Origin of the sequence: Abyssibacter profundi, from assembly GCF_003151135.1 — a bacterium.
Lineage (GTDB): Bacteria > Pseudomonadota > Gammaproteobacteria > Nevskiales > OUC007 > Abyssibacter > Abyssibacter profundi.
Genome location: NZ_QEQK01000001.1, coordinates 343716 through 401386, shown reverse-complemented (window position 1 = coordinate 401386; position 57671 = coordinate 343716). Strand labels below are relative to the sequence as shown.

The 57671-nt window shown below is 64.3% G+C and carries 50 protein-coding genes; 34 read left to right on the top strand and 16 right to left on the bottom strand.

Going from position 1 to position 57671, the window contains the following annotated elements; translation table 11 throughout:
- The first annotated feature begins 87 nt into the window (after positions 1-87).
- From DEH80_RS01755 to DEH80_RS01745, 3 genes are read left to right on the top strand one after another with little or no spacing between them, the layout of a single operon-like run.
- Positions 88-426 (top strand): P-II family nitrogen regulator, encoded by a 339-nt coding sequence (locus DEH80_RS01755; RefSeq protein WP_109718743.1) that lies wholly within the window; start codon positions 88-90, stop codon positions 424-426.
- A 36-nt stretch (positions 427-462) separates the two neighbouring features.
- On the top strand, positions 463-852 hold the full coding sequence (locus DEH80_RS01750) for a DUF4124 domain-containing protein (protein WP_109718742.1): 390 nt from the start codon (positions 463-465) through the stop codon (positions 850-852).
- Positions 849-1313 (top strand): DUF4124 domain-containing protein, encoded by a 465-nt coding sequence (locus tag DEH80_RS01745; protein ID WP_109718741.1) that lies wholly within the window; start codon positions 849-851, stop codon positions 1311-1313. The genes DEH80_RS01750 and DEH80_RS01745 overlap by 4 nt, the downstream gene beginning before the upstream one ends.
- Here the strand turns inward: DEH80_RS01745 and speE are convergent.
- Positions 1300-2154 (bottom strand): polyamine aminopropyltransferase, encoded by an 855-nt coding sequence (gene speE / locus DEH80_RS01740; RefSeq protein WP_109718763.1) that lies wholly within the window; start codon positions 2152-2154, stop codon positions 1300-1302. The two genes, DEH80_RS01745 and speE, sit on opposite strands and share 14 nt — an antisense overlap.
- Before the next feature lie 70 nt (positions 2155-2224).
- On the opposite strand from speE, the gene speA reads away from it, so the two are divergent.
- Together speA and DEH80_RS01730 are read left to right on the top strand one after the other, a co-directional pair.
- On the top strand, positions 2225-4147 hold the full coding sequence (speA, locus tag DEH80_RS01735; RefSeq protein WP_109718740.1) for a biosynthetic arginine decarboxylase: 1923 nt from the start codon (positions 2225-2227) through the stop codon (positions 4145-4147).
- Positions 4144-5028 carry an NAD(P)-dependent oxidoreductase gene (locus tag DEH80_RS01730; RefSeq protein WP_109718739.1) on the top strand — a complete coding sequence of 295 codons (885 nt, stop codon included), beginning with the start codon at positions 4144-4146 and terminating at the stop codon, positions 5026-5028. Before speA ends, DEH80_RS01730 begins: the two co-directional genes overlap by 4 nt.
- Here DEH80_RS01730 and argH read toward each other — a convergent pair.
- Positions 5025-6401, bottom strand: a complete 1377-nt coding sequence (argH, locus tag DEH80_RS01725; RefSeq protein WP_109718738.1) for an argininosuccinate lyase — start codon at positions 6399-6401, stop codon at positions 5025-5027. The two genes, DEH80_RS01730 and argH, sit on opposite strands and share 4 nt — an antisense overlap.
- A 110-nt stretch (positions 6402-6511) precedes the next feature.
- Here argH and DEH80_RS01720 point away from each other — a divergent pair, with 110 nt between their 5' ends.
- From DEH80_RS01720 to DEH80_RS01685, 8 genes are all read left to right on the top strand, one after another.
- Positions 6512-7591, top strand: a complete 1080-nt coding sequence (locus DEH80_RS01720) for a sensor histidine kinase (RefSeq protein WP_109718737.1) — start codon at positions 6512-6514, stop codon at positions 7589-7591.
- On the top strand, positions 7588-8355 hold the full coding sequence (locus DEH80_RS01715; RefSeq protein ID WP_109718736.1) for a LytR/AlgR family response regulator transcription factor: 768 nt from the start codon (positions 7588-7590) through the stop codon (positions 8353-8355). Before DEH80_RS01720 ends, DEH80_RS01715 begins: the two co-directional genes overlap by 4 nt.
- Positions 8356-8406: 51 nt before the next feature.
- Positions 8407-9330: a hydroxymethylbilane synthase gene (hemC, locus tag DEH80_RS01710; RefSeq protein WP_109718735.1), complete on the top strand. Its 924-nt coding sequence runs from the start codon at positions 8407-8409 to the stop codon at positions 9328-9330.
- Positions 9327-10109 (top strand): uroporphyrinogen-III synthase, encoded by a 783-nt coding sequence (locus DEH80_RS01705; protein WP_109718734.1) that lies wholly within the window; start codon positions 9327-9329, stop codon positions 10107-10109. The genes hemC and DEH80_RS01705 overlap by 4 nt, the downstream gene beginning before the upstream one ends.
- Positions 10090-11223: a uroporphyrinogen-III C-methyltransferase gene (locus tag DEH80_RS01700; RefSeq protein ID WP_109718733.1), complete on the top strand. Its 1134-nt coding sequence runs from the start codon at positions 10090-10092 to the stop codon at positions 11221-11223. Before DEH80_RS01705 ends, DEH80_RS01700 begins: the two co-directional genes overlap by 20 nt.
- A complete protein-coding gene (locus tag DEH80_RS01695) occupies positions 11220-12404 on the top strand; it encodes a heme biosynthesis protein HemY (RefSeq protein ID WP_109718732.1) in 1185 nt (394 codons plus the stop codon). The genes DEH80_RS01700 and DEH80_RS01695 overlap by 4 nt, the downstream gene beginning before the upstream one ends.
- Before the next feature lie 73 nt (positions 12405-12477).
- Positions 12478-12777 (top strand): encapsulin-associated ferritin-like protein, encoded by a 300-nt coding sequence (locus DEH80_RS01690; protein WP_109718731.1) that lies wholly within the window; start codon positions 12478-12480, stop codon positions 12775-12777.
- Between the two features lie 117 nt (positions 12778-12894).
- Positions 12895-13308 (top strand): DUF1330 domain-containing protein, encoded by a 414-nt coding sequence (locus DEH80_RS01685; protein WP_109718730.1) that lies wholly within the window; start codon positions 12895-12897, stop codon positions 13306-13308.
- Here the strand turns inward: DEH80_RS01685 and DEH80_RS01680 are convergent.
- Positions 13305-15800: an efflux RND transporter permease subunit gene (locus tag DEH80_RS01680; RefSeq protein ID WP_109718729.1), complete on the bottom strand. Its 2496-nt coding sequence runs from the start codon at positions 15798-15800 to the stop codon at positions 13305-13307. The genes DEH80_RS01685 and DEH80_RS01680 overlap by 4 nt on opposite strands.
- Before the next feature lie 92 nt (positions 15801-15892).
- Positions 15893-16939, bottom strand: coding sequence for a CDP-6-deoxy-delta-3,4-glucoseen reductase (locus DEH80_RS01675; RefSeq protein ID WP_207774384.1), 1047 nt, complete (start codon positions 16937-16939; stop codon positions 15893-15895).
- 83 nt (positions 16940-17022) lie between these two features.
- Between DEH80_RS01675 and DEH80_RS01670 the strand changes: the two genes are divergently transcribed.
- The 5 genes from DEH80_RS01670 (at position 17023) to DEH80_RS01650 (ending at position 23075) form a co-directional block, all read left to right on the top strand.
- Positions 17023-17898 carry an SDR family oxidoreductase gene (locus tag DEH80_RS01670; RefSeq protein WP_109718728.1) on the top strand — a complete coding sequence of 292 codons (876 nt, stop codon included), beginning with the start codon at positions 17023-17025 and terminating at the stop codon, positions 17896-17898.
- Positions 17899-17997: 99 nt separating this feature from the next.
- A complete protein-coding gene (locus tag DEH80_RS01665; protein ID WP_109718727.1) occupies positions 17998-19764 on the top strand; it encodes an N-acetylglutaminylglutamine amidotransferase in 1767 nt (588 codons plus the stop codon).
- Positions 19765-19809: 45 nt separating this feature from the next.
- A complete protein-coding gene (ngg, locus tag DEH80_RS01660; RefSeq protein WP_109718726.1) occupies positions 19810-21579 on the top strand; it encodes an N-acetylglutaminylglutamine synthetase in 1770 nt (589 codons plus the stop codon).
- 11 nt (positions 21580-21590) lie between these two features.
- Complete coding sequence (locus DEH80_RS01655) at positions 21591-22727, top strand: osmoprotectant NAGGN system M42 family peptidase (protein WP_109718725.1); 1137 nt, start codon at positions 21591-21593, stop codon at positions 22725-22727.
- A 36-nt stretch (positions 22728-22763) separates the two neighbouring features.
- Positions 22764-23075 (top strand): DUF6489 family protein, encoded by a 312-nt coding sequence (locus tag DEH80_RS01650; protein ID WP_133249081.1) that lies wholly within the window; start codon positions 22764-22766, stop codon positions 23073-23075.
- Positions 23076-23087: 12 nt separating this feature from the next.
- On the opposite strand, the gene DEH80_RS01645 is transcribed toward DEH80_RS01650, so the two are convergent.
- The 3 genes from DEH80_RS01645 to DEH80_RS01635 form a co-directional block, all read right to left on the bottom strand.
- Positions 23088-23522 carry a hypothetical protein gene (locus DEH80_RS01645; protein WP_133249080.1) on the bottom strand — a complete coding sequence of 145 codons (435 nt, stop codon included), beginning with the start codon at positions 23520-23522 and terminating at the stop codon, positions 23088-23090.
- An 18-nt stretch (positions 23523-23540) separates the two neighbouring features.
- Positions 23541-24080 (bottom strand): phasin family protein, encoded by a 540-nt coding sequence (locus tag DEH80_RS01640; protein ID WP_109718722.1) that lies wholly within the window; start codon positions 24078-24080, stop codon positions 23541-23543.
- 184 nt (positions 24081-24264) lie between these two features.
- Positions 24265-25857 (bottom strand): POT family MFS transporter, encoded by a 1593-nt coding sequence (locus DEH80_RS01635; RefSeq protein WP_165831234.1) that lies wholly within the window; start codon positions 25855-25857, stop codon positions 24265-24267.
- 154 nt (positions 25858-26011) lie between these two features.
- Between DEH80_RS01635 and DEH80_RS01630 the strand changes: the two genes are divergently transcribed.
- Complete coding sequence (locus tag DEH80_RS01630; protein ID WP_109718720.1) at positions 26012-27346, top strand: YihY/virulence factor BrkB family protein; 1335 nt, start codon at positions 26012-26014, stop codon at positions 27344-27346.
- 1 nt (position 27347) lies between these two features.
- Here the strand turns inward: DEH80_RS01630 and DEH80_RS01625 are convergent, their stop codons facing one another.
- The gene (locus DEH80_RS01625) at positions 27348-30086 is read right to left on the bottom strand and encodes a fused MFS/spermidine synthase (protein WP_165831233.1); all 2739 of its coding nucleotides are present in this window, start codon (positions 30084-30086) and stop codon (positions 27348-27350) included.
- A gap of 214 nt (positions 30087-30300) precedes the next feature.
- Positions 30301-30870, bottom strand: a complete 570-nt coding sequence (locus tag DEH80_RS01620; RefSeq protein WP_243412724.1) for a DNA-3-methyladenine glycosylase I — start codon at positions 30868-30870, stop codon at positions 30301-30303.
- A 207-nt stretch (positions 30871-31077) separates the two neighbouring features.
- Here DEH80_RS01620 and DEH80_RS01615 point away from each other — a divergent pair, with 207 nt between their 5' ends.
- The gene (locus DEH80_RS01615) at positions 31078-31665 is read left to right on the top strand and encodes an HNH endonuclease (RefSeq protein ID WP_243412723.1); all 588 of its coding nucleotides are present in this window, start codon (positions 31078-31080) and stop codon (positions 31663-31665) included.
- A gap of 59 nt (positions 31666-31724) precedes the next feature.
- On the opposite strand, the gene DEH80_RS01610 is transcribed toward DEH80_RS01615, so the two are convergent.
- Both DEH80_RS01610 and DEH80_RS01605 read right to left on the bottom strand, forming a co-directional pair.
- Positions 31725-32036 carry a DUF2288 domain-containing protein gene (locus DEH80_RS01610; RefSeq protein ID WP_109718717.1) on the bottom strand — a complete coding sequence of 104 codons (312 nt, stop codon included), beginning with the start codon at positions 32034-32036 and terminating at the stop codon, positions 31725-31727.
- Positions 32033-33979 (bottom strand): acetyl-CoA hydrolase/transferase C-terminal domain-containing protein, encoded by a 1947-nt coding sequence (locus DEH80_RS01605; protein WP_109718760.1) that lies wholly within the window; start codon positions 33977-33979, stop codon positions 32033-32035. The genes DEH80_RS01610 and DEH80_RS01605 overlap by 4 nt, the downstream gene beginning before the upstream one ends.
- 102 nt (positions 33980-34081) lie before the next feature.
- On the opposite strand from DEH80_RS01605, the gene DEH80_RS01600 reads away from it, so the two are divergent.
- Positions 34082-38335: an Ig-like domain-containing protein gene (locus tag DEH80_RS01600; protein WP_133249079.1), complete on the top strand. Its 4254-nt coding sequence runs from the start codon at positions 34082-34084 to the stop codon at positions 38333-38335.
- A 4-nt stretch (positions 38336-38339) separates the two neighbouring features.
- On the opposite strand, the gene DEH80_RS01595 is transcribed toward DEH80_RS01600, so the two are convergent.
- On the bottom strand, positions 38340-38759 hold the full coding sequence (locus DEH80_RS01595; protein WP_109718715.1) for a PaaI family thioesterase: 420 nt from the start codon (positions 38757-38759) through the stop codon (positions 38340-38342).
- A 38-nt stretch (positions 38760-38797) separates the two neighbouring features.
- On the opposite strand from DEH80_RS01595, the gene DEH80_RS01590 reads away from it, so the two are divergent.
- Positions 38798-39355: an NnrU family protein gene (locus tag DEH80_RS01590; RefSeq protein ID WP_109718714.1), complete on the top strand. Its 558-nt coding sequence runs from the start codon at positions 38798-38800 to the stop codon at positions 39353-39355.
- Here DEH80_RS01590 and DEH80_RS01585 read toward each other — a convergent pair.
- The gene (locus DEH80_RS01585; RefSeq protein WP_109718713.1) at positions 39352-40311 is read right to left on the bottom strand and encodes a glutathione S-transferase family protein; all 960 of its coding nucleotides are present in this window, start codon (positions 40309-40311) and stop codon (positions 39352-39354) included. The two genes, DEH80_RS01590 and DEH80_RS01585, sit on opposite strands and share 4 nt — an antisense overlap.
- Before the next feature lie 50 nt (positions 40312-40361).
- A complete protein-coding gene (locus DEH80_RS01580) occupies positions 40362-40808 on the bottom strand; it encodes a DoxX family protein (RefSeq protein WP_109718712.1) in 447 nt (148 codons plus the stop codon).
- Between the two features lie 118 nt (positions 40809-40926).
- On the opposite strand from DEH80_RS01580, the gene DEH80_RS01575 reads away from it, so the two are divergent.
- From DEH80_RS01575 to DEH80_RS01550, 6 genes are all read left to right on the top strand, one after another.
- Entirely contained in the window at positions 40927-41814 is an 888-nt protein-coding gene (locus tag DEH80_RS01575; RefSeq protein WP_109718711.1) for a LysR family transcriptional regulator, read from the top strand.
- Positions 41815-41884: 70 nt separating this feature from the next.
- Positions 41885-42973, top strand: coding sequence for a ferredoxin reductase (locus DEH80_RS01570; protein WP_109718710.1), 1089 nt, complete (start codon positions 41885-41887; stop codon positions 42971-42973).
- A 3-nt stretch (positions 42974-42976) separates the two neighbouring features.
- Complete coding sequence (locus tag DEH80_RS01565; protein WP_109718709.1) at positions 42977-44101, top strand: fatty acid desaturase family protein; 1125 nt, start codon at positions 42977-42979, stop codon at positions 44099-44101.
- Positions 44102-44182: 81 nt separating this feature from the next.
- Complete coding sequence (locus tag DEH80_RS01560) at positions 44183-45796, top strand: peptide chain release factor 3 (protein ID WP_109718708.1); 1614 nt, start codon at positions 44183-44185, stop codon at positions 45794-45796.
- A gap of 130 nt (positions 45797-45926) precedes the next feature.
- Positions 45927-47096, top strand: a complete 1170-nt coding sequence (locus DEH80_RS01555; protein ID WP_207774382.1) for an acyl-CoA desaturase — start codon at positions 45927-45929, stop codon at positions 47094-47096.
- 207 nt (positions 47097-47303) lie between these two features.
- A complete protein-coding gene (locus DEH80_RS01550; protein ID WP_165831232.1) occupies positions 47304-48581 on the top strand; it encodes a GGDEF domain-containing response regulator in 1278 nt (425 codons plus the stop codon).
- A 169-nt stretch (positions 48582-48750) separates the two neighbouring features.
- Here DEH80_RS01550 and DEH80_RS01545 read toward each other — a convergent pair whose 3' ends face one another.
- Positions 48751-50070 carry an MATE family efflux transporter gene (locus tag DEH80_RS01545; RefSeq protein ID WP_109718706.1) on the bottom strand — a complete coding sequence of 440 codons (1320 nt, stop codon included), beginning with the start codon at positions 50068-50070 and terminating at the stop codon, positions 48751-48753.
- Positions 50071-50193: 123 nt separating this feature from the next.
- Between DEH80_RS01545 and DEH80_RS01540 the strand changes: the two genes are divergently transcribed.
- Complete coding sequence (locus tag DEH80_RS01540; protein ID WP_109718705.1) at positions 50194-51468, top strand: peptidoglycan-binding domain-containing protein; 1275 nt, start codon at positions 50194-50196, stop codon at positions 51466-51468.
- Positions 51469-51548: 80 nt separating this feature from the next.
- Here the strand turns inward: DEH80_RS01540 and DEH80_RS01535 are convergent, their stop codons facing one another.
- Positions 51549-52211 carry a hypothetical protein gene (locus DEH80_RS01535; RefSeq protein WP_109718704.1) on the bottom strand — a complete coding sequence of 221 codons (663 nt, stop codon included), beginning with the start codon at positions 52209-52211 and terminating at the stop codon, positions 51549-51551.
- Positions 52212-52239: 28 nt separating this feature from the next.
- Here DEH80_RS01535 and DEH80_RS01530 point away from each other — a divergent pair, with 28 nt between their 5' ends.
- The 5 genes from DEH80_RS01530 to DEH80_RS01510 all read left to right on the top strand — a co-directional run bounded on the left by DEH80_RS01530 (position 52240) and on the right by DEH80_RS01510 (position 57513).
- The gene (locus DEH80_RS01530) at positions 52240-52533 is read left to right on the top strand and encodes an acylphosphatase (RefSeq protein WP_109718703.1); all 294 of its coding nucleotides are present in this window, start codon (positions 52240-52242) and stop codon (positions 52531-52533) included.
- 69 nt (positions 52534-52602) lie between these two features.
- Positions 52603-53415: a ParB/RepB/Spo0J family partition protein gene (locus DEH80_RS01525; protein ID WP_109718702.1), complete on the top strand. Its 813-nt coding sequence runs from the start codon at positions 52603-52605 to the stop codon at positions 53413-53415.
- A 47-nt stretch (positions 53416-53462) separates the two neighbouring features.
- Positions 53463-54443, top strand: a complete 981-nt coding sequence (locus DEH80_RS01520) for an SMP-30/gluconolactonase/LRE family protein (RefSeq protein WP_133249078.1) — start codon at positions 53463-53465, stop codon at positions 54441-54443.
- 8 nt (positions 54444-54451) lie between these two features.
- Positions 54452-56845: a serine/threonine-protein kinase gene (locus DEH80_RS01515; RefSeq protein ID WP_109718700.1), complete on the top strand. Its 2394-nt coding sequence runs from the start codon at positions 54452-54454 to the stop codon at positions 56843-56845.
- Positions 56845-57513: a DUF305 domain-containing protein gene (locus DEH80_RS01510; protein ID WP_165831231.1), complete on the top strand. Its 669-nt coding sequence runs from the start codon at positions 56845-56847 to the stop codon at positions 57511-57513. The genes DEH80_RS01515 and DEH80_RS01510 overlap by 1 nt, the downstream gene beginning before the upstream one ends.
- Positions 57514-57671 lie beyond the last annotated feature (158 nt).

Below are 57671 nucleotides of genomic sequence, written 5' to 3'. Positions count from 1 at the left end.
TCAGTGCTTCCCTGGGGCGCGGTGCTACACTGAATCCGAAGCCTGATTCCAGGCCCGCCGAAGTCTCGAGACAAGGAGTCGCTATCCATGAAGATGATCACCGCGATTATCAAACCCTTCCGCCTTGATGATGTCCGACAGGCCCTGTCCGAAGTCGGGGTTCAGGGGATGACGGTCACGGAGGTCAAGGGCTTCGGCCGGCAGAAGGGGCACACCGAGTTGTATCGTGGCGCCGAGTATGTCGTCGACTTTCTGCCCAAGGTTAAGATCGAGATCGCCGTGGATGACGGCATGGTCGATACGGCCGTCGAAGCCATCATGGCCGCCGCCAAGACAGGCCAGATTGGTGATGGCAAGATTTTCGTGCAGCCGGTGGAACAGGTGCTTCGCATCCGCACCGGCGAGCAGGGGGCCGAAGCCGTCTAGGCCTGAGCTTGCGGTTTGCTCTGCAGGCAATGACCCATGGTTAACCGTCTATTGCTCATCCTGTTCGGGCTGATCCTGGGGCTGGGTGTTGCCCAGGCGGCGGTGTATCGCTGGGTGGATGAGCAGGGCCAGGTGCATTACAGCGACAAGCCCCGCGGGCAGAATGCATCACGCCACAACTTCGCCCCCGGCAGTGTGGGGGCAACCGCGGATCGCAGGCGCGCGGCCGAAGCCGAAGCGGCTGATGTGGCCGCCGCCGAGCGTTGTCAGTCGGCCCGCGATCAGCTGCAGCAGTTTGAATCGGCGGCCAGTCTGGTGGAACGCAGTGCCACGGGTGAGGAACGAGAGCTGACGCCGGAGGAACGCGAGCAGCACATCACCCGTGCGCGCGCCAAGGTCGCCGATGCCTGTGAGGAGGCGGAATGATGTCTCGATTCGCCTGCGTCTTTGCATTGGCTTTGATCTGGCCGGTTGTCGCCGATGCGGTCGGCGTGTATCGCTGGGTGGACGCGAACGGTCGCGTGCATTACTCCGATACGCCGGTGACCAGCGCAGAGCGGGTCAATGCGGCCTTGCTCAAGTCCCGCGAAGTGAAGCCGCGGCCGGTCGACCCGGTGCCGCGAGCATTCCGTCAGCAGGTGGCTGTCGAGTGTGAGTTGGCGCGGGATCGCGTGGCCCTGTACACCCGCGCAGCGGAAGTTTTCGAACAGACCGCGACCGGGGTGACCTATCGTCTAACCCCCGAGAAGCAACAAGCCCGATTGGACGAGCTGCGTCATACCCAGCGGCGTGTTTGCCGAGCCGGCGCCGCAGAGCGACTCTGGCAAGCGCAGCAAGCTGCGGCGGCCCAGGGCAAGCCCGCCGCCGGCCTGATCAGCCAGAACTGAGCAGGCGTTTGACCAGCGGCGGCACGGCCAACGCGGCCTGATGGGTCTCCGCCGAGTAGTACTGCAAGGTCTCCGCAAACGGTTTGCAGGCCTCTGGTCGGGGCGCCGGCAAGACCGGGTGGCCCGCGGCGATGGTCGCACTCCACCAGCCGCTGGGATAGATCGGTTGGGGGAAGAACAGCGGTGTGGTCGAGGCAAAACCGGCGTCGCGCATGGCGTCGGCCATTGCCTTGAAAATCGGGCCATGGAGCAGCGGTGATTCCGACTGCTGGATGAACAGGCCATCGTCGGCCAATGCCCGCCGACAATTCTGATAAAACGCGACGTTAAACAGGCCTTCCGCCGGTCCGACCGGGTCGGTGGAGTCGACGATGATCACATCGAGGCTACCCGGTGCCGCATCGCGGATATACGCGATGCCATCATCAAAGGCGATGGTTGCGCGCGGATCGTCATTGGCGCTACACAGTTCGGGAAAATACTGTTCGGACAGACGGGTGACCCGTTCGTCGATGTCGATTTGCGTCGCCGATTCCACTGTCGGGTGGCGCAAAACCTCGCGCAGGGTTCCGCAGTCGCCGCCGCCAATGATGAGCACTCGCTTGGGTGCCGGGTGCGTGGCCAGCACCGGGTGCGACATCATCTCGTGATAGAAGAAGTTGTCACGCGTGCTGACCATGGTGCAGCCGTCAATCACCATCAGGTTGCCCCAGCGCTCCGTTTCGTAGATCTCGATGTGTTGAAACGGGGTCTGTTCTGCATGGACCCGTCGCCCCTTGAGTCCAAAGGCGCTGGCGTTGGCATCATCAACTTCGGTAAACCACTGGTCTGCGTTTAACATCGCGGGTCGCTTATTGGCCGGGCGCGCATTGTAGCGCCCCTTGTTTTTCTCAGACTCTGGATCGGGCTGCATGCCGCACTCAAACTGGACCGTCGACGACAGTCGTCGACTCTATAACCTCGAGACCTGGGGCGACGGCTACTTCGATATTTCCCCGGCCGGCGAACTGCGCGTAGGTGGGGCCGCCGATCGCCGTGTGTCGCTGACCGAGATCGTCGGGGAGCTGGGTGATGCCGGCCTGCGGTTACCCGTGTTGTTGCGCTTTTCAGACGTGCTGCGGGACCGGGTCACCCGGTTATGTCAGGCCTTCGATACGGCCTGTGCCGACCTGGACTACAGCGCCGGTTACACCGCGGTGTATCCAATCAAGGTCAATCAGCAGTACAGCGTCGTGCGCGAGATCGTTGCCTGTGGTGGTGATCGCGTGGGGCTGGAGGCCGGCAGCAAACCCGAGTTGCTGGCCGTGCTGGGCCTGGTCCGGCCGGGCGGCACGGTAATTTGCAACGGGTACAAGGATCCGGAGTACGTGCGTCTGGCATTACAGGGACAGTGCCTGGGTGTGAACGTGACCCTGGTGGTGGAGAAGCTCTCCGAGCTGAACATCATCATGGCCGAGTCACGGGCATTGGGGTTGCGACCGCGAATTGGTCTGCGCGTCCGCCTGGCCACGCTGGGCGCCGGCAACTGGCAGAACACAGGCGGAGAGAAGTCCAAGTTCGGGTTGCCAGCCGGCCAGTTGCTGGACGCGGTCGAGCGATTGCGTCAGGCCGGCATGCTGGATTGCCTGCACCTGATGCATCTGCATCTCGGATCGCAAATTGCCAATGTGCGTGACATCCAACACGGCATGCGCGAGGCCGCGCGTCTTTATGTGGAGCTACGCCAGCTGGGCGCGCCGATCGATTGCGTCGATGTGGGCGGCGGACTCGGGGTGGATTACGAAGGGACACGCTCACGCAGCTTCTGCTCCATGAACTACTCGGTTGATGAGTACGCTCACAATATCGTGCGCGCCCTGGCCGAGCATTGCGCGGCGGCCGAGGTGCCCGCTCCGCACATCATCAGCGAGTCCGGGCGCGCGCTGACCGCCCACCATGCGGTGTTGGTGACATCGGTCGTGGATTCTGACTCGGGGGTACTGCCGGCCCCCGGCGAGCAGGCAGCGGATGCTCCGTTACCACTGGCCGAGCTGTGGCGGGTGCATGACGATCTGGCGAGCATCCCGCCGCTGGAGGCGTACCACGATGTCAGTTACTGCCTCGCAGAGGCCCATGCTGCATTCAACCATGGGCAGCTGACGCTGGCGCAGCGGGCACAGGCCGAGCGATTGGCTTCGGCGATCAACCACCACTTGCTGGGCAGCCTCAGCCCCGAGCTGCCGGCGCATCGCGACGCCCTCAACGACCTGCGCGTGCGCCTGGCGACCAAGTACTTCCTCAACCTATCGGTGTTCCAAAGCCTGCCGGATGTCTGGGGGATCGATCAGGTCTTTCCGATTGTCCCCATCGCACGTTTGGATGAGGCGCCAGAGGAGCGCGTCACGCTTTGCGATCTGACCTGTGACTCCGATGGCCGGATTGATCATTACGTCGAGGCCAGCGGCCTGACCGAGACATTGCCGGCTCACCGTCTGCGCGACGGCGAGACCTATTGCCTAGCGATTGCGATGGTCGGTGCTTATCAGGAAATTCTTGGCGATTTGCATAATCTGTTCGGCGACACCGACACCGTCAATATCGAAGTGGCGGCGGATGGTCACTGGCGGTTTAGCGCGCCGGAACCGGGCGATCGGACCGACGAGTTACTGCAGCTGGTACACCATGCGCCGGATGAGTTGCTGGCGACATATGCCGAGCGTCTGGCCCTGTCTGGCCAGGCGGCCGACGTACAGGCGCGGATGCTGGCGGACTACCGTCATGCCATGCAGGGATATACCTATCTCGACCCGCAGGACCAGCGTCGGCCCGCAGTCAACGAGGAGCGATCCACATGACAGACCCATCACCGCGAACCGGGTTTATCGGGCTTGGCGCCATGGGCGCACCGATGGCCACGCACATTGCCCGCGCGGGCCGGTTGCGAGCTGTTTACAACCGCAGTGCTGCCCGCGCCGAAGCGTTTGCGGCCGAGCATGCGGTGGAAGCCGTGAACCGGGTCGATGCGCTGGCGGCAATCTGCGACATCGTCGTGGTCTGCGTCTCGGCAGATGATGATGTGCGAATGGTCTGCGAGCAGCTGGCCGCCGGTCTGCAGCCGGGCAGCCTAGTGATCGATTGCTCCACCGTGGCACGGGAAACCGCCTGCGCGGTGGGCCAACGACTGGCTGCAGCGGGCATCGGCTTCGTCGATGCACCGGTGTCCGGCGGCACCGAGGGAGCCCGTCAAGGCAGCCTGACGATCATGGCAGGTGGCAGCGAATCCGATCTGCAGCGCGCGCGACCCACGCTTGCATTGATGGGGGCGGCCATTCATCACATGGGCCCTGTTGGTGCCGGTCAGGCAACCAAGGCCGTCAACCAGGTGTTATGTGCGGGTATTAACCGGGCTGTGACCGAGGCGCTGGCCTTTGGCGAGTCGCTGGACTTGCCGATGGCCACGGTCGTCGATGTCGTCGGCAGCGGCGCGGGTGGCAATTGGTTTATCAACCACCGCGGCAAGACGATGTTGCAGCAGCACTACCCGTTGGGTTTCAAGGTGGCATTGCACGCCAAGGACCTCGCGATTTGTTCGGCGATGGCCCAAGCCAGCGGGGCCTCACTGCCGCTCACCGAACAGACCCGCGCCGACTACGCTCGGTTGATGGCGCAGGGTCATGGTGACGAGGACATCTCGGCGCTTTACCGACTGATCCGCCCGGCGGCAGGCGAGGACTAGCTGGCGTTGCGTGCCCGGTTGATGGCCGCGCGGACCTGGTTTGGCGCGGTCCCGCCGATGTGGTCTCGGGCCGCCACTGAACCCTCGACGGTGAGCACGGCGTAGACATCCGGTTTGATCGCCGCGGATTCGGCCTGCAAGTCTTCCAGTGGCAGCTCGGCCAGGTCGCAACCGGCATCGGTTGCCCGGCGCACGCAGCGGCCAACGACCGCATGGGCGTCGCGGAACGGCACGCCATGCATCACCAAATAGTCCGCCAGATCAGTGGCCGTGGCGAAGCCTTGTCCGGCCGCGGCCAAGGCGCGATCAGCGCGGACCTCCAGTGCCCCCACCATGGGGGTGAAGACGCGCAGGCAGGCCAGCACGGTGTCGACCGTGTCGAACAGCGGCTCCTTGTCTTCCTGGTTGTCGCGGTTATAGGCCAGGGGCTGGCCCTTCATCAGCACCAGTAATGCCTGAAGACTGCCAATCACACGGCCGCTCTTGCCGCGGACCAGCTCGGCAATGTCCGGGTTCTTTTTCTGCGGCATGATCGATGAGCCGGTGCAGAACGCGTCCGGTAATTCCACCAGGCCGAATGCGGCACTGGTCCACAGCACCAACTCTTCGCACATCCGCGACAGGTGCACCATCAGCAGGCTGGCGGCCGCACTGTATTCAATCGCGAAATCACGGTCGGAGACGGCATCCAGCGAGTTCTCGCAGACCTGGTCGAATCCCAGCAGTTCGCAGGTGATGCTGCGGTCGATCGGATGCGGAGTGCCGGCCAGTGCGGCGGCGCCCAGCGGCATGCGGTTGGTGCGGCGCCGGCAATCGGCAAAGCGATCGGCGTCGCGCAGGATCATTTCCCGCCAGGCCAGCATGTGGTGGCCGAAGCTCACGGGCTGGGCAACCTGCATATGCGTGTGGCCCGGAAAAATCGTGTCGGCTTCACGCTCGGCGAGTTCGAGCAGCGTATCGGCCAGTTGATCCAGCGCAGCGCCGGTCTGGTCGATGGTGTCGCGCATGAACAATCGCAAGTCGGTTGCGACCTGATCGTTGCGCGAGCGCGCGGTGTGCAGTTTCTTGCCCACATCGCCCACCTGTTCGGTCAGGCGACGCTCGATGTTCATGTGGACGTCTTCCAGCGCCGTATCCCACTCGAACTCGCCAGCGGCGATTTGTTGATCAATGGCCTGCAAGCCGCTGACGATGGCGTCGACCTCGTCGCGGGTCAGTATTTCGCAGCGGCCCAGCATGGTGGCGTGCGCAATTGATCCCTGGATGTCATAGGGAGCCAGGCGGGCATCGAAACTAACCGATTCGGTAAACGCCTCGACCCGGGGGTCAGTGGCCTGCGTGAAGCGGCCGGCCCAGGGCTTGTCTGAACTCATGGTGCGCCGTGTGTTCGCTGAGGGGGAAGGCGGCGCAGTATAGCTTGCGTCGTCAGGCGCGCAGAGGGGCGCGCTTGACCGGCTCGCCCGGCCCTGCCAAGACTGCGTGCATGAACCACCCCGCGACAAGGACCGCACCCGAGCTGCTGCCGGACTTCTGCTCCGGCCCGGTGTTGCTGTCGGTTGCGCTGATCACCCAGCTCGTCGCGGTACTGATCATGTTCGTGACCCAGCCCGTGGGCGCCTTCTTCTGGGAACGGTTCGCCCTGTTGTCGCTTTACTTGCAGTGGAACGGGCTTTGTGGCGCCGCTGTGCTGTGCCAGGCCCGGTCCTGGCTGTCGCGCATGCCGACCTGGTTCGTCCTGTTCGCCAGTTACATTCTGCTGCTGGGCGTCACGGCGCTACTGGCAGAGCTGTCGTGGATGCTCATCGGCGTGCTCGGCTGGTCATCGATGCTGGAAACCGACGGGCGTTGGAGCTTCGTCGTGGGCAGTCTTGGCGTTGCGGCCATCGTCGTGGCCTTTGTGCTGCGCTATTTCTGGGTGCAGCATCAATGGCGACTGGAAGTTCAGGCTCAGGCCGAGTCGCGTTATCTGGCGTTGCAGGCGCGCATCCGGCCGCATTTCTTGTTCAACACCTTGAACACCTTGTCGGCGCTCATCCGAAAAGACCCCCGTCAGGCCGAGTCGCTGGTCGATGACCTGTCCGACTTGTTTCGCGTGAGCTTGGAGAAGCGCCATCGTCTGGTGCCGCTAAGCGAGGAAATCGAGACAGCGCGCTGCTATCTCAACATCGAACAGGTGCGCGTGGGTGAGCGCTTGAAAATCGAGTGGAACATTCCGGAAACCACGCTCAGTGTCCCCGTGCCGGTGCTGTCGCTACAGCCGCTGGTCGAGAACGCAGTGCACCATGGAATCATGCATCGGGACGACGAGGGAACCATCCGAATCTCGACAGAGTTGCAATCCAGTGGCTCGGGAGTGGAGTATCTGATCTTGACCGTGACGAATCCGGTGCCGGATGTGCCGGTGCCCAGTCAGGGGTCGCGCTTGGCGCTGACCAATCTGACCGAGCGGTTGCGTATCGCCTATGAGGGTCGTGCGAGTCTCAAAAGCGAGCGACAGGAACACCAATTCCGCATCGACATGCGACTTCCGGTCGTGAGCGACGTGCGGCAGGGGGTTGCATGAGGCTGGTGATCGTCGACGACGAAACGCTTGCCCGGGAACGGGTTCGGCAACTCGTGTCGGATTTCCCGGGTTGGGAGATTGTCGGAGAGGCCGAGAACGGCCGGAAAGCGCTCGAAGTCATTCGGCAAACCGAGCCCGATGTGGTGCTGCTCGACGTGCGCATGGGCGAGGTCGATGGCCTGCAGGTTGCGCGCAAGCTGGCCGAAGAGGCGACCCCGCCGGCCATTATTTTCACCACCGCATTTGCCGAGCATGCCCTGTCGGCGTTCGAGTCCAGCGCCGTGGCGTATCTGCTTAAGCCGATTCGTGCGGAGAAACTGCGCGAGGCCTTGCAGCGCGCACGCCGGCCCAGTCGAGCGCAGCTGGAAACGGCGTGGTCGCAGCATGCCGAGCCGGCACGGGCGCATGTGGTGGCATCCACGCGGGCAGGACTGGTTCGCGTGCCATCGCGGGACATTCTCTATTTTCTGGCCGACCAGAAGTACGTCACGGTCTATCACCTGCATGGCGAGGTGCTCATCGAGGAATCATTGCGCAAGCTGGAGGATGACTTCGCTCCCTTGTTCGTGCGCATTCATCGTAAGGCCCTGGTCGCCAAGCACTACATCACCGGGTTGGAACGGTCCCGGGAAGGTCACCACTGGGTTCGATTGCAGCATTGCGAAGAACCCCTGCCCGTGAGCCGGCGTCGCCTCGCGGAAGTGCGTCGGGTGCTGTCCGGCGAAGACGAGCAGAATAATCTGGATCAGCTGGACGAAGCCTGAGCGCCGGCGCGGTATCCTCCGCGTCCCCTTGCGTACCGGCGACACCCCATCATGAAGCTCGTCATTGCCACCCGGCAGAGTCCACTGGCCCTCTGGCAGGCCGAACACGTTCGCGATCGCCTACTGGCGCAGCACCCGCAAATGCAGGTGGAACTGCTCAAGTTGACCACCGAAGGTGATCGACGGTTGGATGCGCCGCTGGCGGCATTCGGTGGCAAAGGGCTGTTCATCAAGGAGCTGGAGCAGGCACTGCTGGATGGACGCGCCGATCTTGCCGTTCACTCCATGAAAGATGTGCCGGTGACCCTGCCCGAGGGGTTTGCGCTGGGACCGATACTGCAGCGCGCCGATGTGCGCGATGCCCTGGTTATGCCCCAGGCCGTCACTCTGGATGCCTTGCCGCAGGGGGCGCGAGTCGGCACGGCCAGTCAGCGACGCCAGGCCCAGTTGGCTGCACGACGCCCCGACCTGTCCATCCATCCCGTGCGTGGCAATGTCGGCACGCGCCTGCAGCGACTGGACGAAGGCCGATTCGAGGCGCTGGTGTTGGCGGCCGCCGGGTTGGACCGGTTGGGGTTGTCGGCGCGTATTACCCAGCGACTGGACCCGGCCGACATGCTGCCGGCCGTGGGCCAGGGCGCGGTCGGGATCGAATATCGGGCCGGCGACCATCAAACGGCCGACTGGGTGGCGCCGCTCAACCACTTGGAGACAGCCACCTGCGTCCGTGCTGAACGGGCCCTGAGCCAGGCCTTGGGTGGCGATTGCACGTTACCGCTGGCCGGCTACGCGCAGCTGGACGGTGATCAACTGTCGATGCGGGCTTTCATGGGCATGCCTGATGGCAGTGCCCATGCCCGCTGGCAAGGGCAGGGGTCTGCCTCGGCCCCCGAGGCGCTGGGGGAGGCTGCCGCCCAGGGGCTGCGAGCCGACGGTGCCACGGCGATTCTGGAGCGATTGCGCGCAGAGTCATGAACAACCCGCAGCCCCTGGCAGGCCTGCGCTTGCTGATTCCCCGCGCGCAGGCGCGGGGAGCATCGCTACAGCAGGCGGTGACGGCATTAGGTGGCCAGGCACGTTGCATCGCGGCCTTGCGGTTTGATGCGACCCTGGCACCGATCCGATCGCTTGCGCAGGCCGGTGCGGCACAGGCGGCCGTGTTCACCAGCCAGCCCGCCGTCGAGCACTGGCAGCGACTGGCGACGCCGGCCGATTTGCCCCCCCGTGTGATGGCGGTCGGCGACGCCACCGCAGCCGCATTGCATCGGGCCGGCGTCGACGCCGTGCGGGTGCCCCCGCGGCAAGATGCCGACGGAATACTCGCCGAGCTAGACGCGCATGATTGGCGCGATGTGTTGCTGGTGACCGGCGTCGGCGGGCGCCCCCTGCTGCGACAGGCGTTGGCGCAGCGGGGTCGACTGCGTCTGGCCGAAGTCTATGCGCGGCGACCACATCCCGACCTGACCGACGCGCTGGCCGCACTGGGCGACTGGCCCAATGTCGTGCTGGCATCCAGTGCCGAGACCTATCGCGCGATCATCGAGCATGCACCCGATGACGGCAGGGGGCTTCTGCATTGCCCGGTGGTCGCGCCGAGCGAGCGTGTGATACAACACAGTCGCACCCTGGGGTCCGAGGCGCCTGCCTGGTTAGCCACACCATTTGGCGAGGCGGCCGTGCTAAGCGCACTCAAGGCCAACTGGGTGCGGCCGTCCCCACCAAGCGCGAGAGACGATGACAGAGAGCGCCGCTGACGCTGAGAGCCCGACCCCGAGTCAGGGCTCCGAATTAATGCCTTACACGCCCGGCGAACAGGCGCCGCCCACGCAGCCCGTCAAGACCGGGCGCCCGATCGCCTGGGTTGCGCTGGTGGTTACGCTGCTCAATCTCATTGTCCTGGCATTTGCTGCGGCGCTGACCTGGCAGTTCGGCCTGCCGTACCTCGAACGCTCCGGTGCACGCGTCGACACCATGCGCGAGCGCGTGTCGGATCAGACCCGTGATCTCGAACGCCACGGTGAGCGGCTCGCCAGCCTGGAAGCGTCGCAAGGCGAACTCAAGCAGGGAATGCGACAACGTGATCGCAATCTCGACACCCTGGACCAGCGGGCCGAGACGCTGGAATCGGCCGTGGCCAGCCTGACCACGCGTGTCGAAGGCGGGCGTCGACTGTGGCAGCTCAATGAACTCGAACATCTGCTGCTGATTGCCAATGAGCGGCTGCAACTCTCCCGAGACCTGGATTCGGCCCAAGCGGCGTTGGTGCTGGCCGAAGAGCGGGCTGCGGCCATGAACGATCCTGCACTGTTTGATGCGCGCAATCTCATCGCCAGCGAGATCGCGGCCGTGCGCAATGCTCCGCGTGTCGATCGCCAGTCGATCGCCCTGCGGGTCAGCAGCTTGATTCGTCAGGTTCCGGGGCTGCCGATCGAGCGCAATGTGCCCGATGCCTTCCAGCCGGGCGAGACACGCCCGCCGGTCGAAGGCCCTGTGGCCGATGCCGGGCGACGGGCCTGGAACAAGCTGGTCGAGATTGCGAACAAGATGTTCGTCATCCATCGGACTGAAGAAGCGGTGCATCCGTTGTTGCCGCCCGAGCAGGCCTATTTCCTGCGGCAGAACCTCATTCTTCAACTGGAGACGGCACGGTTGGCCGTGCTGCAGTTGGACGGCGCCAACTACCGGGATGCCGTGAACGAGGCGCGCGCGTGGATCGAGCGCTATTTCGATACGGATGATCGGGCCGTGACGGCAGCCATCGAGCAGCTGGATGCCCTGGCCGGCGAACGGGTTCGTAGCAACCTGCCGGATATTTCGGCCAGCCTGGAGGCCGTGCGTACGGTGATGGAGCGGCGGCGGGCACCATGATGAAGATCCTGCTGCTCGTTCTCGTGTTTGCTGCCGCAGCAGGTGCCGGCGTGTACCTGCTGGACGATAGCGGCTACGTCCTGATCAATATCGGTGATTACATCATCGAGACTTCGGTCGTCACGCTGGTCGTGGTGGCCGTGTTCGGTGGGCTACTGCTGCTGCTCAGCCTGCGGGCCCTGCGCGGGAGCTTGCGGGCGCCTTCGACCATCCGGCGCAGCCTGCGCCAGCGACGCATCGAACGCGCACGCAGTTCGTTTCTGCGTGGTTTGCTGCGCCTTTCGCAGGGCCGGCCAAAAGATGCCGAGGTCGATCTGGTGCGCCATGCGGCACACCACGACTACGCGCTGCTGAATTACCTGGCTGCGGCAGAGGCTGCAGACGCCATCGGCGCGACAGACCGGCGTGATCGCTATCTGGAGCTGGCGTTTGCCACACGCCCCGATGCAGAGCTGTCGGTGCTGCTCAAGCAGGCCGATTTGCAGACGCGGCGCGGCCGACATGCCGAAGCCCTGGCCACGCTGGTCCGCTTGCGTGATCTACACCCACACCACGCGGGTGTGCTCCGGCGGCTGGTCACGGTTTATGAGCAGGCCGGCGATTGGGAGCCGTTGCGCAGCCTGCTGGAGCAGATCGAACGCGACAAGGTCATTCCCGAAGACCGCTGGCAGGCGCTGATGCAGCGCTGCTTGCAGGCGTTGTTGGTTGCCGCCGGAGAACATCGCCGGCTCGATAGCGTCCACGGCGCCTGGGAAACCATTCCGAAGCGTTTTCGCTCCGATGCTGCCATCCGTCGCAGCTATATCCAGCAGCTGGCACGTAGCGGCGCAGACAGCGAAGCCATTGCCTTGATCACCCAGGCCCTGAAGTCCGATTGGGATGGCGAGCTGGTGCTGCTGTTCGGTGAGTTGCGTGCCAGCGATGATGTCAGCCAGCTGGCGACTGTTGAGCAGTGGCTGCGGCAATATGAGGAGCGGCCGGAACTGCTGCTCGTTGCCGGCCGGCTGTGTCTGCGCGGTCGGCTCTGGGGACGGGCGCGTAGCTATCTGGAGGCCAGCCTCACACAGCGCAAGGCGCCCGACACGCTGTTCGCGTTGGCGCGACTGGCTGAGGAAACCAAGGAGCCCGAACGGGCGCGTGGCCTTTATCGCGAAGGCCTGGAACTGGCGCTTGCGGACTGAACGCGTTTGCTGTCAGGCCGGCGTGCTGCGGTACGCTGGCCATATCACGTCATCCACAACCGAGGAATGAGGCATGTCCCACGAGGGCTACCACGAACCTGTCGAGGAACTCAGCGATGAGGTGCGTGACATGCACCGTGCGATCGAATCGCTCATGGAAGAGCTGGAAGCCGTGGACTGGTACAACCAGCGCGTCGCCGCCTGCAAGGATCCCGAGCTCAAGGCGATTCTCGAACACAACCGCGATGAGGAGAAGGAACACGCGGCCATGACGCTGGAGTGGATCCGGCGACGCGACCCCCGGATGGACAAGGAGTTGAAGGACTACCTGTTCACGGACAAGCCGATTGCTCATGGTGACGACGAGCACTAGTGGCTGGTCTGGAATCACATCGCGCACACGCCACCTTCGGGTGGCGTTGTCGTGTTGGGCGAGCGCATGTGAGGATAGCGGCGACTTGATTGCTGATCCGGAGCCGCTGCCGCCACCATGACCCAACGCACGATCGACCCGACACCCGCCGACCTCAAACGCATCGCCAGCGACATCCCGCTGGATACCCCGGTGACCATGCTCAACCTGCTGCGCTTTCGCGAGCAGGCGGCTTACCCCGAGGATTCAGGCCAGCCCGCCTGCTCGGGCCGGGCCGCCTATGCAAGGTATTCGGAGATCGCGATCCGCCATGTCAAAGCCGTGGGCGGCGAGCCGGTGGTCATGGCTGACGTGCTAGGGCGGTTCATCGGGCCCGAAGATGAGGACTGGGACGAAATGCTGCTGGTGCGTTACCCCAGCCTGTCGGCCTTTCTGGACATGGTGGGTAACGCCGACTACCAGGCTGGCGCCGTGCATCGCACGGCGGCCTTGGCCGACGCACGGCTCATCGTCACCCGCACGCCAGACTAGCTGGCGGCCGGCCTCCGGATCGGCTTGATCACGGCGAACAGCAACGGCAGCAAGGTCAGGTTGGCGATGAGCGCCAGCAGCATCGCCAGGCCGGTGAACAGGCCGAAGTACATGATCGGCACGAAGTTCGACAGCGCCAGGATGGAGAAGCCGACGGTGACCGTGATCGAGGTGTAGTAGATCGCCCGGCCCACCGATCCATGGGTGTTGCGCATGGCGGCCCAGTAGTCGCCGCGGGCCGGTCCGTCGCCGGTCACTTCCTCGACGAAGCGGTGGGTGTAGTGGATGGTGTTATCCACGCCAATGCCGATGGTGATGGCGGCGATGGTAATGGTCATGATGTCCAGCGGAATGCCCAGCCAGCCCATCAGGCCGAGGATGCTGGCAGCCGCGAACAGGGTCGGCACCACGCCGATCAGCGCCAGCGGGATCGAGCGGAACAGCACCGCCAGCATGAGCGCAATGACGACGAACACCGTGCCCATGGTCTTGATCTGTGAGTCGAACAGGCTCTGCAACACATTGTTGTAGAGCACCAGCAGACCCGACAGGCGCAGCTGCTCCGGTTGCAGGTCGAACTGTTCGATCAGGTCGCTGCGGATCTTCTTCAGCAGGGCGTCGCGGCGCAAGTTGGAATCCGAATCGATCACCCGGATCGAGAAGCGGATCTGGTTGCCGTCATCCGACATGTACGGGTCGATCAGAATCGACTTGATGTCGGCTGGCAGCCGGTTGTACATGATCGACAGGATGAAATTCGACAACGGCTCGCCGTCATTGAGCTGGGTCATCATGTCCATGGTCGTGGCCAGCGACAGCACCTTGCCTGTCTCGGGCAGGCTGTCGAGATAGTCATGAATGGCCTGGACGGTTTCCAGCTCGTAGCTGTTGTACCAGTAGCTGTCGGCCGACAGCCCGCCGCTGCCCAGCGCATCGCCGAATTCCTCGGCAAAGGCCGCCTGTTCGTCGAGGAAGTCCTGCGGGGCGTTGATGATGATGTCCAGTGGCGTGGTGCCACCCAGCTTCTTATCGATCTTCACCATGCCCTGGTAAATCTCGGTCGACGGCTTGAAGTAGTCGATGAAGCGGTTCTCCACGCCCAGCCGGGTAATGCCGATGACGGCCGCGATGAGCACGGTGGCGTAGATCGCCAACGTCACGCCGCCGAATCGCTCGATGGTGCCGGCAAAACCCTGGGTGATACGCGCGGTGACATCGGTTTGGCCGATTGAGGGCGTGCCGGGCTTGAGCGGCGTGAGCGCCGCCGGGTACAGCAGGAAGGTGAACAGGAACGCCAGCGCGACACCGCAGACCATCATCAAACCAAAATCGATGACCGGCCGGATATCGGCAATGATCAGCGAGGCGAACGACACAATGGTCGTGAGCGTCGTGAAGATCGACGGAGCCAGCTTGCTGCGCAGCGTCTCGGTCACCAGCCAGCGCTGGCTCGCGTCCGGATGCTCGGCATGCAGTTCCAGATGCCGCACCACCAGGTGAACGGTGAGCGACAGCGTGATGATGAGCGTTAGCGCGGTGAAGTTCGACGACACCACGGTCACCGGCCATTCCATGAAGCCCAGCAGGCCCACCATGGACAGCACCACAACCGTGCAGATGGTGGCCGGCAACACCACCCAGCGCAGCCGGCGGAAGGCCAGCGCCAGCAACAGAATCAGCAGCACGCCGACCACGCCACTGAACAGCTCGATGTCGGAGCGGACAAAATCGATCATGTCCGAAGCGATCATCGGCACGCCGCCGAGGAACAGTTCGGCGTCGTCGCGATAGCCGTCCATGATCTGGCGGATCGTCTCGATGCCGTCGGTGATCGCGGCCTGCCGTTGGGCCGAGAGCGTGTCATAACGTGCAGACACCGCTTCGAGCCGGGCCGCCTGTTCCGCACTCAAGGTTTCGTTGGCGGCCAGGCGGCGTAGTTCATTGCGCTCATCGAGTAGCTGCGCGAGTTCCGGGGTCGGCGTCAGCGTGCCTTGGATGGCCGTGGTCGAGCCATCCGGGCTGACGAGCAGGTTTCGGTAGAGCGGGCTATTGACGAACTCCTCGCGTGCCATCTCGCGATTGGTGCCGGGATCCAGCAGCGTGCGCGTGCCCTGGGCGACCTCGGCCAATCCCATCGGCGGGCTTTGGATGAGCGGCACATCCAGGATGCTGGTGACCGAAGCAATGATGTCGACGTCCAGCAGCTCCTGTTTGAGGCTTTGCAGGCGCGCCAGCGTGTCATCGGAGAACAGATCACCGTCCGGTGTGTAGGTGACGACGATGAATTCTTCGGAGCCGTAGCGATCGGTGACCGTGCGGTAATAGGCGAGATCGTCATCGCTCTCCAGGACCAAGGAGTCCGAGGAGGCATCCAGCCGGAATTCGGGGGCATGCACCAGCGCCAGGCCGAAGAGCAACGCCACCAGCAGCGCGGCGACAAGAGGATGCCCGACCGTCGCGCGGACATAGGCTGAGAACAGAGACTGACGCATGTGATGATTTCCCAGAGTGGGTCGTCCAATGACCGACGCAATAATCGGATGTTAACGGCGCCGCTGCATCACGGCGACCGCAGGCAGGCGAATTAGCGCGCCGCGCCGGGGCGCTCGTCCTCGGGCCAGGTGACAAACGCGTACTCGAAGGCGTCGTAGAACGTCCGCTCCGGGCGCAGGCCACAGTCGGCCAGATCCCGCTTGGCGGATTCCACCAGCACGGGTGGGCCGCTGAGGTACACATCGCAGCCGCTGCAGTCCGGAAAGTCGCGGACGACCTGCTCATGCACGAAACCGGTCGCACCCGTCCAGCCATCGCCATCGGCCGGCTCCGACAGCACCGGCGTGTAATGCAGGTTCGGATAATCCCGGCCCCATTGTTCGGCCAGCTCGTGCTCGTACAGGTCATGGCTGGCACGTGCGCCCCAATACAGGTGCAGCGGCCGCGTTTCACCACGGGCCAGCGCGTCCATCAGCATGGCGCGTATCGGCGCGAAGCCGGTGCCGCCGGCGATGAAGATGGCCGGTCGCTCGGGCGCATCGCGCAGATAAAACCCGCCCAGTGGTCCCTGGATACGCAGCACCGCGCAGTCGGGCATCTCGTTGATGACGTAACTCACGAAGCTCCCGCCTGGCACATGGCGTAGCTGCATTTCGATGCGATTGTCAGCGCTGGGCGGACTGGCAATGGAAAAACTGCGCCGACGACCGTCGCGCAGCAGGATGTCGACATACTGACCCGGCAGATAGTCGAAGGGCCGCGCCTTGGGCAGTTGCAGCACCAGATGCACCACGTCGTGCGAGATGCGCTCCTTGACGTCGACCCGAGCCGGTACGCTGCGCACTTTGTGCCGGCCATCGCGAGCCAGGAGCTGCACGTCGACGGTCAGGTCGCTGCGCGCCTCGGCCTGGCAGAGCAGGGCCAGGCCCGCATCCCGTTCGGAGTTTGAAAGTGCGCGTGGGTCATGCACATGCTCTACGGTGCCCTCGACGACCCGGGCCCTGCAGGCGCCGCAGCCGCCGGTCTTGCAGCCGTAGGGCACGGGCAGGCCCAGACGCAGCGCGGCGTCGAGCACCGACTCGCCGTCTTCAACGGTAAACTCGATATCACTATTGGCGATGGAAACCTGATGGGGCACAACGTCTTCCGCCTGAATCAACCCGCGATGTTAGCGGACCATCCAGAGGCCCGCCCAAGTGCGTACGTCACGCGGGGTCTGGGATGAGCCTGCTGATTATCGGATGTGGCGATACCGGGCGACGTGTGGCGATGCTCGCCCAGGCAGCGGGTCAGCACTGCGTGGGGATTGTCCGCACCGCCGAGTCGGCGCGGCGTTTGGCGGCTGATGGATTGGAAGCACGGATTCTCGACCTCGACGGCGATGTCGCGACGCTGCCGATGGCCGATCGCGTGCTGATCTGCGCGCCTCCGCCGAGACAGGGCGAGCAGGATACGCGTCTTCAACGCGTGTTGGCCGCGCTGCAGCGGCCGCTCCAGCGGCTTGTATACATCAGCACATCGGGTGTTTATGGCGATCATGGCGGCGCCTGGGTCGATGAGACCGCCGAACTGCGGCCGACCACCCCGCGCGCACTGCGACGGGCCGATGCCGAACGACAGCTGCAGGTCTGGTCGGAACAGACCGGGGTCTCGGTGTGTCGCCTGCGGGTGCCGGGCATCTACGGACCCGGACGCCTGCCGGTCCAGCGCCTGCAGCGTGGCCTGCCCGTGATCCGCCCGGCTGAAGCGCCGTGGAGCAATCGGATTCATGTTGAGGATCTGGCTCGCGTCTGCTGGTTGGCCCTGACAGCCGAGCGGATCGAGCCGGTCTACAACGTCAGCGATGGCCAGCCGTCGACCATGACCGAGTATTTCCTGACCTGCGCCCGCCTGCTGAATCTGCCTGAACCGCCGCAAATCCCCTTGGCGCAGGCTGAACAAAGCCTGGGCGCGCAGGCCGCCTCGTTCGTGCGCGAATCCCGTCGTCTGCGGACGCAGCGGTTGCGCGAAGGCCTTGGATTTGAACCGATTTATCCGGATTTAGTGGATGGTGTCACCGCGAGTCTCGGCGACGATTCCAGGCAAAAAAATCTTTAAAATCAATGCCCTGAATTTGAGTCACTGCCGGGGCTTGGCTATGCTTTGGGGCCACTTACGCAAGACGACCCATCGGTCGTCAACGTCAAAGGAGCCTCTATGTGCGGACTGTGCGGTGAGATTCGATTCGATCACCGGCAGCCGGACCTGGGTGCGGTGCGTGCCATGGCCGATGCCATGGAACCACGAGGACCGGACGCCGGTGGCGTCTGGTCACAAGGCCCCGTCGCGCTTGGGCACCGTCGTCTGAAAATCATCGATTTATCGGATGCCAGCCAGCAGCCGATGATCGACGCCCAGCTGGGACTCGCCGGCGTTTACAACGGCGCCATCTACAACTTCCGCGAACTGCGCGCAGAACTGGAGGCCAAGGGTTACCGGTTCTTCTCGCAGGGTGATACCGAAGTTCTGCTCAAGGCTTACCACGCCTGGGGGCCGGATTTCGTGCAACGGCTCAATGGCATGTTTGCCGTGGTCATCGTCTCGCGTGAGACCGGCGAGGTGTTCGTCGCCCGAGACCGTTTGGGGATCAAGCCGCTGTACTACGCCGAAGTCGACGGCGGCCTGCGCTTCGCGTCCTCGTTGCCAGCACTGGTTGCCGGTGGCGGCATCAGCCGGGATCTGGACCCGGTCGCGTTGCATCACTACATGAGCTTCCATGCCGTGGTGCCGGCCCCACACACCATGCTCCAGCAGGTCCGCAAACTGCCGCCGGCGCATAGCATGCGCATCCACCCGGACGGCCGTCGTGACATGCAGGAATACTGGCGGCCGTATTTCGGCACGCCAGAAGCCGATCGCAATCTCAGTTTCGATGACTGGAAGGATCGCGTTCATGCCAGCCTGCGCCAGGCGGTTGATCGCCGTCTGGTGGCCGATGTGCCCGTGGGCGTGCTCTTGTCCGGCGGCCTGGATTCCAGCCTGATCGTCGGCCTGCTAGACGAAGCCGGTCAGACCGGCTTGCAGACTTTCTCCGTGGGCTTCGAAAGCGTCGGCGACATGGAGGGTGACGAGTTCAAATACTCCAAGATCATCGCCGACCGCTTCCAAACCGAACATCACAAGCTGTTTATCGAATCCGACCGCATGCTGCGTGAGCTGCCCAATGCTGTGGCGGCCATGTCGGAGCCCATGGTCAGCCATGATGTCGTCGGCTTTTACCTGCTGTCGCAGGCGGTGTCCCAGCACGTCAAGGTGGTGCAAAGCGGGCAGGGTGCTGATGAGGTGTTCGCCGGCTATCACTGGTACCCGCCGATGCTGGAGTCCACCGATCCGGTGGGCGACTACGCGCGTGTCTTCTTCGACCGCGACCAGGCCGGCATGGCCCGTGCGCTGAATCCGCAGTGGTTGGGCGACGACCACAGCCGCGCCTTTGTCGAGGCGCATTTTGCCCGGACGGGTGCCACGCGCCCCATTGATCAAACCCTGCGCATCGACACCCAGATCATGCTCGTCGATGACCCCGTCAAACGCGTGGACAACATGACCATGGCCTGGGGCTTGGAGGCACGCGTGCCCTTCCTAGATCACGAGTTGGTGGAGCTGGCCGCGCAGGTGCCGGCCGAGCACAAGGTGCCGGGCAAGCACATTCTCAAGGAGATCGCCCGCGAGGTGATTCCCCATGAGGTCATCGACCGACCCAAGGGCTATTTCCCGGTGCCGGCGCTCAAGTACATCCGGGGGCCGGTCAAGGACATGGTGCAGGATATTCTGAGCCAGCCGGCAGCCCGAGAACGCGCGCTGTTCCGGCAGGATTATCTCGATACCCTGTTCAAGTCGCCGGAGGATCACATCACGCCGTTGGGCGGGTCCGAACTCTGGCAATGCGCCCTGCTCGAATTCTGGCTGCAGTCACATAACCTGTAACAGGTCTGCTGTTCCATTCTCGATCCTGAATCTCGGAGGCTATCCATGTCGGATCGAAAGCGCGTAGGACACCGGTTCGACCGGTCCAGAGCCCCTTCGCTGCAATGGGGCGGGCAGCGACGCGGCCCGGACGGCGAAATCCCCAAGGACGGCATCATCCTGGACTGCGGCTGGGGACGGCTGGTTTTCGCGCACACCTTTAGTGAACCGGCCGATGTCGCGCAGGCCCTGCGTGAAGAGCGGACCGGGCGGCGTGATATCGCCTTCTACATCCGCGATCCGCACGTCGTGCTGGCCTATGCGCCGCAGGAGCTGTTTCTCGATCCGTCGCACACCTTCCGGCTGTGGCTGAATCATGTGCCGCGTCAGCCCGCCAGCCCGCGCGGGTTCATCGTGCGCCAGATGACGACCTCGGCCGATGCCGAAGGCATTCTGCGGCTGTACAAGCAGCGGCGCATGGTGCCGACACCACCGGATTTCCTATGGGACAACCGCAAGAACCGGCGGTTGGTGTACCTGGTGGCGGAGGAGGTCGGAACCGGGCGCATCGTCGGCACGGCTACAGGCGTCGACCATAGCGAGGCCTTCGATGACCCCGAGAACGGCTCCAGCCTCTGGTGCCTGGCCGTTGATCGGGATTGTCAGATGCCCGGCGTGGGCCAGGCCGTGGTCCTGCAGTTGGCCCAAACCTTTCTGGCGCGTGGCCGGGCCTATATGGACCTGTCCGTGCTGCACGACAACACCCAGGCCATTGGTCTGTATGAAAAGTTGGGGTTCCAGCGCGTGCCGGTGTTCACCGTCAAGCGCAAGAATCCCATCAACCATGCGCTGTTCATCGGGCCCGATGATGAGGACCGGCTCAACCCCTACGCCAGCATCATTACCACCGAAGCCAAGCGTCGCGGGATTCGGGTCAAGATCATCGATGCCGACGAGGCCTATTTCAGCCTGTCTCATGGCGGGCGGCAGATTGTTTGCAGGGAGTCGCTGAGCGACCTGACCACGGCCATTGCCATGAGTCGCTGCGACAACAAGCGCGTGACGTCACGGTTGCTGCGTGATGCCGGGCTCGAGGTGCCTCTGCAGCAGGTGGCGGGAGACCCCGCCGAGAATGCCGCGTTTCTGGCCGAGCATGGCTCGGTGGTCGTCAAGCCCGCGCGGGGTGAGCAGGGTGCCGGCATCTCTGTGGATGTGCGTGACCCCCAGGTGCTTCGGGCCGCCGTGAAGGAAGCGCGCACGATCTGTGAAACCGTGCTGCTGGAAACCTTCCACAGCGGAGATGACCTGCGGATTATCGTGATCGACCATCGCGTGGTCGCCGCGGCCCTGCGTAAGCCGCCGGTGATTCGCGGGACGGGGCAGCACACGGTCACCCAACTCATCGACAAACTGTCCCGCCGGCGGGCCGCCGCCACCGAGGGCGAAAGCCGTATCCCGATGGACGCCGAGACCCGTCGCTGTGTCGAACATGCGGGACTGACCATGGACTCGGTGCTTGAAGCCGGCGAGCGTCTGACCGTTCGCAAGACGGCCAATTTACACACTGGCGGTACGCTGCATGATGTGACCGACCAGTTGTCCGCACATCTGCGAGATGTTGCGATTACCGCCAGCCGTGCGCTCGATATTCCCGTCGTAGGGCTTGATCTGCTTGTCCCGCGCCCCGAGGGAGAGGACTACGTCATCATTGAGGCCAACGAGCGACCCGGGCTGGCCAATCATGAGCCACAGCCCACCGCGCAGCGGTTCGTGGATCTGCTCTTTCCCGAAACAGCGGAATCCGCGCGCCAGTTGCACGCACACCAAGCTTCCTGAAGGACCGAATAGTGAAACGACTTCCGATCGACAACGAGTATCTGCGCGACCACCTGCTCACGTTGCTCAACATCCCTAGTCCCACCGGCTTCACCGACGAGATCACGACCTACGTGGGCAAGGAATTGGAACGTCTCGGCGTGCCGCTGGAATTGACCCGACGCGGCGCCATTCGCGCGACGATTTCCGGCGATGTCAGCAGCCCTGACCGCGCCGTCGTCGTGCACCTGGACACCATCGGCGCGATGGTGCGTGCGTTCAAGGACAACGGCCGGCTCGAGGTCACGCCAATCGGCACCTGGTCCGCGCGCTTCGCCGAAGGCGCACGTTGCTCCATCCTGCTTGACGATGGTCGTCAGCTACGCGGAACCATCCTGCCGCTCAAGGCCTCCGGCCATACCTTCAACGAAGAAGTGGACACCCAGGCCACCAGTTGGGACAACCTCGAACTACGGGTCGACGAGTTCGCTTACAGCGAAGCCGATTTACGCAAGCTGGGTATCCAGATCGGTAATTTCTTGTCCATTGACCCGAACCCGGAGATTTCCGAATCCGGTTTCATCAATTCCCGGCACCTGGATGACAAGGCCGGAGTGGCCGCATTGCTGGCGGCCACCAAGGCCATCGTCGAATCCGGCATTCGTCCGCCGGTGGACTGCCATCTGCTGTTCACCATCTCAGAAGAGGTGGGTTACGGCGCTTCTGCCGTGTTGCACCAGGATGTGGCGGAGATGGTGACCATCGACAATGCCACGCCGGCGCCGGGGCAGAACTCCAAGGAAACCGGCGTGACCATCGCGATCAAGGATCAGGTCGGTCCGTTCGACTATCACCTGACGCGCAAGCTCACCGAGATCTGCGAGGAGCACGAGGTGCGTTACCAGCGCGATGTCTTCCGCTACTACCGGTCGGACTCGGCCTCAGCAATCGAAGCGGGTAACGATATTCGCACCGCGCTGCTGTGCTTCGGCGTGGACGCCTCGCATGGTTACGAACGCACGCATTTGCATTCCTTGCGCTCGCTGGCAGAACTGCTGGCGCTGTACATTCAGAGCCGGCCCACATTTCTTCGCGACCGCGAGGAGCTGGCTCCGCTCGAGGGCTTTCCCGAGCAGACGCTGGAGCAGGACGAGGGCGAGGCGAATTAGGCAAACACAACAACCACACCGTGGGGGTGGCGCAGCGTGATCATCAAGATAGAAATTGACGTTAAGCCGGAGGAGTTGCGCTCTTTCCTGGGTCTGCCCGACGTCGTGGGTATTCAGGAAGACATCTTGAAGTACGTCCGTGAGCGCATGAGCTCATCGGCGGAAAACTTCGATCCGTCCAGCTTCGTGCGTGAGAACGTGGAGCGGGGTGGCCGTGCCTGGCAGCGCGTCTTGGCCACCGCATTTGCACGCGCCGCCGATGATATCGACCCTGAGGGTGAGGCCGAAGCGGCCCGGCCGCGGCGTTCGCGTCGCCGCAGTTCGAAAAAGCCGGATGCCGACGAGTAGAGCCGGCGCGGGTTAATCCGCTTCGGTGGACGTTGATGCGCTGACCGATTGGCGCAGTCGCCAGGCCAGTTCGCGGAATTCGCTCGAGCATTTGGCCAGGGTGTGCTGACGTTCCATCCGGGTTCTCCGGAGACGTCGTGCCGACTCAGGCAGCAAGTCGAGCTGCTGGGTCAGCATGTCGGACGGTGTCTGGCTGTTGCGCAGTACGTCCAGCCGTTCCCGCAGCGCGCTGCGGTGGCCTTCGAGGGCATCGACTTCAACCCAGAAGAGCTCTGCGACGGTGCCGAACAACATATGGCCACCGTCGCTGACGACTTCGGCGATGGCTTTCATTCGCTGGGGAATTGTGGGATGCATCAGATCGCTTCCTGTTAAAAGACAAAAGGGGGAGTTCGAAAACTCCCCCTTTCGTTTTTTCTGCATCGCGATGAGCACGATGCGTTCCAACCGGAAGTCCCGACCGGATTAGGCGCTCGTCGTCGCCTTCTTGGCGGCAGCCGTCGTGCGCTTGGCCGTCGTCTTGGTGGTCGTCTTGGTGCCGGCAGCAGCCTTCTTGGTCGCAGCCGTGGTCTTGGCCGGAGCCTTCTTTGCGGCGGTGGTGGCGCGCTTCTTCGGAGCCGGCTTCTTCAGGCCCAGCTGAACCTGGATGGTGTCGAAGCCCTTTTCGAACACTTTTTCCAGATCGGTGCGGGCCTTGGTGACGACCTTCACGGAATCGGAGTAGGCGGTCACGATGCGGTCCTTGCCATTCGGCAGGTATTCCACCGGCTCGTTGGCCACGGCCTTCACGCCGGCCTTCTTGGCCTTTTCAAAGCTGGCCAGCGCAGCGTCGTACAGATCCTTGGCGGCAGCGGACTCGGTCTTGGCCAGCGTCTGCACGCTGCCAACAAAGATGCCGTTGGCCTGCTTGGCGACCTCAACGGAGGTCTTGAACACGTCCTGAGCCTGAGCCGCGTAGGTTTCGGCCTTGCCCTTTACGTCATTGATGACGACTTGAATTTCCATGGTTGAATTCCTCCATAAGGATCGGGAAGCGGTTAAATGCTGCTCTGCAACATTTGGTGCAGTGCATCATAGGGGTGGCTCAGGGGGTGTGTCAATATGTTGCGGTGCAACATTTCAACCGTCGGTCGGAATTCACAGCCGGTGAGCGGCGGCGGAGACCCGGGGCCCGCCGCCGCTATCGGGTTCACTGGGCGGGTGCGTTTTCCGCGTCGTCCAGCGACTGGATGTACTGCTTCTCGGTAAAGAATCGAGAGACCAACATGAACAGGGCGGCAGCGCCCACTGTCAGCCAGGCAAAGAAGTAGAAGTAGTTGGCGCCAGCCAGGGTATAGGTCGAGACGCTGACCTCATCAGCCACGACCCCGCGGGTGGCGATGTGCTCACGCTGCACATTCATCAGAATGAGTGCACCTGCGTTGGGGTCGATGGATTCCACCATGTACGTCCCCCCGAAGGCCTGCTCGCTGCCATCGGCCGCGACGACGACCGCTCCGGATTCACCGGTCAGATCAATCTTCTGCCCCACTTCAAAGATGCTCACATCGTCGAACAGAACCCGCGTGTCCGCACCGGTTTCGATGGCCACGGGTGTGAGCGGCTCGATGATGGCGTGGTTGACCACGGTGGTGATCACATTGCCCAACGAAACCGAGAGCAGGTAGAACGACAACAGAAACGATTTCATGGCGTTTGGCGCCTGGGTGTAGGCGAACTCCAGCGCGGTGATCGAGACCATGACCTCCGCGGCGGTCAGGATCAGGTACGCCAGAAACTGCCACCCGATGGAGCGCGATTCCCCGGCATCCATGCCCGACTGCACCCAGCCGATCAGGAAAAACGAGCTGGCCGCCAGGAACAGCCCGAAGCAAATCTTGCGCATGGGGGGCACACGCACATACCGGCGAACAAAGGGGTAGATCAGAAACGTGAACGCCGGGACCAGCACCAGAATGAACAAGGGGTTCATGGCCTGGATTTGAGACGGCAGCAAGGTGAAGGACACGATGCCCAGGTCGATGGTCTTGTCCATCAAACCGTCCTGCGCCTGAATCACCCAGGTTGAGGCGGTCTGATCAAACAGCGACCAGAAGAAGGCGATGAATCCGAAGTAGATGATCGCCAGTTTGCCCATGGCGCGCAGGCCGTCACCGGCAAAGGCTTCGGCAAAGAACCGGCGACCTGCCGGTTTGATCGAGACGAAGCGGTCGCGTCCCAACCAGAAGATGAAGGTGGCCAGGAACATGAGCAGGCCGGGGATGCCGAAGGCCACGTTCGGGCCCAGCGACTCCAACAGCCAGGGTGTCAGCAGCGTCGATACAAACGCGCCAACGTTGATCGACAGGTAGAAGTAGCCGTAAACCCGCTCGAGCAAATGGCTCTTGTCTGCCTGGAACTGGTCGCCCAGATGCGCAGAGACGCAAGGTTTGATGCCCCCTGAGCCCATGGCGATCAGGCCCAGGCCCAGCGCGAGCCCCTCGCGGGTTTCGTTGACCGCGAGCACGACGTGACCGGCGCAGTAGACCAGCGACAGCAGGATGATCGTGCGGTATTTCCCCAGGAAAATGTCCGACAGCAGCGCGCCGAGGAACGGGGTGGCATACACCGCAATGGAGAACTCGTGGTACCAGATCGTCGCCTCGGCATTGGACATGGCGAGGTACTGGGTCATGAACACGACGAGAATCGCGCGCATGCCGTAATAGCTGAACCGTTCGGCCAGCTCGTTACCAATAATGTAGGGAATGCCCACCGGCATCCGGTTGCTTGTTTGGGTCATGGAATCTTGTTGGATATTGGGAGGCCGCATTGCACGGCGATGAACCAATTATGCGGGCTGGTCGGCCACCAGCAAAAAACGCTCCAGCTCTGGCGCTTGTCCACGGGTTGGCAGGGGCGGTGTCCGGCGACCGCCTTCGGTACAGTGTGTCGCCATGACTGATCAGCTCAAACAGCAAGTCCAGGCTCTGCTCTGGCGCAGCATCGACCCGCAATGGCCCTGGTGGCAACGCATGGGCTGGCGGACCGCACAACTGGCCGCCGCACTGCTGCGGGAGCTGTCTCGCGGCGAGCTGTCCATGCGCGCGATGAGCCTGGTCTACACGACCCTGTTGTCTCTGGTGCCGCTGTTGGCGTTGTCGTTTTCGGTGCTCAAAGCGTTGGGCGTGCACAACTCGATGGAGCCGGTGCTGTTGCGGTTGTTGGCACCGCTGGGTGATAAGTCGGTTGAACTCACCGAGACCGTGATCGGTTTTGTCGAGAATATTCGCGTCGGCGTGCTCGGGTTCTTCGGCATTCTGCTGCTGTTCTACACCGCGGTGTCGATGCTGCAGAAAGTCGAAAAAAGCTTTAATCGCATCTGGCGTATCGAGCGCACCCGTCCTCTGGCGCGTCGGTTTGGAGACTACCTGTCCGTGCTGATTGTCGGGCCGGTCCTGGTGTTCTCGGCGGTGGGGGTCACGGCCTCGGCCTCGTCGAACACCTTTCTGGACCACCTGACCCATCTGGAGCCGCTGGGCAGTCTCATCGCGTTTGCCGGTCGCTTCGTGCCGTACCTGCTCGTGATTGCGGCGTTTACTTTTCTCTATGCCTTTATCCCCAATACGCGGGTGAAGCTCGGGGCGGCCGCCGGTGGGGCTTTGCTGTCGGGCCTGCTGTGGGAATCGGCCAGCCTGGCCTTCGCCGAGTTTGCCGCGTCGGCCACCACTTACAACGCGGTCTATTCCAGTTTTGCCCTGCTCCTATTCCTGTTGATCTGGCTGTACGTGGGCTGGCTCATCCTGCTGGTCGGCTGTCAGCTGGCCTTTTTGCTGCAGTACCCCAATTACATCCGGCCCAATACCACCGGCAGTTTTGTCGGCAACCGGACGCGCGAGCATTTGGCGTTGCAGTTGATGACGCTGATCGGCCAGCGTTTTGTGGACGGAGCGCCTGCAATGCCGGCAACCGAACTGGCGGGCGAGACCGGTGAACGCCCCGAGGCCGTATTCTCGGTGGTTGATCGGCTGGTTGCCGCCGGCTTGCTGGTGGAGGTCGAAGGGTCGTCCATGGCACTCATGCCTGCGCGCGACCTCGATAGCCTGCTGCTGTCCGAGATCATCGACACGGTGCGGTCGGATCGCGCGGATGAACCCGATGATCCGGCCACCCCGGCTATGAGCACGCCCGTGCGCCGGGAAATTCGTGCTTACGAGACGGCGATTCGCGATGCCCTGGGCACCCGAACCGTTCGGGATTTGGTCGGCCGTCCAGAGCCGACAACGCCCTGACCTACCAGCAGCGGAAGGCGTACCGGGCCGGGCCGGCGATGTCGCGGGCCGCGTCCGTTTCCCCGGCCCGGCAGGCGGCATAGACGGCCAGCTCACGCGCCCTTGGCCAATCGGCCTCAAGCGCGAGGACAAACTGTTGCTTGGCGCGCGCGGGTTCGCGCCGGGCCAGGTGCCCCACGCCCCGATGAAACGCCTGTTGCGCTTGGAGCTGCTCGGACTCCGGCGCCAGATCCCTGTTGCCCGCGATGCGTTGTTCGTTCCAGCCACTGCCCAGCCCCCAAAGCACCGGGGTGATCAGGTCGGTATCCAGCAAGCCGTCAATCAGGGCAATCGGTGCGTCATGGACAAAGCCGTTGAGTATCGGCTGCCAGTCCCAAAGCTCGGCCACGGACTGTTGTTGTTCCGCATTCAGCGCCCGGTCGACCCACTGGGATTCGAAGAACCGCTGCCGAGCGACGGAGGGCGCCGCCCAGTCGGCGTATTCCAGCAACTCCTGCGCAGTCGGGGCGCGCAACTGCAGGCGTCCGGGCCGCTGGTCGGTGAGCGGCGGCGTCTCGCCGATCCATTCCTGCAGCTGGTCGGCATCGGCCAGAAAGCCGGTCCACAGCATGGCCGGTGACTCGACGCCGGCGCGTCTGAGTAGGTAAAGCGATGCGCGACGCTCCCAGGGTGACAGATCGGGCTGCGGTGCGGCGGGCGGGCCGATGAGTATCCAGTTGTAGTGGCTGCCAGCGGCCAGCACACAGTGCTCGAAGACCGCACAAAATGCGCCCGCAATCGACTTGGCCGAGCGCGGACTCAGCTGGTCCACGGGCAACCAGTAGGTGGCGACACCTGTCTCCGACAGGCGCTGGCGCATCTGCTCGAAATACTCCCGTGTATAGAGATTGACGATGCTCGCCATCTTGGGCGGTGGGGGTTCGCCCGTGATCAGATCGTAGGTCGTCTGCTTGGCCGCAAGATAGAACCGACCATCGGTGACATGGGCGCGGGTGCGCGGGTCATCCATGGGGTCCAGCGTGTGGATGTCGGCTGCCAGGTCGAAGGTTTCGGGCGAGATGTCGACAACATCCAGTTGCTCGACGCGCGGGTCGGCCAGCAGCGAACGCGCCGTGGTGCCCAGGCCATAAGAGATCAGCAGCGCCCGCGCCGGGTCGGGCTGCAGGGCCAGACCCCACCAGGCGAATAAGGCCATGTAGCGCTCGGAGTCGCGCGCCGTGCTGCTCATGGAATAGCGACCGGTGACCAGGCGCCAGGTACTGGCCTGGTCCAGGAAATCCGAGCGCAGCAACTGCAGGGTTTCGTTCCGCCCGTGGGCGACCGAGACGCGACTGGCCCGATCAGCCTGTACGAACGGTTGCGCCGCCAGTGCGACTTGCTGATCCACCAGCGCCGGCAGACTGCGAATGCCTGCGGCAGCCACCAGCAGGGCCAGCGCCGGCGCCAGCCACAGCACGCGGCGATGGCTGGCCACGGCCGCGAACAGTGACAGCACAACAAACGCGATGACAATGGCCACCGCCAGCGTCGCCGGGCCGTGCCCGGGGAGTAGCCAGCTGCCCGTCAGCGCCGCACCCAAGGCTGCGCCTGCGGCATTGGCTGCAAGCAACTGACTGCTGGCGATACCGGAGATCAGTCCCTCACGACGCAGCCGGTCGGCCAGCAGGGTCATCAGCGCACCCGAACAAATCGAAACCGGGAGCAGCAGCCCTGGGACCGAGACCGCCCAGCGCGCCAGCGGATGCGCCAAGGTCGCACCCAGGCTGGCGAGGGCTACGCCGGCGACCCAGCCGGCGGCTGCGGCCGCAATGACCAGCCCGATCCATTCACTGGCCTGCGGATGGCGTTGGGTCCAGCCAGCCGCCAGGCGGCTGCCCAGGGCCAGGCCGATCAAGACGATGACAATCGCCAGGGCCAGGTCCCGCGACGTGCCGGCAAGCTGCAGGCTGAGCAGACGAAAGCCGGTCACCTCGATGGCCAGCATGATGGCGCCGATCCCCGCGGCGATCAGCCAGAACGGCCAGCGATGCGGTGGGGGCGGATTCAACTGCGGTGCGGACTGGGGCGTGGTGCGGGTGGGGTGGGTCTCGGGCGCCGGCTCAACCAAGCGCCGCAGCGGTAGCGCCAGCAGGGCAGAGCCACATAGCAATGCTGCGGCAATGGCCAGGCTGACGCCGAGGCCCAGCAGGGGCACCAGCAGCAATTCTGCAGCCGCCAGGCCCAGCATGGCCCCGGCGGTGTTGGCCGCGTATAAGCGCCCCAGCACCGGGCCCAACTGTGGCTGCTGATTCCAAAGGCAGGTGAGCAGGGGCAATCCAATGCCCATGGCAACCGCCGGCAGGGTGAGCAGGGCAACGGCCAACCAGAACCGCGCGGATTGCAGGAACACGGGCTGGTCCAGCAGCGGGCCTAACCAGGCCGCGATGACAGGCCAGTAGCCGGCCAGCCAGAGCGCGGTACCGACGCCGGTGATCGCGACCAGGGCCTCGGCAATCACGTACACCTGAACCGGTCGGCGAACGCGGCGGGTCAGGCGAATCGCCAGGCCTGCCCCCAGGGCGAGTCCCAGCATGAAGGCAGCCAGTGTCGCAGCACCTGCCATGACGGTGTTGCCCAGCGCCCAGCCCAATTGCCGAAACCAGATCGCCTGAAACAGCAGCGTGCCGGCCCCGGAGCAGGCCAAAGCCCATTGCAGGCGCGGCAGTGTTTGGGGCGGCAACATGGCCTGGGTCGTGTTCATCGGATTCTGACGATGGCTGGCGGCGGCAACGCCCCACTCCGTGGGCGGCCCGCAACGAAACGGGCCGAAGACGAGAGACATTGTCCGGACGCTGCGCTCAGCGGTTTGCTCCTTAGCCCCGACAGCCGTGCATGCGCTGTTGGGTGTGGCGTTGTATCCAGCCTGTTGCGGGTGGTGGGTCCGCCGCTCCCCGAGCGGTCAGATTGGATGAGAATCAAGTTTCCTGGCGCCGAAAGCAATCGGCGCTGTGATCGTTGACCAACCCGGCTGCCTGCATGTGGGCATAGACGATGGTGCTGCCCACGAACTTGAAACCGCGCCGCTTGAGATCCTTGGACAGGGCATCGGATTCCGGACTGGTGGCGCGGTAGTCCGCCAGCGTTTTGGGCGGGGGCAGCGTCGGCGCGTTGGCAACGAATCCCCAGATATAGCGATCGAAACTGCCAAACTCGGCCTGGATTTCCAGAAATCGGGCCGCGTTGTTGATGGCCGCACGAACCTTGAGCTTGTTTCGAATGATGCCGGGGTCTGCCAACAACCTGGCCTCATCCTCTGCGTTAAAGCGCGCCACTTGCTCGGGGTCGAAATCGGCAAAGACGCGCCGATAATGCGCGCGTTTGCGTAGCACCGTGTACCAGCTCAGTCCGGCCTGCGCTGCCTCGAGCGTCAGGAACTCAAACTGCTTGCGGTCATCGTGTACCGGCACCCCCCATTCCTGATCGTGGTACGCCACGTAATCGGGTTTGCTCAGGTCCACCCAGGGGCATCGGGGGCGGTCATCCACGGTTGGCATTCCGGCGTAAAGTTGGCAAATCCTCGCCGTATCAACGATAGTTCTGCAACCGGTTGGAGACGACCGGTGATTGTCAACCCTGTGTCATGCAGGGGCGATAGCCTGGAGGCAAGATGCGGCAGGAGCCGGTCGACCGCTCCTCACCGCCTTGACTCCGGGTCAGTGCTCACCCAGCGCTTCCTTTAAGGAGATCGAACGGTGAACGACGTGCACAACCATCCACTGATCCTCAAGCTGGACGTCGGCGGCATTCCGCTGGACTGGGTGCACTGGGAATACGCCGCCACGCTGTACTGCAACGAAAAAGTGGCCTGGGAAGGCGGCGGCGAGCGCATCACCATCCAGGGGGGCATCAACCGTGAGACCGGGCGGCGCTCCTCTCTGGAACTGGACACCATCATCGCGGTGAACGACAAGCGCGGCGGCCGGCTGATGTCGCTGGTTCCACCGCTAAGCAACCGCGCCCTGTTTCATCGTGACGGACACCTGTGCATGTATTGCGGCGGGCGGTTCAAGCATTCCGAGCTGACGCGCGATCACGTCATCCCGACGTCGCGCGGCGGCCCGGACGACTGGACCAACTGCGTCACCGCCTGTGGGGCCTGCAACCGGCAGAAAAGCAATCGGACTCCGGAAGAAGCCGGTCAACCGCTATTGGCCATTCCCTATGCGCCGAACCGGGCCGAATATCTCATCCTCTCGAATCGCCGCATTCTTGGTGATCAGCAGGCGTTTCTGGAACAGTTCGTGACCCGCCGCGATCGCGGCGCGCCTTCGGCGGCCTGAGTCCAGGCCGGCAGTCACCCGGTCGTCGTCGGCCGCATGAAGCGGCCGCGCAGAGCCGGCTATTTATCGCGAGCGGTCTCGGGCAGCGGCTGGACCAGAACCCAGGGTTTGACCACCACGGTCCAGAGCAGTGCATCGGCCTCGTACCAGTCGCTCGCCTGCTCGTCGGTCACCGGGCCGAGCGTGTTCTGCCCGATCCACTGCTCGACCGCGGTCTTGTCATCCATGGCAACACGGGCGGCGACCTCGACCAGGTCGAGGCCGGCCGCCACGGCAATGGCCTGGCCAGAGGCGAAAAAGCGCTGGAGTTCACGCCAGGGCATCTTCGCGGTTTGTGTGGCCAGTTCGGCCCGGTGTTCTTCAAAGGTCATTCGGCAATCTCCACAGGGCTGAGTGCGGCGGGGCCCTCATCCAGCACCGTCTCGAGTTCGGCAGCCAGTAGCCGGGCTGCGATGTGATCCTGCAGGCCGGCCGGTGTATCCAACCCGACTCGGGCCAGCAGGGCTTGCACCCGGGCGGCCGGCGCTCCGGATCGCCAGGCCTGCCAGGCCAGGCCAAGAGAAGAATGGCGGGCTTGGCGCGACTTGAGCGCTGACAGCGCGACGGCCAGAGCCTGCTCATCAGGCGTCCAGTCGCTGGGAAGCGGAAAGGCCGGCAACGCCCCGCTGCGTCGCGCTGCATCCAGGCGAGCCTTCAAGGCGTCCGGGGTGTTGTTCCGGTGGGCGGGCGGAATCTGGTAGTCCGCTTCGATCTTCCCGGCCGACTGAGCGCGTTGCAACAGCGACTGCTGGAACCGGGAATCCGTGATGTTGAGCAGGCGGGCGATGATGTCCCGATCCGTTGCGCCGCGCAGATCCGCGATGCCGTACTCGGTGATGACGATGTCGCGCAGGTGGCGGGCGATGGTCGTGTGCGGGTAGTCCCATACGATATTGGATTCGGCCCGGTCCCCGTCCTCGCGCACGGCCTTGATCAACAGGATGGAGCGACCGTCGTGTAAGGCATGGGCCTGGGCGACGAAGTTGTATTGTCCGCCGACCCCAGACAACACCCGATGGTTATCGAGCCCGTCCGAGACGACCGCTCCGGCCAGCGTGCATTTGAGTGCGGTATTGATGAAGCGGGCTTGGGTGCGTTGCAGGCGGTCCAGGGTCTCGGAGCCGTACAGATGGTTGATCCGGGTCACGGAGGTCATGTGGAAGCGGCGCCGCTCGTCCAGGGACATGGCCGCCAGTCGCTCGTAGAAGCGTCGCGTGCCCAGATAAAAGCCGCCGTGCAGCACCTGCGTTGTCTCGCCGGCTTCAGGTGTCGCGCCGGCGTTCAGCGCCCGTTGACGTTCGATGTCGTCGACAACCTGCCGGGTGAGAATCCCTGCGTCATAAAGGGCCAAGAAGCCATCCACAAACATTTCGGTGGCGCCGTAGAGCCCCTGCTCGAAGGGGCCCTGGCCACCGATGCGCCGGGCCAGCTCATGCGGCTCGCCCACCAATTGGCGCCACTGCTCAGGTTGCCGGTGCCGCAGGATGAGCGCATGCGACACGGTGTCACCCAACGCACCGATGCCCAGCTGGATCGTGCCGCCGTCGGGCACCAGGGTGCTGGCATGCAGGCCGATGGCGTGGTCGGCCAGCGTGACGGGCGCCTTGGGCACTGCGAACAGGCTGTCAGGTCGGGTCGGGCGGTCGATCAGCACATCGAACTCGGAGTGGTCCAGTTCGCTGTCGCCGGGCATGTAAGGCAGCTCACGGTGCATCTCGCCGACAACGGCGACCGGCCACCGGGCCCGCGCGGCCGGCACCACGTCCAGGCTGACGTCGGGATTGCAGCTAAGGCTGACCCGCGGGGTGTTGTCATCCGGGTGAGGTGCGACGATTTGCGCAAAGACGTTGGCGCCGTGGTCGATCATTTCGCGGGCCACGAAGGTGTAGTTGGTGCTGATGTAATGCTGCTGGGCCACCGAATTGTTGAGCTGGCTGCCCGCCTGGAAGAAGAACTCGCGCACCGTGACGTTGGGCGGCAATGCGCCGCGGTCGCGGTCCCGCAAATAAAGCAGTGGCTCCACGCCGCCCATGACCCGATCGAACATCGGGTTGGCGAATCGCCCGCCCAGGCCGCCCAGCTTGGGGCGGTTCAGCGACAGTGCTGTGAAGATGGTCAATGACAGGCTGCTGTCGTGCTTCACCCGCTCATAAAGCGCGTTGGTAAAGCCCACGGGCTTGCCGAGGCCGAGCGGAATGCCCAGGACCAGCGTCTTGCCGACACGTTGGAGCACGGCGTCCACGGCAGCGTTGTAGTCGTCGGTGAGATGCGGCATGGCACGGGTCAACGGGTCGGAATCGAGCGCGACATGATAAGCGGGCGACGCAGCCCGGTGCGCACCCGCACGGTATGCTGACCATCCATCAAGGGGGTTGGCGTGAAAGCAAAAGCAATCGGACAGGCCGCTGGGGCCATCTGTTGGGTGGGCATGGTCGGCGCCGCGCACGGCGGTGGCGTGGTCAGCGAATGTACCCAGGACGCGCTGGAAGCCGCCATTGTGGGTGGGGGAGAGGTTACGTTTGCCTGTGAGACGCCGGTTATCGACATCACCCGGCCACTGCAGTTCGGGCAGATCGAAGTCAGCATCAACGGCGAGCAGGACAACGGGCCTGTTCGGCTTGTCGCGTCCGATGCCTCACCCACGCGGCTCGTCCAGGTCCAGGACACGGCAACGGTTACGCTGGCCAATCTTGTCCTGTCCGGTGGACGCGCCGACGCCGGAGCGGCGGCGAAGAATTTCGGCACCTTGCGCCTGAATAACGTGAACGTGTCGGGCAATCATGCCGACAGCGTGGGCGGCGGCATCGAGAACTTCGGTGTGCTGGAGGCGGCTGGTCTGCGGATTGCCAACAACAGCGCACCGGTTGGCGGTGGCCTTTACAACGCCGGCCTGGCGACGGTGACGCAAGCCACGTTCGTTGGTAATACGTCCGGGAGTGTCGGTTCGGCGATCGAGAATCTGGGCGAGATTCGATTGGCCAACGCCACCATTGCCGACAACGCCGTGGGCGGGGAGGCAGCGATTCGCTTCCGCACGAATGCGTCGGCCTCCAGCGTCTTGCGCCACGTCACCATCACCGGGAACCGGCTCACCAATTCCGCCTCCAATGCCTCGGCGGGGCTGGTCATCGATACCGATGCCCGTGCAGCGCTGTTCAATTCCGTGATCGCCGGCAACGGCCCCACCGGGCAGTGTTCGATTCGCGGCACGCTGGTGCAGGCCGCTGGCAGCATCGCCAGCGATGATCGTTGCGGCGCGGCAGCCGTTCGCACGCCAGCCGCCATCAACCTTGGCCCACTGACGCCGCAGGCCGACGGGCTGCAGACCATTGCCGCGCCCGAGCTGCCCACGGTGTTGCTTGATGCGGGTGATGAGGCCGGCTGTCGCGATGGCCTGGTTGCGGGCACGGACCAGATCGGACGCCTGCGTGCCGAGGCCGACTCCTGTGATGTGGGGGCCGTGGAACTCGACGTGGCGCGACCTGTGGTCGACCTCAACGGCGCCGCCGACGGGCGCGATGTCACGGCAGGTTATGCGGAGAATGCCGGATCGCAGTCACTGATTCCGGAGGTCACGGTGGATTCGGGTCAGCTTGCAACGTTGACGGCCGCCGAAGCCCGTTTGCTGGGCGTGGTCGAACCGGATGACGAGACCTTGGCAGCGGAGGCTGCTGGTACCGCGCTCGGGGTCACGTTCGATGCGGCGACCAGCGTCTTGCGCATCAGCGGTGAAGCCGCCGCGACCGACTACGCGGCGGTGCTCGCGACCCTGCAATATCGCTACGAGGGCGAGATTCTCGGTGATGCGGATCGCCGCATCGAAGTTCGGGTGGAAGGCGATTCGCTCGACTCGCGTGTCAGCCGCATCGAGCTGACGCTGGAGCCCATCAACGATCCGCCGACGGCGCAGCCTGATGCGTATTCCACGCCAGCCGATTCGGTGCTGTCGGTCGCCGCTCCGGGCGTGCTGGGCAACGACTCGGACCCGGACCGGCAAACGCTGACCGTGTCCGGACCGACCACCACCACCGGTGGCGCCGGGCTGAACCTGGCCACCGATGGTGGCTTCGTTATGGACCCCACCGCGACCTACGAGGCGCTGGGCGCCGACGAGTCCGTGACCGATGGGTTTGAATACACCGTCGACGACGGTGCGGGCAGCACCGCGACGGCATCGGTGTCGATCACGATTGTCGGCGTCAACGATCCGCCCGTCGCTGGCGCCGATCGTTTCGTACTGACCGAAGATGGGGTGGTGAACAGCCCGGCACCCGGCGTGCTCGCCAATGACTCAGACCCTGATGCCGATGACGTGCTGCGCGTGTTGTCGGCCGATGCGACGACCAGCTCGGGGCTGCCGGTGGCCATTTCTGAGCAGGGAGCGCTGATCTTCGACCCCCGCGCCGAGCCAGCGGTCCAGGCCTTGCGGCAGGGGGTCGTCCAGGTCGAAACCATGCGCTACACCGTCTCCGACGCAGCCGGCCGGGAGGCCACTGGTTCGGTGCGTTTCGAGATTCAAGGCAGAAACGACGTGCCCACGGCCGTGTCACTGGGTCAGGAGCGAGCCTTCGTCGAGCAGCCCGCCGTGATTCCGCTCGCAGGCGCTTTTTCGGACGTGGACGAAGGGGATGTCCTGACCTACGTGGCCTCGGGCTTGCCCGCGTCCCTGCGACTGGATTCGACCAACGGCAACGTCACGGGGACGCCTCGGACAGATGAGGCCGGGCGTTATACGGTGTCGATCTCCGCATTCGACGAAGCCGGCGCCAGCGCGGCCAGTTCGCTGGTGCTGATTGTCGAACGCGAGGGCAACGATCCGCCCTTCGTGGTCTCGGGCATTGACGATCGATCGCTCGACGAGGGTGAATCGTTCTCGGTCATGCTGTCCGATGTTTTCGAGGATCCGGATGGCGATGCGCTGACCTTTGCCGTTGACGGGCTACCCCCTGGCATTGCACTGGGCGACAGCGCGCTGAGCGGCGCACCGGCTTTCGACAGCGTCGGGGATTACGCGGTCACGGTGACGGCCGCTGACCCGTCTGGCGCCAGCACCGATGTGGCATTCGCGCTCACCGTCACCCGTCCCCCGCAGGATTTGGCCGTGCGTGTCGAACCGGCGGTCACGGTTGCCGGCCTCAATACGCCGTTCGACTGGACCGTAACGGTGGAGAACCGTGGCAGCGCTACGGCAGGCGGTGCGTTGCAGATCGCGCTGACCGGCGCCGGTCTGACGGGCCCGGTGCCGGCGGGCTGCACCCGATCCGTCGGGCTTCACCAGGTGCTGTTGGACTGCCCGACGGGGGCGATCGAGGTGGCTGCGCAGACCGCCTTCACGGTGCCGGTGCAGGCGGACCGCAGCGGCGGCTTGTGGATGCAGGCGCAGGTGGGCGATCTGGCCAACGATCTCGTCCCGGCGGATAACCGCGCGTCGGCAGGTGCCACCGTCACGGAATTGCTGGCTGCCACACCCGGCGCCGAGTTTGAGGTCGCTGGCGGCACTCGCCTGGCGCTGCTGGATCTCGACGGTGACGGGGCCTTGGACATTGCCGTGGGGACCGAAGCCGGAGCTGCGACCCGATTGTTTATTCAAGCTTCGGCAACGCGCTTCGAGCCAGCAGGCACCCTGGGCGATCTGGGCGAGGCACGCGCCCTGCTGGCTGGAAATTTTGACGGCATCGACGGTCAGGACCTCGTGGTGGTCAATGCGGCGGGCGGACATGCGCTCTACGTGAACAACGGCAGCGGGCAGTTTGTTCTCGCGCCGCAGCCGCTGACCGGCGATCAGGGTCTGGCCGCGCAGGTGGCTGATCTGGATGAAGATGGCGCCGACGATTTCGTCATTGTGAATGCCGATGCGACGCCTACGGCGTACTTCAACGAAGGCATGGAGGGCTTCTTTGCCACCGCGCTGGAGCCGACGGGTGCTGTCTCGGTGGGCCTGGGCGATTTGGATGGCGACGGCCGTCCCGAGCCGGTCTTCGGGCAACCGGATGGCGATGTCTTTCAGCCGACAATTGGTCGCCGTAGTTTCGGTGCGCGTCTGGCCCTGCCCACCGCGGGTGTCACCCAATGGGTGGGCGCTGATCTTGATGGCGATGAGGATCAGGATCTGGTCGCCGCACGGCCGGAGCTGGCCGGTGATGATAGGCGGGCACCAGAGCTCCGCGTCTTGCGGAGTCAGCCCCGAAATGTTGTCGAACTAGGCGCCCGGGCCGATTACGGGCTGAGTCGTCACCTGGCGGCGGGCGATCTCGACAGCGATGGTGACCTGGATGTGGTCACCGCCAGCCCGACCGGCGTCGTGCAGTTGCTGGTCAACGACGGGAGCGGCCGACTCCGCCCGCATACCACCGCGCTGGAAGCCGATGCCGTCGATCTCGCTCTGCGCGACATGGATCGGGATGGTGATCTGGACCTGATCCTGCTGCTTGCGCAGCCCGCGGTTGTGCAGATCTGGTTCAACACCGGCGAGCTGCGGTTCTCCGATACCGCTGGCCGTCCCGTTGGGGTCAACAACAATCCCGATGCGGATGAGGGCAGTGGCGCCTGGCCCTTGTCTGCGTTATTGCCGCTGCTGTTGGCGGCCTGGGGGCGCTGGCGGTGGACTCGCCGGCGCGAGGCACCCCAGTGAGCGCCTAGTCGATGAGCGACACGGTCAGCCTGCACAGGCAGGTCGGCTTACCGGCCTCGTTGCGCAGTGTGATCTGCCAGACATGGATGTTCCGGCCCTCGTGGGCGATGACCGCCTCGGCAGTGACCGTGCTGCCCTTGGGCGCGGGGCGCACGTGATTGGCATTGACCTCCAGGCCCACCGCGCGACGACCGCTCTCCTGCGCGATCAGCGCCGAGCCGATGGAACCCAGGGTTTCGGCCAGCACCACGCTGGCCCCGCCATGCAGAATGCCGTAGGGCTGCACATTGCGTTCGGTGACCGGCATCTGACCAACAATGCGGCCGCGTTCGGCTTCGATGACCTCGATGCCTAGCACTTCGTTGATCGTGTTCTGCGACGTTTTCTGCAATGCGTCGAGCGAGTAGTCTGGCGCGTCTGTCACGTAGGGCTCCGTCGTGGGGCTGAATCAGGGGAACAGGGATGATTGCATTGATTGCGGGGCTCGTCGTCTTTCTGGGTGTGCATCTGGTGCCGACACGGCCTGATCTGCGCGGCCGATTGCAGGCACGGTTTGGCGAGCTGGGCTACAAAGCGGTGTTTTCCATTGTTGCGGCGGTGGGGCTGGTACTCATCGTCTGGGGCAAGGCGCAGGCGCCCTATATCGACATCTGGCACCCCCCGGCGTGGACTCGTCATATCCCGCTGGCCCTGATGCCGCTGGCGCTGATCCTGTTGGTGGCGGCCTACGTGCCAAACAACCTGCGGCGAGTGGTCAAGCACCCGATGCTCGCGGCGATCAAGCTGTGGGCTCTGGTCCATTTGCTGGCCAACGGCGACCTGGCTTCGATGCTCTTGTTCGCTGCATTTCTGGCCTATGCCGTCGTCGATGTGATTTCAGCCAAGCGTCGCGGCACCGCCCCCGAACGGGGGCGGGTCAATCCGTTGCTCGATGTGCTGACCGTGACGATCGGGCTGGTCGCCTATGTCGGTCTAATGCATGCCCACGCCCACTTGTTCGGCGTGTCGGTGGTCGGCTAGCCCGCCCGGGCAAACCGACGCAGGGCGGTGGTCTCCAGTGCCGGCCCCTTGGGGACGATGCCCGTCGGATTCAGTCGCGCGATCGAGTAGTAGCCCGCCTTGATGTGCTCCGGCCGCAGGCTGGCCGCGAAGGCCGGTATCGCCAGCAGTCGGTCCACATATCGGCACACCGCAGGATAGGCCGACAGCGGCCGCAGGTTGCAGCGGAATAGGTCGTGGTAGGCCAGCTCGAAGCGCGCGAGCGTGACAAAGGCGCGGATGTCGGTGGCCGTCAGCTGGCGTCCGACCAGCCAGTCGTGCTGTGCCAGCCGCTGCTCCAGTCGGTCCAAGGCCGAGAACACCCGGTCGACCGCCTCCTCGTAGGCCTGCTGCGTGGAGGCAAAGCCCGCCTGGTACACGCCGTTATTGAAGTCCCGGTAGAGCCACCCCTCGGTGTCTGCCATGGCGGTCGCCAGTGCAGGCGGGTGCAGCCGCGGCGTCCCCTCAGTCAGGGCGTCGAAGTCTTCGTCGAAGATACGCAGCAGGTCGGCTGACTCATTATTGACGATGGTCTCCGACACGGTGTCCCACAGCACCGGAACCGTCGCCCGTCCTGTGTAGGTCGGGTCGCTGTGGGTGTACAGCCTATGGAGGTGGCTGGCACCCAGGGCCGGGTCTCGATCCGTGTCGAAATCGCCGGTAAAAGCCCATCCCTGGGCCGTGAGGCGCGGATCAACGATCACCACATCGATCACCGACTCCAGGCGTTTGAGTCGCCGGGCAATCAGTATCCGGGTCGCCCAAGGGCAGAGATAGGTCGCGTAGAGTCGGTAGCGGCCGGCCACGGCCGGGAACACCCCGCCGTTGGCCGCGCCCAGGCGTGAGCGAAAACCGGATGTCTGGCGGATGAACCGCCCCTGGGCATCGGCCTGTTGCACCGGTTGCCAGTCGTCGGTCCAGCGTCCATTGACAAGCATGTTGAAACTCCTGATGCAGTGATGTTGATCGGCTCGGCAGGTCCGCCAGCTTACGCGACCCGCTTCGCCAGCCAGCGATCCGCAGAACCACGACCTGCGCCTGAGATCGCGAGTGAGACCGTGCCGGCCAACAGGGCCAGGCCGAACTCGTAGCCGTTGTTGGCCATGAATAGCCCGTTATCCAGGTGCACTGTGACGATGGCGACCACCATGGTGATCGCCAGGACCCCCGCTGCCGGGCGCAGCAACAGACCCAGGATCAGGGCCAGGCCACCGAAGAACTCAGCACTACCGGCCAGCAGGGCCATCAGCACGCCGGGTGCCAGCCCGATGGAGGCCATCCACTGGCCGGTGCCTTCCAGGCCGTAGCCGCCAAACCAGCCGAACAGCTTCTGTGCCCCATGAGCGACGAAGATCACGCCCAGGGGCAGGCGCAGGGCCAGGGTTGGCCAGCCAGCCTCGGAGGCGAGTACGCGATGGATGAGTGTGTTGAACATGGTGGGCTCCTTGTCGAGTCGGAATGGACGCGGTGTATCCGCTGACCAACAGACTATTGTTGATAAGTTCTCCCATAAACGTGGCGTCGAAAGAAATATAGTTCTATAAAATGGAACAATGGATCGCCTACTCTCCATGCAAACCTTTGTTGCGGTGGTCGACACCGGCAGTTTCGTCCGGGCGGCGGAGCGACTCGGTCAGTCCAAGGCCTCGACTTCCCGGCATGTCACCGAGCTGGAAGAGCACCTGGGCGTGCGATTGCTGCATCGGACCACGCGGCGACTGTCGCTGACCGACGAAGGGCGTCGATACCTCGCCACCTGCCGGGAGATTCTCGAGTCGCTGGACGCTGCCGAAGCGGAACTCACCGCCGGCACCGCGAGCGTCCGCGGTCTGCTGCGCATCAACGCCCCGGTGTCTTACGGCATTCGTCATCTGGCCGGGCTCTGGCCGGCGTTCATGCAACAGCACCCGGCTCTGCGGCTGGAGGTGACGCTCTCAGACCGGGCGGTGGATCTGGTGGAGGACGGCGTGGATGTCGCCATCCGGATCGGGCGGCTGGAGCCATCGAGTCTGGTGGCGCGCCGACTGGCCACGACACGCATCTGCCTTTGCGCCGCGCCGTCCTATCTGGAAGCCCGTGGCAGGCCGGAGCATCCCCGCGACCTGACGATTCACCGCGTGATCGGCTACAGCTACTGGGCCAGTGGTGACGAGTGGACATTCGAGTCCGATGCAGGCACCGAGGCTGTTCGGGTCGCCCCGGTTATGCAGAGCAATAACGGTGAAACCTGCGTGGCGGTCGCGATTGCGGGTGGCGGGTTGGTGCTGCAGCCGGAATTTCTGGTCGCAGAGGCGCTGGCACAGGGCCAGCTGGTTGAGCTGCTCTCTGCATATCGGTTACCGGTTCTCGGTATCTACGCGGTTTATCCGTCTCGGCGACAGCTGGCGGGCAAGGTCAACGCCTTGCTGGGCTACCTCGCCAGCCAACTCGGCGACGCCTGAAAAAAGCCGACCAGACAGCGGCGGCTGCGCGAGAATTGACAGTTGTATATACAAGTGTATATTTCTCCGCATGATGACTGCAGCAAGCACAGGAGCCTGGCCCCGTCGCCTCGCTCGCGCCTTCGCCTATCCGCAGACCACCAGCCGCTATGCGTCGCTGGTGTGGCCGGGTCTGGCGCCTGCCGGTGATGCCGGCGAGCGTATCCACGCACGGGTCGTGGACGCACAAATCGAAACGCCCGGGACACGCTCGCTCATCCTGCGGACGGGGCGAGGCTGGCGCGGACATCAGGCCGGTCAGTTCGTCACGCTATACGTCAATATCGATGGGGTCTGGCAGCCGCGGTGTTATTCGATCAGCTCGTCCGAGGCGCAGACGCGACAGATTCGGCTGACCATTCGTGCCATGGCACCCGATGGCGTGTCGCATTACCTGGTGCATCACCTACCGGTCGGTGCACGGGTGCAGATCAGTCAGGCCGCAGGTGAGTTCACGCTGGCCGCGGGTGCGGAGCACCGGGCGCGTTTGTTCATCTCGGCCGGCAGCGGCATTACACCCATCATGGGCATGCTGGCATCCGGCGCCGCAGACGGCGACGTCGAGCATCTGCACTATGCCCGCAATCGTCACGACCTGATTTTCGGCGAGGCCCTCGGCCCGATGATGGCCCAATCCCGTGGCTATCGCTTGCATGCACGGTTGACCGAAGAGGGGGCGGGTCATCTGGACGCCCAGACCCTGGATACCCTGTGCCCGGACTGGCGCGAGCGCGAAACCTGGGTGTGTGGACCGGCCGCCATGCTCCGCACGGCCGAGCAGCTATGGGCCGAGGCCGGGATTGGCGATCAGCTCCATGTCGAGCGATTTGCCGTGGCGTCTTTCGATGCGCCGGCAACAGATACAGAGGTCGCCGTGCAATTTGCGGCCAGCGGTCGTCAAGCCGACGCCAGTGGGGCCACGCCCCTGCTTGAAGTCGCAGAAGCCGCCGGTCTGCGTCCGCGCTATGGCTGCCGTATGGGCATCTGCCACAGCTGCGATTGCGTGCTGCAGTCCGGCGCGGTCCGCGATCTGCGGACCGGCAAGCTCACCAATACACCGGGGGTTCGCATCCAACCCTGTGTCAGCGCGGCCGCCGGCCCCGTCACCCTGGACCTATAGACCATGATTCCAAGTCACCTGACCGATGCCGATTTGCGTGATATCGGCGAACGCCTCGACGCCATGCAGGCCAGGGAACGCGCCTCGCTGGGCGCGGCCGACCGTGCCTACATCCTGCGCTTGATCCGCGTCCAGCGCTGGATGGCCCTGGGCGGCCGGGCGCTGATCTTTGCGTCGCTGCTGGGGTTGCCGGTGGCGCTGGGCAGCTGGCCGTTGTTCTGGGTGCTGATCAGCCTCGGGACGCTGACCCTGGCCCTGTCCAAAATCCTCGAGAACATGGAAATCGGGCATAACGTCATCCACGGCCAATGGGACTGGATGAATGATCCGGACATCCACTCCGCGAACTGGGAGTGGGACCATGGCTGCCCGGCCCGCCAGTGGAAGCACACGCATAACGTGGTGCATCACACCTGGACCAACGTGCTGGGCATGGACCGCGACATCGGCTACGGCATGATGCGCGTGACCGAGCATCAGCGTTGGCACCCGTTTTATCTGTTCCAGCCGCTGTGGATCGTCCTGATGGCGATGTACTTTGAATGGTTCATCGCCCTGCACGACCTGGAGATCCCCCGCGTGCTGAAGGGCAAGCGCGACAAGGCCGAAGCGCGCGCGATTCTGCGTGAGTCGGGCGCCAAGGTCGGCCGGCAGGCGCTAAAGGACTACCTGTTGTGGCCGCTGCTTGCCGGGCCCTTCTTCTTCATCGTGCTGGGGGCCAATTTCGCGGCTAATGTGCTGCGCAACATCTGGACGTGGGCCGTCATTTTCTGTGGGCATTTTCCGGACGGGGTGTCGCATTTCTCCAAGTCCGTCGTGGCCACCGAAAGCCGCGGCGGCTGGTATGTCCGGCAAATGCTTGGCTCCTGCAACATCCGTGGCGGTCGCCTGTTGCATATCCTGACCGGGAACCTGTCGCATCAGATCGAGCATCATCTGTTCCCGGATCTGCCCAGCAACCGGTACGCGCGGGTTGCGCCAGAAGTGGAAGCGCTCTGCCGGGAATACGGGCTGGCCTACAACAGCCACAGCTTTGGTCGACAGCTTGGCAGCGTGCTTTGGAAGCTGCTACGACTGACCTTCCCGGGGGGCAAGCGCCCCAGTCGGCGGGCAGCCGCCGCCGGCTAAGCGTAGCTGCGGCCGGTGGCTTTTCGACCGCCGGGCCGTCCAGCCGCTACAATCGCCAGCCTTTTCGTTGTTACCGCCCCCATGTCCGGCACGCCAGTCCAGCTTGATGCGGAAGCCCAGAAGCGCCGCACCTTCGCCATTATTTCTCACCCGGATGCGGGCAAGACCACGGTGACCGAGAAGCTGTTGCTGTTCGGTGGCGCCATTCAGCTCGCGGGCACGGTCAAGGGCCGTAAGGCGGCGCGTCACGCCACCTCGGACTGGATGAAAATGGAGCAGGAGCGTGGGATTTCCATCACCACCTCGGTCATGCAGTTCCCTTATCGCGACTGCGTGATGAACCTGCTGGACACGCCGGGCCACGAAGACTTCTCCGAAGACACCTACCGCACGCTAACCGCCGTGGATTCGGCCTTGATGGTGATCGACTCGGCCAAGGGCGTGGAGGACCGGACCATCAAGCTGATGGAGGTCTGCCGCATGCGGACCACGCCCATTATTACCTTCATCAACAAGCTGGACCGTGACGGCCGCGAGCCCATGGAATTGTTGGATGAGGTCGAGGACGTGCTCAAGATTGCCTGCGCGCCGGTGACCTGGCCGCTGGGTATGGGGCGTGATTTCGCAGGGGTCTACCACCTGCTCGAAGATCGTTTCTACCTGTACGACGGGCCCAAGGAGCGGATCAGCGACATCGAGACCGTTGACGGCCTGCACGCCGATGGCATGGCCGAACGCTTTGGTGCGATCTACCAGACGCTGGTCGACGAGATCGAGCTGGTCAAGGAAGCCGGCCATGGCTTCGATTTGGAGCTGTACCGTGCCGGAGAACTGACGCCGGTCTTTTTTGGGGCCGCCATTTCCAATTTCGGCGTGCGCGAGTTGCTCAACGGCTTTGCCGATTGGGCACCGCCACCGTTGCCCAGGCAGGCCACGGTGGGTGACGCCGAGCCGCAATCCGTCGAGCCTACGCATGGCGAACTCACCGGATTCGTGTTCAAGATTCAGGCGAACATGGACCCGCGGCATCGTGACCGCATTGCCTTTATGCGCGTTTGCTCCGGCAAATACACGCCGGGCATGCAGTTGCACAGCGTGCGCCAGGGCAAGGCCGTGCGTATTTCAGATGCGGTGACCTTTATGGCCTCTGACCGGGGCGCGGCACGTGAGGCTTGGCCGGGCGATATCATCGGGCTGCACAACCACGGCACCATCTCCATCGGGGATTCGTTCTCCGAAGGCACCGCGATGGTCTACAGCGGCGTGCCGAATTTTGCGCCCGAGCTGTTCCAGCGCGTGGTGCTGGCCGACCCGCTCAAGGCCAAGGCGCTGAACAAGGGGCTGGATCAGCTCTGCGAAGAGGGTGCCACCCAGGTGTTCCGACCCAAGAGCAACAACGATGTGATTCTTGGGGCGGTCGGGGTGCTGCAGTTCGACGTGGTGCGTCAGCGCCTAGCCGATGAATACGGGGTCAACTGCAAGTATGACCAGGCCCCTGTGGCCACCGCTCGGTGGGTCAGTTCGGACGATCCGTCGAAACTGAAAGACTTTCTTAACAAGAACGTGGCTAGAATCGCTGTCGATCATGCGGGAGCGCATGTCTACCTGGCGAACTCCCGCGTGAACCTGCAGCTCACGGAAGAGCGCTGGCCCGATATCCGGTTTGCATCAACACGCGAACACGGGACGAACTAAACGGTGAGCGGATTCGCGTTGCGCGAATCGGGGCACCGAACTTGCCTCTCAGATCATGATAGGCCCATTTAGGTGTGTGGCAGCTGCGTTCGAAGCAGAACCCTGCCAGGACAGACAAACGTAGAGACTCATGGCTGAACTGACGTACGACAAGAAATTTACGCCCGCCAGCGTTGGCGCGATGCTGGGCTTCTTTGGTGTGCACATCGCTGCGCTGGGCGCGTTCTTCACTGGCGTGTCGACCACCGATATCGTGGTCTGCGTGACCCTTTACTGGGTACGCATCTTCGCGATTGGCGCCGGCTACCACCGCTATTTTGCACACCGCTCGTATAAGACCGGGCGGGTATTCCAGTTCATCATCGGTTTTCTGGCGCAGTCCACCGCCCAGTCCGGATTGATCTGGTGGGCGTCCAAGCATCGCGACCACCATCGCCACTCCGACACGCCCAAGGACATGCACAGCCCGCGGCAGTACGGATTCTGGTTCTCCCACATGGGCTGGATCTGGAACAACCAGGCCCAGGAAGCGAATTACGACAACGTGCCGGATCTGACCAAGTTCCCGGAACTGGTCTGGCTGGATCGGCAGCGCTTCCTGCCTGCGATCATCATGGGACTGGCCGTGCTGGCGCTGTTCGGATGGTCGGGACTCTGGTTCGGCTTCTTCTTCTCGACCGTGCTGGTGTACCACTCAACGTTCACCATCAACTCGCTGTGCCATGTCTGGGGCAAGCAGCGCTACCTGACCGGGGATGACTCACGGAATAACCCGGTGCTGGCGTTTTTGACGATGGGTGAGGGCTGGCACAACAACCACCACTATTTCATGTCCAGCACCCGCCAGGGCTTCCGCTGGTATGAGTGGGACCCGACTTACTACATCCTCAAGATGCTGTCCTGGGTTGGCATTGTCTGGGATCTGAAGCAGCCGCCGAAGCATGTGCTGGCCGGTGAGCGCAAGCTGTCCTCCGAACTGAAGGACCGCGTTGCCGAACAGCTGGCGGCCAGCATCTGCGTGGATACTCTGGCCGAGAACGTCCGCGCCCGGTTGAACCGCAGCGGTATCGCGGTCGACGAGTTCAAGCGCAATCTGGCCCAGCGCATCGAGCGCGGTCGCGATGCGCTCCATCAGTTCGAACTGCCGGAGCTGCCTGAGCTGCCCAGCGTCGAGGAACTGCGAGCCAAGGCCCGTCAGAAATATGCCGAGTCACCGTCCATGGACGACATCGTCTTGCGGGCCCGCCTGATGCTGGGTGAGGCCGTAACGATGCGGCTGGCCACACCGGCCCAAGCCTGATTCGAGCAGCGCCGTACGCTCGGCGCGGACGGCGCTGCTTGTTCGAAGCGGTTCTGGGATGAGCGGACCGCCCCGCCTCGCACAGATGGGGGGCATGGGGTGTATGCTCCTGGCATGGAATCGCATGTGGCATCCCAAGCCAGCGAGGCAGTGCGCCAGCGGCTAGGTCGTAGTTCGCGCGAACGCGCCGACACGAAAGGCGACACCGTGCGTGATCAACTGCTGGTCGTGGATGACGATGCCACCGATCGTCTGCTGATACGCCGGCTGCTGGCCGACGGTGCCACCGTCGGCCTGAAGCTGGTCGAGGCGGAAACGGCGCAGGAAGCCGTTGAAATGCTGCGCACCCACCGGGTGGCCTGCATGCTGATCGACCAGGTGTTGCCGGACATGACCGGCCTTGATCTGCTGAACATGCTCGCGAACATCGAGCCGGTCGGTTTGATTCTCGTGTCGGGTGTCATGGACGTGTCGCTGTCGCGGGATGCTATCCGCCTGGGGGCACACGATGTGCTGCCCAAGGACGACATGGATACCGCACGCCTGTCGCTGGCCATCCATGCAGCCATTGGGACGGCGCGTGTCCGACAGCAGATGGCCGAGCACTCCCAGCATCTGGAACTGTTCTTTGCGCTGGCCGATGAGTGCCGGGATTACCTGTTCGTGATCGACCTCAGCACCGGCGTGGTTGTCGAGGCCAATGCCGAGATCCGGCGGATCAGTGGTGCCGACCGGACGGAAGTCCATGCCGGAAAACTCAGCGCGGAAAGGATATTCGCCGCCGGCCCCACCGGCTGGAATCGCCTGCGCGCATCCATCGAATATTACGGTCAGGCCACCGTCGAGCTGGAAGTTTTCAATGGTCCCGGCCGGCGCATGCCCATCGAGATTCGCGCGCGCCGGGTCACACATGGCCCGCGCCAGTACATGATCTGTGTGGGCCGTGAGGTCTCTCGCGAGCGGGGGCTGGAGCGCGAGGTGATCCGCCTGCGCGACCCCGATCAGCTCACAGGGCTGCCATCGCGTGAAGCCTTTATGGGCGAACTGGAGCGCAGCTGGAACTGGGCGATGAACGATGACACCGCGCTGGTGCTCACGATGCTGTCCATCAGCTGGCCCGAACGGTATACCGAAGACATGCGTGCTGTGATGCTGCGGCAGGTGGGTCAGGCTTTGTTGGGCAATGTGCGACGCTCCAACGAGCTAGTCGGTCGGTACAGCGAGAACAGCTTTGCGGTGATCGCGACCGGCGGCGACGAGATCGTGGCACGCAAGCTGGCTGACCGATTGCGCATGCTCATACGCGGGGCCTGTGCCAGCGACGTCGAGTCGGCCATGCATCCACCCCATGTCGCCGCGGGCATCGCGCTTGGCCGACCGAGTGATATCGGCAGCGTGTCCGAATTCATGGACCTGGCGGCGCAGGCGCTAGACAGTGCTCAGAAGGCCGAGACCGGCCAGGGAATGCATCTGCTCGCGGTCTAGGCGCGGAGTCAGGGACGCGCTGATCGCTTCGCACCACCAAGACGGCCCCGGTTTTCGCGCGAGTCCTATCGGAGTGAGCGCCGCTTGATCACTCCCAACGAACGACGCGCAACGCAGTCGGGCCTGTCTGCAGGCAACAACTGGGCGGCGTGAATCGCGCAGTGCCGCCCTAGACGCGGGCGTGGCGCCACCCACCGCGCTGCCAGAGCCATACGAACAAGCCGGTTTGCAACCCGCGCCAGGCCAGCATGGCCAGCCAGATCGCGATCAGCCCGAACTGCAGCAGAGGGCCCAGCACGTAGACAGCGGGCAAGAACAGCAACCACTGTAGGCTCACGGCAACTAGCATCACGCTGCGGCTGGCTCCGACCCCCAGCAGGGCCTGCATCAATATGATCCCAACGCCATCGATGAGCAGCCCCGCACCGAAGAGCTGCAGGGGCACGCGGCCAAGCGCAACCAGTCCGGGGTCATCCAGAAACTGCGCCAGCAGCAGGCTGGGGAGCAGCAACATGGGCAGGCCCAGCAGGCCGAGCCAAATGCCGCCGAGCCGGGCGACATCCCAGGCCCAGCGTCTGGCATCCTCGGGTGCTCGCCGGCCCAGTGCCTGACCGGCCAGCGTGCCGGCCGCCAGGCCAAATCCGATGGCGGGCAGGATTGCGACCAGCATGATGTTGATCAGCACGGTGGCCACGGCGAGTTCAGCTGTTCCGACCTGGCCAATCATCCAGAACAGCACGGCGAATCCGGCCGCGAACAAGGCCTGCTGCAGCGAGTTGGGTAAGGCCAATCGGATGAGCCGCCCGAAATCGCCCGCACGGCCGCGGCCATGCAGAAATCCGCGCGGTTGCGCGTGGCGCCAGGCAACCGTCAGATAAATACCCGTGCCGATCCAGACGGCGATGCTGGTGCCCAATCCGGCGCCGTAAACGCCCAGTTCAGGCAGGCCCAGATGGCCGAAGATCAGGCAGTAGCTAATCGGTACATTCAGCACATGGGTGGTCACCAGCGTTCGCAGGTAGACCCGGGTCTGACCGACACCACTCCAGAAACCCCGGAAGCAAAAGTTGGCGCCGATGGCGACCACGCCCAGCAGGCGACCCTGCCAGTAGGTCGTACCCTCGCGGGCCACGGCTGCATCGTCGATGAGCGCAGCCACGATACCGGGCGCCATGAACCACAGCGCCACGGACAGCGGCAGGCCAATTCCCGCGGCAATGAGCAGGCCGTTGTTCAGCGGTACGGCGGATTCAGCTTCGCGCCCCTCACCGACCCGGCGTGCGCTGGTTGCCTGCACGCCTGCGGACAAGCCGGTGATCGCGCCCACGGCCATGAAGTTCAGGAAGCCGGCCATCCCGACGCCGGCCAGGGCCGCAGCGCCCAGACGGCCCACCATCGCAATATCGATGAGATTCAGGATGTTCTGGGAGGTCATGCCACCGATGATGGGCAGCGCGAGCCGCAGAATGACTTGTCGGCGACTTAACACCGTCGGGTCCCGATGGGCTGTGTTCTTAACATCACGTTCACTTGTGCGCGCGGATAATTTGGGTCCGCTCGCGTACGATCCGGCAAGCGGAAATCGCGAACGTTCACCATCTAGGGAGTCAGGATGAATCGTAACGTACGACTTGCAGGCGCCGTGCTGTGCGCAGCCGCCATGGTCGGCTGTGCCAGTAATCCATTTGCTGCTGCGCCCTCCGACGACGCTGATGTCGCAGCGCTGGAACGGGAGCTGGCGAAAGAGCGCGCCGCAAACCGTTCGCTATCTGCCGAGCTGGATCAGGCGCGGCGTCGCCCGGCGGCCACGCCTCAGCCCGTCCAGGCACAGCCGTCGAATAACCGTGACCTGGAGCTGGAGCGCGAACTGGCCGCTCAGCGCGCCCGTAACGAGGCGCTGGCACAGGAGCTGGAGGCCCAGCGCCGTGCTCAGGCAGCGCAGGCCGAGACCGCACGGCGTCTGGCCGAGCAGCCGCCCATCCCGACCCCGCCGCCCGCGCAGAATGCATCACTGGGCGACGGCATGATGCCGCCCAATCCCAAGCCGGGTGAGTGCTACGCACGGGTGGTCACGCCGCCCAGCTACGAGGAGCGCACCGAGCGCGTACTCGTCAAGCCCGCCGGCGAGGAGGTTGAAGTCATTCCCGCACGGTATGAGTGGGCCGAGCAGCGCGTGCTGGTCAAAGAGGCCGGCGAGAAGATCGTCGAGGTGTCGCCACCGGTGTACACGACGGTTGAAGAGCGCATTCTGGTCAAGCCGGCCACAGAGAAGGTGGAAACCATCCCGGCCGTCTACAAGACCGTGACCGAGCGCCAGCTGGTGCGCCCGGCGTATACGACCTGGAAGAAGGGCCGGGGGCCCATCGAGAAGCTGGACGAGGCCACCGGCGAGATTCTTTGCCTGGTCGAGGTGCCGGCCGAATACAAGGACGTGGAAAAACGCGTTCTGGTCACGCCGGCCACCACGCGCAAGATCACGGTGCCAGCCGAGTACACGACGGTGCGCAAGAAGGTGCTGTCGCGCCCGGCCGAGGTGAAGAAGGTCACCACACCTGCCGAATACGAAACCGTGCGAGTGCGCCGCCTGGTCGAACCCGCGCGAGAAGTGCGCAAGACCATCCCGGCGGAGTACGAGACCGTGACCAAGAGCGTCAAGGTCGGCGAATCCCGTGTGGCCTGGCGCAGTATTCTCTGTGAAACGAATACGACGCCGGACGTGGTGCGCAAGCTGCAGGCTGCGTTGCAGCAGCGGGGTTACGAGCCGGGTCCGATTGATGGCCGGATCGGGCAGCAGACCATGGCCGCCGTCGGCCGGTTCCAGCGGGACAATGGCCTGTCCTCCGGTGGGTTGACCATGGAAACCATCCGCCGGCTTGGTGTGCTGTAGCCCAGCGAATCCATCGGCAAAAAAGGCCGGGTTCGTCCCGGCCTTTTTAATGCTCCAGTCCTGCGGGTCGCGTGGCCGGACTAATCGTCTTCGGGCGTGAGCTGGTGGGCGATGACGGCGCTCAGGTTGAACGGACGCTCGCCCAGCGAGCGTTGAACGCCCGGCGGTAGATGCCGCTTGCTGATCTGTACCACGCCGACATGCGACGCACCGCCGCGCTTGGATGCAGGACCCTGCCAGGCCTCGACCACCGGGTACGGCGACGAATCTGCCGCCGTTGCGCCAAATCCAATCCGGGCGAGTCCAGCCGGAATCAACGCGGTGGCGCCTTTGGCCAGCGGTCGAGTTGACGCTTCGATGACCAGTTGGCTGCGTAAATGCCCGGCGGCCCGTGTCAGGCCTTCGCGCACCAGCGGATGCCGCGCCACGCGTTCGACAGCGCGGCCGACGCGTGCCTGCGCCGCCAGTTTGAGCGACCGCCCTCGTACGGGGGGTGGTGTGAGCGCGGGCGCGGGTGGCGCATGGACATGGCCGTCGAGCTGCGCCGTAATCCGCAGCGTTTCGCCATCCGTGTCTCGTCGCGTTTCCACGTCGACATCGATGCGCAACAATGGCTCCCGGCCGAACACACCCGGCAGGGTTGCGCTCAACCTTGCGTGCTCTGTCGATGTCCCGCGGGCCGGCACCGTATCTGCACGGCCGGTGTCGGTTCGACGGCGCCAGCGAGGCAACAGCTTCGGCATGACCGATCCATCAGCAAGGAGAACGAAAATGATACAGGACACGCAGCGACAGACTTGTCGTGGCTTTGTCGTGTCCGGGCGCGTCCAGGGCGTCGGGTTTCGCGCGGCAACCCGAGACCAGGCGCGACGACTTGGCCTGACCGGCTGGGTGCGCAATCGTTCGGATGGCTGTGTCGAAGGTGTGGCACTGGGGCAGGCCGCCCCGCTGGATACCCTGGTCGAATGGCTGCACCAGGGGCCGGCCGCGGCCCGGGTCGAAAGTGTCTGGTTCTCCGATGCCGTCGAGGATGACAGCCTGGGTGGCGGATTCGAAATTCGATAGTCGGCAGCCAGCTGGCGTCGGCCGTGTGGCCCTGATGCCTTGGGTGCGCTGCTAAACTGCGCGCCCTTGATGCCACACCGTCCTGAACGCTTGGAAGCCGCGGTTCGCCACCTGCCAATCGACCTGATCCAGCCCGGAACGCTCCAGGCTAGGCGGGTATTCGACCCACAGGGGATCGAGGAGCTGGCCGGCTCCATTCGAGAGTCCGGCGTGGTGCAACCGGTGGTTGTGCGGTCGCTGGGTGATGGCTACGAGCTGCTAGCTGGTGAACGCCGTTGGCGGGCCGCTCAGCAAGCCGAATTGCACGAAATTCCGGCGATTGTCCGGGATGATCTCAGTGACGATGAGGCCATGGTTCTGGGCCTGATCGAGAACCTGCAGCGGGAATCACTCACGCCGATCGAGGCCGCGGCCGGCCTGCAGTTCCTCGCCGATCACTATGATTTGACGCATGCCGAGGCGGCCAAGCGGATCGGCAAATCACGCGAGTATGTGAGCAACTATCTTCGTTTGCTCAAATTGGCCGAACCCGTGCAGAAGCTGGTGAACGAGCGGCTGTTGTCGCTGGGCCATGCCAAGGCGCTGGCGGGCCTGCCTTCGGTGATGCAACCGGGCATGGCCATGGATGCCGTTTCGGGTGGCTGGTCGGTGCGCGTGCTGGAGTCACGCTGCCGCGCGGCGCTCAAGCGCGCCGGTGCGGAGGCCGACAAACCCCGGCGCGATGCCCAGTGGCAGGCCGTGGAGCAGCAGCTCACCGAGGCGCTGGGCAATCGGGTACAAATCGACTTCGATGGCCAGAAGGGCGAATTTCGTGTGGCCTTTCACAGCCTGGACGAGTTCGACGGCATCTTGCAGCGCCTGGGTGTCGAGATCTCCGGTTAAGCTGGCAGGGCCACGACGGGGCTGCAATAACAACAACGGGGGAGATCGTGATTCGTCATCGACCATGGGCGCTGCTTGCGCTGCTGCTAACCGGTTGCGGAGACTCTGGCTCCGGGTCGGGTGCCGCACCGACGGAGACGCCGGCGTCGCTGTGTATTGAAACCGCCTGTAATCAAGCCACGTCTGTGGCGGCGGTGCCCGACGCCGAAAACCTCTTGTTCACCCCGGACGGCCGGCTGTTCGTCTCGGGCGGCACCAACGTTTACGAGGTTGTGCGGACCGGTGACACCACGGTCGAGTTGACGGCACTGTCGGCAACGGATTGCAACTTCACCGGGCTGGCGTATCGACGCGAAACCCTTTATGCCAGCTGCGCCAGCGGCGAACTCTACGCCGGGTCGCTGACGGGCACGCCCGCACTGACATCGATTTACCAGTACACCGATACCGCCTTGCCCAATGGCATGGCGACCGGCGCTGATGGCAGCCTTTATATCGCCGACGGTCCGCTGCCGGGCAATGGCGGCCTGCCTTCGCCGAAGATTCTCCGCCTGCAGTTTGACGAGCAGAATCCCCTGCAGGTCATCGAGCAAAGCACCTGGCTGGAGGCCCCGCTGGCGTTTCCCAACGGACTGGTGCGCCTGGGCGATACCTTGTTCGTGACAGATGGTGAGGTGATTCCGCCTGCGCTGGGCGTGGTGCGTGCCATCCGTATTCTGGCCGATGGCTCGGCAGGTGAGGTCACGACGATCGCCACCTTGGACGGGGTGCTGGACGACCTCTCCCTGGCGGGGTCCGATCTGGTGGTCACCGAGTTCAGTACGGGCCGTGTGGTTCGGCTGGCTCCGGACGGTCGCCAGCTCAGTGCCACCGATGCCGGCGGCTTTGCGTTTCCTTCGTCCGTGATCGTGGGGCAGGCGCCGATGTTTTTGCCGGGTGAGTGGCTGGTTACCGAAAAAGGTTTGATCGGCGACACCACGTCAGCATTCGGCAACCAGCTCACCGTGCTGCGCCCCCTCACGCCCTGACGCCAGACGTGAGCGGTAGCCCCTCCGACAGCCCAACGGCCGGCGCCGCGACCGGCCTGCCCGAGTGCATCGCGGGCTACCGGATTCTGCGTTTGCTGGGCGAAGGCAGCATGGGCTGTGTGTATCTGGCCGAGCAGCCGCAACCGCACCGGCTGGTGGCGCTCAAAGTGCTGCGCGGCGCTGTTGCCACGGAGGCGTTTCGCAAGCGCTTTCTTCGCGAAATCGAGTTGATGGCCGCATTGGCCCACCCAGGAATTGCCCGGGTTTACGATGCCGGGGAGGCCGACACCGATAGTGGCCGGCTGCCGTACCTGGTCATGGAATACATCGAAGGCCAGCCACTGCTTGATTTCGTCCGGGCGCAGGGTCTGGACGTACCCCAGCAGCTCACGCTGCTGGCCTCGCTTTGTCGCAGTGTGCATGCCGCCCATACCCAGGGGGTCATCCATCGGGATCTCAAACCGGCCAATGTGTTGGTCGACCCCGAGGGCACGCCGCGGGTGCTGGATTTCGGTGTGGCGCGCATGTTGGATCAGCGTGGCGCCACCGAGATGACCAGCGCGGGGCAGGTGATCGGCACCATCGCCTACATGCCCTGGGAGCAGCTTGTCGACACGACCCAGGTTGACGCACGCAGCGATGTTTATGCGCTGGGTGTCATGGCCTACGAAATGCTCAGCGGCCATCACCCCTATCCCGGTCTGGCGTCGATGACGCTGGTGGGCGCCGTTCGCAGGCTGGGCGAGCAGGCGCCACGCCCGTTGTCGCAGGCCGCGCCGCATACCCGGGGCGACGTCGCCACGGTGGTGATGAAGGCGCTGTCTCGGGAGCCTGCCCGTCGCTACGGCTCCGCTGCCGAGTTCGCGGCCGACCTGGAGCGCGTGCTGCGCAGGCAGCCGGTGGAGGCCCGCCCGCCGACGGCGGGATATCTGCTGGGTTTGCTAATCCGACGCCACAAAGGCCTGGCGGCGGCCTCGGGTCTGGCGCTGGGGTCGTTGCTGCTGGGCGCCGGATTGGCGACCTGGTTTGCCGTCGGTGAAGCCCGTGCACGAGCAGACGCCGAGGCGCGCGGCGCCGAAGCTGTCGCAGCCAACGCCTTTCTTCAGCAGATGTTCGCGGCCGCGACGCCGGCCGTCGCCCGTGGGCGCCAACTCAGCGCCCAAGATGTTCTCGACTTTGCGGATCGCTCGCTGGACGCCAGGGCCGACCGTTATCCACCGCGGGTTAGGGCCGAGCTCAAGCGTGGTTTGGGGATGTCCTACAACGCCCTGGGCGAGCTTGATGCGGCCCAGCGCTTGCTGGACGAAGCCTATGCGTTGACTGTCGATGCTTTCGAGCCGGGCAGCGTGGCGCGGTATCGCACCGAAAATGACCGCGCTCGCGTGTTGCTCAATGCCGGTCGCTATCGGGAGGCCGAGGCCTTTCTGCGTCCGCTGCTCGACGGGCCGGCCGCCGACGCGGATGCCGTCTGGCGCCTGCGGTTGGTGGCAAGGCTCGGTCACGCCGTCTGCGAGCAGCAGCGGTTTGCCGACTGCGAGGCCTTGTTGGAGCCGGCACTGGCCGAGGCTCGCGCGGTACTCGGCCCGGGGGATGACACAACGCTGGACATGATGGAATGGCTTTGCTTTGCGCTGGCACCGCAGCAGCGCTACGACGAGATTTTTCGCATGGCGAATCAGATGCTTCCGGTATTGGAGCAGCGCTATGGCCGGGATCATCCGCGCACGTTTCCGGCGCGGCAATGGCTGGCCATCGCCGATCAGGAACTGGATCGACTCGACGCCGCCGAGCAGCGTATGCGGTCGCTGCTAGATGACCGGCTGCGTGTCCAGGGCACGGCCAACATCGACATCGCTCAGACCCAGCATCGCTACGGCATGCTGCTGCTGCGGCGGGCCAAGTGGACCGAGGCCGAGCCGGTGCTGCGCAGTGCCTGGGCCACGTTCGAGCGGGTCAGGGGGCGGGATGATGTCGGGACGCTGGTGTCCATGGTTGACTTATCGATTGCGCTGCGCTCACAGGGCGATGAGCAAGCGGCCTTTGAATTGCTCGGCCAGGTCGTGGAGCGAATGGACGCCATGGACCGTGCGATCACCTCGCCGGATGTCTCCTTTTACGGCTATTACGCCGCAGCGCTGGACGACCGGGGACAGCATGCCCGTGCGTTGGCGCTGTTCGAGCGCATGGAGCCCCAGGCGCGGGCCCTCAAATATCGAAGCTCGCCTTCGCTGGGCATCTTCATCGGCAATATGGGGCGATGCCTGATGCGCGCCGGTCAGTCGGGGCGAGCGGCCGAATACCTGCGCGAAGCCCACGCACTGCTGGCCGATGCACTGGGTGCGGAGCATGCGGAAACTCTGCGGGTGCAGGCAGACCTCGACAACTTGGCGGGCCCAGTCTGATGGGGCGTTGGGCCAAGGCGATTACGCCAGCCATGCTGCTGCTAGCCATGATCACCACCGGGCTGGCGTTGCATCATTGGCAGCGGCAGGCGCAGGCACAGTCGGCGCTGGCCGCGGCGACACCGAGCGCGGTGGATATCGGCTTTGCCCAATCGATGAGCCTGCACCATCAGCAGGCGGTGCAAATGGCCCAGATGATGACGCGGAGCGACTCGACGGCGATTACCGGTCTGGCGCGCAATATCATCGGCACACAGCTACTGGAATTGGGCGAGATGCGCGGCTGGCTGCGGTTGTGGAACCAGTCGTTTCTGCCGCCCGAAACCAGCATGAACTGGATGCTGCTGGGCGACGAGCCGCCTGGCCCGGCGCTGCGGCAATATCTGCTCGATTGTGAGGCCTCACCGACCGGAATGCCCGGGCTGGCCACGCCCCAGGCGCTGGCCGCGCTGAACGACCTGCATGGGCTGGAGCGCGATCGCCGCTTTCTCGAACTCATGCAGGCGCATCACGAGGGCGGGCTGCCGATGGCCCAATTTGCCGCCAGACATGCCAGAATTCACGCCGTGAGGAGAGTGGCGGCGAATATCGTCCTCGAGCAATCCAGAGAGATTGCCGGCATCCGGATCATGCTAAAAATGCTGGAGTCCGCGCGGCCGCCGGGCTGATTGCGACCACCACTGGGCGCCGCCGGGCCGTTTCCTCGACTAGGGAAACACTGACCTATTTGCGCCACCAAGACGGAACCGGTTTTCCCGCGAGCCCAGGCGGAGTGAGTGCCGCTTGGTTATTCCAAGTCAGCGAACGACAACGCAGGATCGCGGGA

What these genes read in the sequence shown, in the direction of transcription:
- DEH80_RS01755 (WP_109718743.1), top strand. Translation starts at nt 88, where the DNA reads ATGAAGATGATCACCGCGATTATCAAACCCTTCCGCCTTGATGATGTC.
- DEH80_RS01750 (WP_109718742.1), top strand. Translation starts at nt 463, where the DNA reads ATGGTTAACCGTCTATTGCTCATCCTGTTCGGGCTGATCCTGGGGCTG.
- DEH80_RS01745 (WP_109718741.1), top strand. Translation starts at nt 849, where the DNA reads ATGATGTCTCGATTCGCCTGCGTCTTTGCATTGGCTTTGATCTGGCCG.
- speE (WP_109718763.1), bottom strand. Translation starts at nt 2,154, where the DNA reads ATGTTAAACGCAGACCAGTGGTTTACCGAAGTTGATGATGCCAACGCC.
- speA (WP_109718740.1), top strand. Translation starts at nt 2,225, where the DNA reads ATGCCGCACTCAAACTGGACCGTCGACGACAGTCGTCGACTCTATAAC.
- DEH80_RS01730 (WP_109718739.1), top strand. Translation starts at nt 4,144, where the DNA reads ATGACAGACCCATCACCGCGAACCGGGTTTATCGGGCTTGGCGCCATG.
- argH (WP_109718738.1), bottom strand. Translation starts at nt 6,401, where the DNA reads ATGAGTTCAGACAAGCCCTGGGCCGGCCGCTTCACGCAGGCCACTGAC.
- DEH80_RS01720 (WP_109718737.1), top strand. Translation starts at nt 6,512, where the DNA reads ATGAACCACCCCGCGACAAGGACCGCACCCGAGCTGCTGCCGGACTTC.
- DEH80_RS01715 (WP_109718736.1), top strand. Translation starts at nt 7,588, where the DNA reads ATGAGGCTGGTGATCGTCGACGACGAAACGCTTGCCCGGGAACGGGTT.
- hemC (WP_109718735.1), top strand. Translation starts at nt 8,407, where the DNA reads ATGAAGCTCGTCATTGCCACCCGGCAGAGTCCACTGGCCCTCTGGCAG.
- DEH80_RS01705 (WP_109718734.1), top strand. Translation starts at nt 9,327, where the DNA reads ATGAACAACCCGCAGCCCCTGGCAGGCCTGCGCTTGCTGATTCCCCGC.
- DEH80_RS01700 (WP_109718733.1), top strand. Translation starts at nt 10,090, where the DNA reads ATGACAGAGAGCGCCGCTGACGCTGAGAGCCCGACCCCGAGTCAGGGC.
- DEH80_RS01695 (WP_109718732.1), top strand. Translation starts at nt 11,220, where the DNA reads ATGATGAAGATCCTGCTGCTCGTTCTCGTGTTTGCTGCCGCAGCAGGT.
- DEH80_RS01690 (WP_109718731.1), top strand. Translation starts at nt 12,478, where the DNA reads ATGTCCCACGAGGGCTACCACGAACCTGTCGAGGAACTCAGCGATGAG.
- DEH80_RS01685 (WP_109718730.1), top strand. Translation starts at nt 12,895, where the DNA reads ATGACCCAACGCACGATCGACCCGACACCCGCCGACCTCAAACGCATC.
- DEH80_RS01680 (WP_109718729.1), bottom strand. Translation starts at nt 15,800, where the DNA reads ATGCGTCAGTCTCTGTTCTCAGCCTATGTCCGCGCGACGGTCGGGCAT.
- DEH80_RS01670 (WP_109718728.1), top strand. Translation starts at nt 17,023, where the DNA reads ATGAGCCTGCTGATTATCGGATGTGGCGATACCGGGCGACGTGTGGCG.
- DEH80_RS01665 (WP_109718727.1), top strand. Translation starts at nt 17,998, where the DNA reads ATGTGCGGACTGTGCGGTGAGATTCGATTCGATCACCGGCAGCCGGAC.
- ngg (WP_109718726.1), top strand. Translation starts at nt 19,810, where the DNA reads ATGTCGGATCGAAAGCGCGTAGGACACCGGTTCGACCGGTCCAGAGCC.
- DEH80_RS01640 (WP_109718722.1), bottom strand. Translation starts at nt 24,080, where the DNA reads ATGGAAATTCAAGTCGTCATCAATGACGTAAAGGGCAAGGCCGAAACC.
- DEH80_RS01635 (WP_165831234.1), bottom strand. Translation starts at nt 25,857, where the DNA reads ATGACCCAAACAAGCAACCGGATGCCGGTGGGCATTCCCTACATTATT.
- DEH80_RS01630 (WP_109718720.1), top strand. Translation starts at nt 26,012, where the DNA reads ATGACTGATCAGCTCAAACAGCAAGTCCAGGCTCTGCTCTGGCGCAGC.
- DEH80_RS01625 (WP_165831233.1), bottom strand. Translation starts at nt 30,086, where the DNA reads ATGAACACGACCCAGGCCATGTTGCCGCCCCAAACACTGCCGCGCCTG.
- DEH80_RS01610 (WP_109718717.1), bottom strand. Translation starts at nt 32,036, where the DNA reads ATGACCTTTGAAGAACACCGGGCCGAACTGGCCACACAAACCGCGAAG.
- DEH80_RS01605 (WP_109718760.1), bottom strand. Translation starts at nt 33,979, where the DNA reads ATGCCGCATCTCACCGACGACTACAACGCTGCCGTGGACGCCGTGCTC.
- DEH80_RS01590 (WP_109718714.1), top strand. Translation starts at nt 38,798, where the DNA reads ATGATTGCATTGATTGCGGGGCTCGTCGTCTTTCTGGGTGTGCATCTG.
- DEH80_RS01585 (WP_109718713.1), bottom strand. Translation starts at nt 40,311, where the DNA reads ATGCTTGTCAATGGACGCTGGACCGACGACTGGCAACCGGTGCAACAG.
- DEH80_RS01580 (WP_109718712.1), bottom strand. Translation starts at nt 40,808, where the DNA reads ATGTTCAACACACTCATCCATCGCGTACTCGCCTCCGAGGCTGGCTGG.
- DEH80_RS01575 (WP_109718711.1), top strand. Translation starts at nt 40,927, where the DNA reads ATGGATCGCCTACTCTCCATGCAAACCTTTGTTGCGGTGGTCGACACC.
- DEH80_RS01570 (WP_109718710.1), top strand. Translation starts at nt 41,885, where the DNA reads ATGATGACTGCAGCAAGCACAGGAGCCTGGCCCCGTCGCCTCGCTCGC.
- DEH80_RS01565 (WP_109718709.1), top strand. Translation starts at nt 42,977, where the DNA reads ATGATTCCAAGTCACCTGACCGATGCCGATTTGCGTGATATCGGCGAA.
- DEH80_RS01560 (WP_109718708.1), top strand. Translation starts at nt 44,183, where the DNA reads ATGTCCGGCACGCCAGTCCAGCTTGATGCGGAAGCCCAGAAGCGCCGC.
- DEH80_RS01555 (WP_207774382.1), top strand. Translation starts at nt 45,927, where the DNA reads ATGGCTGAACTGACGTACGACAAGAAATTTACGCCCGCCAGCGTTGGC.
- DEH80_RS01540 (WP_109718705.1), top strand. Translation starts at nt 50,194, where the DNA reads ATGAATCGTAACGTACGACTTGCAGGCGCCGTGCTGTGCGCAGCCGCC.
- DEH80_RS01535 (WP_109718704.1), bottom strand. Translation starts at nt 52,211, where the DNA reads ATGCCGAAGCTGTTGCCTCGCTGGCGCCGTCGAACCGACACCGGCCGT.
- DEH80_RS01530 (WP_109718703.1), top strand. Translation starts at nt 52,240, where the DNA reads ATGATACAGGACACGCAGCGACAGACTTGTCGTGGCTTTGTCGTGTCC.
- DEH80_RS01525 (WP_109718702.1), top strand. Translation starts at nt 52,603, where the DNA reads ATGCCACACCGTCCTGAACGCTTGGAAGCCGCGGTTCGCCACCTGCCA.
- DEH80_RS01510 (WP_165831231.1), top strand. Translation starts at nt 56,845, where the DNA reads ATGGGGCGTTGGGCCAAGGCGATTACGCCAGCCATGCTGCTGCTAGCC.